53 protein-coding genes and 2 pseudogenes (1 of these 55 running past the window's edge) are annotated in these 57671 nt (G+C 52.2%); 29 read left to right on the forward strand and 26 right to left on the reverse strand.

Annotated features, from left to right (window positions below):
• The 13 genes from SIL79_RS00005 to SIL79_RS00065 all read left to right on the forward strand — a co-directional run.
• A partial coding sequence (locus tag SIL79_RS00005) for a response regulator (protein WP_319618877.1) occupies positions 1-1464 on the forward strand: 1464 nt, incomplete at its 5' end.
• Positions 1454-2062 carry a YjaG family protein gene (locus SIL79_RS00010; protein WP_101055012.1) on the forward strand — a complete coding sequence of 203 codons (609 nt, stop codon included), beginning with the start codon at positions 1454-1456 and terminating at the stop codon, positions 2060-2062. The genes SIL79_RS00005 and SIL79_RS00010, both read left to right, overlap by 11 nt.
• On the forward strand, positions 2055-2321 hold the full coding sequence (locus SIL79_RS00015) for a DUF3319 domain-containing protein (protein ID WP_039033721.1): 267 nt from the start codon (positions 2055-2057) through the stop codon (positions 2319-2321). Before SIL79_RS00010 ends, SIL79_RS00015 begins: the two co-directional genes overlap by 8 nt.
• 505 nt (positions 2322-2826) lie before the next feature.
• Positions 2827-3969: a DUF5694 domain-containing protein gene (locus tag SIL79_RS00020; protein ID WP_319618878.1), complete on the forward strand. Its 1143-nt coding sequence runs from the start codon at positions 2827-2829 to the stop codon at positions 3967-3969.
• Between the two features lie 39 nt (positions 3970-4008).
• The gene (locus SIL79_RS00025) at positions 4009-4398 is read left to right on the forward strand and encodes an NUDIX hydrolase (RefSeq protein WP_039033720.1); all 390 of its coding nucleotides are present in this window, start codon (positions 4009-4011) and stop codon (positions 4396-4398) included.
• Positions 4399-4498: 100 nt separating this feature from the next.
• Complete coding sequence (locus SIL79_RS00030; RefSeq protein WP_052248011.1) at positions 4499-4921, forward strand: DUF1801 domain-containing protein; 423 nt, start codon at positions 4499-4501, stop codon at positions 4919-4921.
• Positions 4922-4985: 64 nt separating this feature from the next.
• The gene (locus SIL79_RS00035; protein WP_319618879.1) at positions 4986-5423 is read left to right on the forward strand and encodes a hypothetical protein; all 438 of its coding nucleotides are present in this window, start codon (positions 4986-4988) and stop codon (positions 5421-5423) included.
• An 80-nt stretch (positions 5424-5503) separates the two neighbouring features.
• On the forward strand, positions 5504-6544 hold the full coding sequence (locus tag SIL79_RS00040) for a linear amide C-N hydrolase (protein WP_319618880.1): 1041 nt from the start codon (positions 5504-5506) through the stop codon (positions 6542-6544).
• A 154-nt stretch (positions 6545-6698) separates the two neighbouring features.
• On the forward strand, positions 6699-7280 hold the full coding sequence (locus SIL79_RS00045; protein ID WP_313954992.1) for a hypothetical protein: 582 nt from the start codon (positions 6699-6701) through the stop codon (positions 7278-7280).
• A gap of 313 nt (positions 7281-7593) precedes the next feature.
• The gene (locus tag SIL79_RS00050) at positions 7594-8706 is read left to right on the forward strand and encodes a glycerol dehydrogenase (protein ID WP_039033717.1); all 1113 of its coding nucleotides are present in this window, start codon (positions 7594-7596) and stop codon (positions 8704-8706) included.
• A 340-nt stretch (positions 8707-9046) separates the two neighbouring features.
• Positions 9047-10438, forward strand: a complete 1392-nt coding sequence (locus SIL79_RS00055) for an NAD-dependent succinate-semialdehyde dehydrogenase (RefSeq protein ID WP_039033716.1) — start codon at positions 9047-9049, stop codon at positions 10436-10438.
• A gap of 214 nt (positions 10439-10652) precedes the next feature.
• On the forward strand, positions 10653-11114 hold the full coding sequence (locus SIL79_RS00060) for a methyltransferase family protein (RefSeq protein WP_234500703.1): 462 nt from the start codon (positions 10653-10655) through the stop codon (positions 11112-11114).
• Between the two features lie 205 nt (positions 11115-11319).
• Positions 11320-12435, forward strand: a complete 1116-nt coding sequence (locus SIL79_RS00065) for an FUSC family protein (RefSeq protein WP_319618881.1) — start codon at positions 11320-11322, stop codon at positions 12433-12435.
• An 18-nt stretch (positions 12436-12453) separates the two neighbouring features.
• Here SIL79_RS00065 and SIL79_RS00070 read toward each other — a convergent pair whose 3' ends face one another.
• Both SIL79_RS00070 and SIL79_RS00075 read right to left on the reverse strand, forming a co-directional pair.
• Positions 12454-13464 (reverse strand): tetratricopeptide repeat protein, encoded by a 1011-nt coding sequence (locus SIL79_RS00070; protein ID WP_319618882.1) that lies wholly within the window; start codon positions 13462-13464, stop codon positions 12454-12456.
• Positions 13465-13542: 78 nt separating this feature from the next.
• The gene (locus tag SIL79_RS00075) at positions 13543-14121 is read right to left on the reverse strand and encodes a thymidine kinase (protein WP_039033712.1); all 579 of its coding nucleotides are present in this window, start codon (positions 14119-14121) and stop codon (positions 13543-13545) included.
• 273 nt (positions 14122-14394) lie between these two features.
• Between SIL79_RS00075 and SIL79_RS00080 the strand changes: the two genes are divergently transcribed.
• On the forward strand, positions 14395-16533 hold the full coding sequence (locus SIL79_RS00080; protein WP_233962747.1) for a M3 family metallopeptidase: 2139 nt from the start codon (positions 14395-14397) through the stop codon (positions 16531-16533).
• A gap of 180 nt (positions 16534-16713) precedes the next feature.
• Here the strand turns inward: SIL79_RS00080 and SIL79_RS00085 are convergent, their stop codons facing one another.
• The 5 genes from SIL79_RS00085 to SIL79_RS00105 form a co-directional block, all read right to left on the reverse strand.
• Positions 16714-17103 (reverse strand): DUF423 domain-containing protein, encoded by a 390-nt coding sequence (locus tag SIL79_RS00085; RefSeq protein ID WP_039033710.1) that lies wholly within the window; start codon positions 17101-17103, stop codon positions 16714-16716.
• A gap of 2 nt (positions 17104-17105) precedes the next feature.
• Positions 17106-17750 carry an alpha/beta fold hydrolase gene (locus SIL79_RS00090; RefSeq protein ID WP_233962746.1) on the reverse strand — a complete coding sequence of 215 codons (645 nt, stop codon included), beginning with the start codon at positions 17748-17750 and terminating at the stop codon, positions 17106-17108.
• 124 nt (positions 17751-17874) lie between these two features.
• Complete coding sequence (locus SIL79_RS00095; protein WP_233962745.1) at positions 17875-18366, reverse strand: hypothetical protein; 492 nt, start codon at positions 18364-18366, stop codon at positions 17875-17877.
• Positions 18367-18372: 6 nt separating this feature from the next.
• Positions 18373-19008: an imm11 family protein gene (locus SIL79_RS00100; RefSeq protein ID WP_025887270.1), complete on the reverse strand. Its 636-nt coding sequence runs from the start codon at positions 19006-19008 to the stop codon at positions 18373-18375.
• A 76-nt stretch (positions 19009-19084) separates the two neighbouring features.
• A complete protein-coding gene (locus tag SIL79_RS00105) occupies positions 19085-19996 on the reverse strand; it encodes a transcriptional regulator GcvA (protein WP_025012011.1) in 912 nt (303 codons plus the stop codon).
• Between the two features lie 185 nt (positions 19997-20181).
• Between SIL79_RS00105 and SIL79_RS00110 the strand changes: the two genes are divergently transcribed.
• Positions 20182-20460: a hypothetical protein gene (locus tag SIL79_RS00110; protein WP_233962744.1), complete on the forward strand. Its 279-nt coding sequence runs from the start codon at positions 20182-20184 to the stop codon at positions 20458-20460.
• Positions 20461-20527: 67 nt separating this feature from the next.
• Here the strand turns inward: SIL79_RS00110 and thiI are convergent, their stop codons facing one another.
• The 3 genes from thiI to pomA all read right to left on the reverse strand — a co-directional run bounded on the left by thiI (position 20528) and on the right by pomA (position 23851).
• Positions 20528-21982 (reverse strand): tRNA uracil 4-sulfurtransferase ThiI, encoded by a 1455-nt coding sequence (thiI, locus tag SIL79_RS00115; protein ID WP_025887267.1) that lies wholly within the window; start codon positions 21980-21982, stop codon positions 20528-20530.
• 161 nt (positions 21983-22143) lie between these two features.
• Positions 22144-23079 carry a flagellar motor protein MotB gene (locus tag SIL79_RS00120; RefSeq protein ID WP_025887266.1) on the reverse strand — a complete coding sequence of 312 codons (936 nt, stop codon included), beginning with the start codon at positions 23077-23079 and terminating at the stop codon, positions 22144-22146.
• 4 nt (positions 23080-23083) lie between these two features.
• A complete protein-coding gene (gene pomA / locus SIL79_RS00125) occupies positions 23084-23851 on the reverse strand; it encodes a flagellar motor protein PomA (RefSeq protein WP_025012015.1) in 768 nt (255 codons plus the stop codon).
• A gap of 394 nt (positions 23852-24245) precedes the next feature.
• Here pomA and xseB point away from each other — a divergent pair, with 394 nt between their 5' ends.
• The 4 genes from xseB to SIL79_RS00145 all read left to right on the forward strand — a co-directional run bounded on the left by xseB (position 24246) and on the right by SIL79_RS00145 (position 28541).
• A complete protein-coding gene (xseB, locus tag SIL79_RS00130) occupies positions 24246-24485 on the forward strand; it encodes an exodeoxyribonuclease VII small subunit (protein WP_025012016.1) in 240 nt (79 codons plus the stop codon).
• Positions 24486-25367 carry a (2E,6E)-farnesyl diphosphate synthase gene (gene ispA, locus SIL79_RS00135; protein ID WP_233962743.1) on the forward strand — a complete coding sequence of 294 codons (882 nt, stop codon included), beginning with the start codon at positions 24486-24488 and terminating at the stop codon, positions 25365-25367.
• Positions 25368-25388: 21 nt separating this feature from the next.
• Entirely contained in the window at positions 25389-27254 is a 1866-nt protein-coding gene (gene dxs, locus SIL79_RS00140; protein ID WP_233962742.1) for a 1-deoxy-D-xylulose-5-phosphate synthase, read from the forward strand.
• 162 nt (positions 27255-27416) lie between these two features.
• Entirely contained in the window at positions 27417-28541 is a 1125-nt protein-coding gene (locus tag SIL79_RS00145) for a patatin-like phospholipase family protein (RefSeq protein WP_233962741.1), read from the forward strand.
• A 7-nt stretch (positions 28542-28548) separates the two neighbouring features.
• Here SIL79_RS00145 and SIL79_RS00150 read toward each other — a convergent pair whose 3' ends face one another.
• Both SIL79_RS00150 and SIL79_RS00155 read right to left on the reverse strand, forming a co-directional pair.
• A complete protein-coding gene (locus tag SIL79_RS00150) occupies positions 28549-29487 on the reverse strand; it encodes a hypothetical protein (protein ID WP_233962740.1) in 939 nt (312 codons plus the stop codon).
• 156 nt (positions 29488-29643) lie between these two features.
• A complete protein-coding gene (locus SIL79_RS00155; RefSeq protein ID WP_039036093.1) occupies positions 29644-31590 on the reverse strand; it encodes a monovalent cation:proton antiporter-2 (CPA2) family protein in 1947 nt (648 codons plus the stop codon).
• A gap of 185 nt (positions 31591-31775) precedes the next feature.
• On the opposite strand from SIL79_RS00155, the gene dgcS reads away from it, so the two are divergent.
• Positions 31776-32663 (forward strand): diguanylate cyclase DgcS, encoded by an 888-nt coding sequence (gene dgcS, locus SIL79_RS00160; RefSeq protein WP_319618883.1) that lies wholly within the window; start codon positions 31776-31778, stop codon positions 32661-32663.
• A 474-nt stretch (positions 32664-33137) separates the two neighbouring features.
• On the opposite strand, the gene SIL79_RS00165 is transcribed toward dgcS, so the two are convergent.
• Positions 33138-33341: a hypothetical protein gene (locus tag SIL79_RS00165; protein WP_233962738.1), complete on the reverse strand. Its 204-nt coding sequence runs from the start codon at positions 33339-33341 to the stop codon at positions 33138-33140.
• 1955 nt (positions 33342-35296) lie between these two features.
• Between SIL79_RS00165 and SIL79_RS00170 the strand changes: the two genes are divergently transcribed.
• From SIL79_RS00170 to SIL79_RS00200, 7 genes are all read left to right on the forward strand, one after another.
• Complete coding sequence (locus tag SIL79_RS00170) at positions 35297-36415, forward strand: hypothetical protein (protein WP_319618884.1); 1119 nt, start codon at positions 35297-35299, stop codon at positions 36413-36415.
• Positions 36416-36527: 112 nt separating this feature from the next.
• Positions 36528-37127: a hypothetical protein gene (locus SIL79_RS00175; RefSeq protein ID WP_319618885.1), complete on the forward strand. Its 600-nt coding sequence runs from the start codon at positions 36528-36530 to the stop codon at positions 37125-37127.
• A gap of 98 nt (positions 37128-37225) precedes the next feature.
• Complete coding sequence (locus tag SIL79_RS00180) at positions 37226-38239, forward strand: hypothetical protein (RefSeq protein ID WP_267959637.1); 1014 nt, start codon at positions 37226-37228, stop codon at positions 38237-38239.
• A gap of 122 nt (positions 38240-38361) precedes the next feature.
• Positions 38362-38709, forward strand: a complete 348-nt coding sequence (locus SIL79_RS00185) for a hypothetical protein (RefSeq protein ID WP_146226014.1) — start codon at positions 38362-38364, stop codon at positions 38707-38709.
• Complete coding sequence (locus SIL79_RS00190) at positions 38699-39253, forward strand: hypothetical protein (protein WP_157823031.1); 555 nt, start codon at positions 38699-38701, stop codon at positions 39251-39253. Before SIL79_RS00185 ends, SIL79_RS00190 begins: the two co-directional genes overlap by 11 nt.
• Before the next feature lie 42 nt (positions 39254-39295).
• Positions 39296-39781, forward strand: coding sequence for a hypothetical protein (locus SIL79_RS00195; RefSeq protein WP_234501705.1), 486 nt, complete (start codon positions 39296-39298; stop codon positions 39779-39781).
• Positions 39782-40287: 506 nt separating this feature from the next.
• On the forward strand, positions 40288-40809 hold the full coding sequence (locus SIL79_RS00200; protein ID WP_319618886.1) for a hypothetical protein: 522 nt from the start codon (positions 40288-40290) through the stop codon (positions 40807-40809).
• Positions 40810-40915: 106 nt separating this feature from the next.
• Here SIL79_RS00200 and SIL79_RS20650 read toward each other — a convergent pair whose 3' ends face one another.
• Positions 40916-41038, reverse strand: a complete 123-nt coding sequence (locus SIL79_RS20650; protein WP_405130408.1) for a DUF2999 family protein — start codon at positions 41036-41038, stop codon at positions 40916-40918.
• A gap of 50 nt (positions 41039-41088) precedes the next feature.
• On the opposite strand from SIL79_RS20650, the pseudogene SIL79_RS00205 reads away from it, so the two are divergent.
• Positions 41089-41217: pseudogene (locus tag SIL79_RS00205) on the forward strand (alpha-amylase family glycosyl hydrolase); the annotation flags it as partial.
• Positions 41218-41314: 97 nt separating this feature from the next.
• Positions 41315-41539 (forward strand): annotated as a pseudogene (locus SIL79_RS00210) (alpha-amylase family glycosyl hydrolase); the annotation flags it as partial.
• Positions 41540-42094: 555 nt separating this feature from the next.
• On the opposite strand, the gene tilS reads toward SIL79_RS00210, so the two are convergent.
• The 12 genes from tilS to SIL79_RS00270 form a co-directional block, all read right to left on the reverse strand.
• Entirely contained in the window at positions 42095-43705 is a 1611-nt protein-coding gene (gene tilS / locus SIL79_RS00215) for a tRNA lysidine(34) synthetase TilS (protein ID WP_319618887.1), read from the reverse strand.
• Entirely contained in the window at positions 43705-47178 is a 3474-nt protein-coding gene (gene dnaE / locus SIL79_RS00220) for a DNA polymerase III subunit alpha (RefSeq protein WP_233962735.1), read from the reverse strand. Before dnaE ends, tilS begins: the two co-directional genes overlap by 1 nt.
• A 241-nt stretch (positions 47179-47419) precedes the next feature.
• Positions 47420-48040 carry a ribonuclease HII gene (gene rnhB, locus SIL79_RS00225; RefSeq protein WP_039034784.1) on the reverse strand — a complete coding sequence of 207 codons (621 nt, stop codon included), beginning with the start codon at positions 48038-48040 and terminating at the stop codon, positions 47420-47422.
• Positions 48037-49197, reverse strand: a complete 1161-nt coding sequence (gene lpxB / locus SIL79_RS00230; protein WP_039034783.1) for a lipid-A-disaccharide synthase — start codon at positions 49195-49197, stop codon at positions 48037-48039. Before lpxB ends, rnhB begins: the two co-directional genes overlap by 4 nt.
• 14 nt (positions 49198-49211) lie before the next feature.
• Complete coding sequence (gene lpxA / locus SIL79_RS00235; RefSeq protein ID WP_144361691.1) at positions 49212-49982, reverse strand: acyl-ACP--UDP-N-acetylglucosamine O-acyltransferase; 771 nt, start codon at positions 49980-49982, stop codon at positions 49212-49214.
• Entirely contained in the window at positions 49979-50440 is a 462-nt protein-coding gene (gene fabZ, locus SIL79_RS00240) for a 3-hydroxyacyl-ACP dehydratase FabZ (RefSeq protein WP_025010987.1), read from the reverse strand. The genes lpxA and fabZ overlap by 4 nt, the downstream gene beginning before the upstream one ends.
• A gap of 37 nt (positions 50441-50477) precedes the next feature.
• A complete protein-coding gene (gene lpxD / locus SIL79_RS00245) occupies positions 50478-51503 on the reverse strand; it encodes a UDP-3-O-(3-hydroxymyristoyl)glucosamine N-acyltransferase (RefSeq protein WP_233962734.1) in 1026 nt (341 codons plus the stop codon).
• 4 nt (positions 51504-51507) lie between these two features.
• Complete coding sequence (locus SIL79_RS00250) at positions 51508-52005, reverse strand: OmpH family outer membrane protein (RefSeq protein ID WP_039034800.1); 498 nt, start codon at positions 52003-52005, stop codon at positions 51508-51510.
• Between the two features lie 58 nt (positions 52006-52063).
• Positions 52064-54547, reverse strand: coding sequence for an outer membrane protein assembly factor BamA (gene bamA / locus SIL79_RS00255; protein WP_039034780.1), 2484 nt, complete (start codon positions 54545-54547; stop codon positions 52064-52066).
• A 31-nt stretch (positions 54548-54578) separates the two neighbouring features.
• Positions 54579-55961 carry a sigma E protease regulator RseP gene (gene rseP / locus SIL79_RS00260; protein WP_233962733.1) on the reverse strand — a complete coding sequence of 461 codons (1383 nt, stop codon included), beginning with the start codon at positions 55959-55961 and terminating at the stop codon, positions 54579-54581.
• A gap of 15 nt (positions 55962-55976) precedes the next feature.
• Positions 55977-57167, reverse strand: a complete 1191-nt coding sequence (gene ispC, locus SIL79_RS00265) for a 1-deoxy-D-xylulose-5-phosphate reductoisomerase (protein WP_039034778.1) — start codon at positions 57165-57167, stop codon at positions 55977-55979.
• Between the two features lie 4 nt (positions 57168-57171).
• A protein-coding gene (locus SIL79_RS00270) for a phosphatidate cytidylyltransferase (protein WP_039034777.1) crosses the window boundary here: on the reverse strand, positions 57172-57671 show its 3' portion. It continues 358 nt past the right edge of the window; only the last 500 of its 858 coding nucleotides appear in the window; the start codon falls outside the window, past its right edge; it ends in the stop codon at positions 57172-57174.

Consider the following 57671-nt stretch of genomic DNA (forward strand, 5'->3'; position numbering starts at 1 on the left):
CCCATCAAAGAAGACAAATTGCTGCTGCACTGTGAGGTATCGGATACGGGGATTGGCATTGAGGAGAGTCAGCAGGAGTTGCTGTTCCAGGCGTTTGGCCAGGCCGATTCATCCATCTCCCGCCGCTTTGGCGGTACTGGTCTTGGATTAGTGATAACCAAGCGCCTCATTAATCAGATGGGCGGCCAGATAGGCTTCAGTTCCAGGGTGGGCAAAGGCTCTACCTTCTGGTTTACCTTACCACTGATGACCAGCCAATTCTCCATAGGTGAACCACTGCCACTGGAACAGCTTAGCGCCAAGACGGTATTGCTGTTTGAACCCAGACCCTTGACCCGCTCTGTGCTCAACCGCCGCCTGCAACATTGGCAGATGCAGGTCAACAGTGTCCACACTGTGCCGCAACTGGAAGCCGAGCTTGCTCAGGACAAGGCACATTTCGACTATGTGCTGCTCGGCTGTCACGGCTTCGATGGTCCATCCCAATTGCAGTCAGTACTTAAGAGCGCCAGACAAGTCACCGAGGCCCTTATCGCCCTATTTGACTGCCATAACCAGGAAGCGCTGGAGCGTTATATCCGTCCCGCGGTGGATCTGGTGTTGAGTATCCCCGCCAGCGAATACCTGATGGCACGCAATATGATTTATCTGCCACAGGAGTCGGAGCTCAAACCCGCCCGCCCCCAATTGGTAGAGCCGCAGCAGCGCCACAAACTCAATGTGCTGGCGGTGGATGATAACCCGGCCAACCTCAAGCTGATTGACACCCTACTCGATGAACTGGTTACAGGGGTGACCACCGCCAGTAATGGCGAGCAGGCGGTCAACCTTGCCAAAAAACGCAGTTTTGATTTGATCTTTATGGATATTCAAATGCCGGGGACTGATGGTATTACCGCCACCCGGCTCATCCGTCAGGACTCGCTGAATCGTAATACACCGATAGTCGCGGTCACGGCCCATGCCATCAATGAGGAGCGCGAGCGGATCCTCAATAGTGGCATGGACGGCTATCTGCCCAAGCCTATCGATGAAGCCGCACTGAAAGGAGTGATCAGTCGCTGGATCACCCGGCCCAAGTTTACTCATTTTGATCAACATACCCTCAACTGGGAACTGTGTTTGACCCAGGCCAACCAGAAGCAGGATCTGGCACTGGATATGCTCAGAATGTTGATTGATTCCATGCCCAAAACCAGAGCCACCATACAAGAGTCACTGGAACAAAATGACGTAGACGAAATGAAGGCCTGTGTTCACAAACTGCACGGTGCCTGTTGCTACTGCGGCGTACCGACGCTGCAAAAACTCTGTCAAACTGTGGAAGGCGGTCTCAAGCAAGGCAATAACATTACCGAGCTGGAGCCGGAAATACTGGAGTTACTTGATGAGCTAACTAAGGTAGAATCCGCGGCAAAACAAGTGATATCCCAACTTTCGATGGATTTAACCGATGACAACTAAACCTGGCTTCTTTAAACGCCTGAAGGCACTGGAACTGCCGCAAAAAAAACTCTTTGCCGTGGCATTATGCCAACGTATGTACCCCAACTACCAACTGTTTTCCGAAGTGTGTGAGTTCGGAGATCCCCAAGTATTGGATACTGTGCTGAATCTGCTGTGGCAGTCTTTGTATGACCGTAAACTCAAGTTGAACCTTGAGCTGCAGATGGCTAAATTGGAAGAAAACACCCCGGAACCGGCCCAATTCGACGCCTATGGAGTCTACCCTGCCATGGATGCTGCTGTGGCGCTCAGTTCACTGCTTGGCGCGCTGGAAAGCAAGGTGGAAGACGACATCACCAATATCTCCAAGTTGTCATCCGGTACTGTCGCCAACTATATTGAAGCCATTGCCGATCCCGAATTGGATGGAGAGGCATTGGACGAGTTTGTCTTCAGCCACGAAGTAATGCAGGAAGAGCGCGAGTTGCAGGCATCCTTGCTGGAAATTATCGAGGAAAACCCGCAGATAACCGCAGATTTTGTCAAAGCACTGCGCAAGGAAATCGTCATGAACGGCGTATCCAACATAGGAATAAGCGTTCAACAAGATGCGTAAGCTGGTTTATCGCGGTTATATCCTCAGTAATACCGATGGCCTTACCGACAGCTGGACCCTGACCATAGGCCAGACCAGCCGCACCGGCTCTTTGTTCGAACTGAGAAGGCAAATCAACTTCTTTGAAGAGTTGGGGGTATTGCCACAGCCCAGAATGACTGATCAGCAGGTCACAGACAATTCATCGGCTCCCCAAGGGAAGACAAGAAATAAACAGCTCTCCCCAAAGCAACATTTCCGCAAAAGCAGTAAACCATAAGGCCGGACGGGCAAATAGTCCGGCTTAGGGTTTATCTATTTCAAGCATATCCAACATCCATAAACCCTGCCCTTTTGCGGTTTGGGTGCTTTGAAGGGTTGGCTCTCCAGGGCCTTGAGTTTAATCAAATCATTCTTGTCTCCCTCCTGGCTATCAATTACTCTGAAACCATATTGGCAATGGATAGCTTAACTTCAGCCCAAAGGTCCAAACCTAAGAAACAACATAAAGCTTGATGTAAAGCAACCGCTTTAGGCCGGGACGTGAAGGCTAGATGGGATGCCCTCAGGATCATCCACCAAGTAACAGGGAAGTTTGTCATCTCTCCCAGTTGCAATAAATCAACTCAACATACTGTCTGGCGGAATTCAAGATGCTTAGTTCATCAGCATCACCCAATAGACTCTGTGTGAAAAGTTAACCAAAAGTTTCTCTACGGCCAGTATTGTTATATCTCTACCATCTCAGGTATTAGCCAAAAACAATCACTTTTGGGAGACTCAACTTGACCATTAAAGCGCTGCTTTTTCTTATCTGCCTGTCGGCATCGGGTATTGCCCATATAAAAACGGCCAAAGCAGACACTGTCGCCGATCAAGCGCCAGGGTCTGAACATGCACTGCAAAGACTCAGTAGCAAAAGCCAGCCCAAGACCCAGGTGATGATACTCGGCACCCTGCACCTAAGCAGTATTCAACAGCAATTGGACAGCAGCTCGCTATCCTCCATCCTTGAGCCCCTCTCCCGTTACCAGCCTACGGCCATAGCGGTGGAGTCACTGCGGCCACAGGATATCGCGGCCATGATCAACGGCTCTGGCGAGTATCAAACTGTGTTGGATCATTTTGTGGGACAAAGATTTCTGGCGCTGGCGATAAAAGAGCAGCAGGCGTTGCGACTCTCGGCGCAAAAGGCGCTTGAGAGTCTGGAGCCCTTATTGGACGAAACAAGCCTTGAACCTGTGCAGCGAGCAAGGCTCATCAAGTTAGCCGTTGCCGCCTATCACAAAGAGTTAGCCCTGCTGCACTGGCATTATTTGGACAAAACCGCAGCGAGTTCAACTATTTCCACCGAGTTGCAGCACTATCTGGAGCAACTTGCCTCGAGCAATAACGAGAAAAACACCCTTGGCAACAACCTGGCCATGACACTGAAGCTCAAGCGGATTTATCCGATAGATGATCATCTGGATAAAGATCTCTACCGCCCCATCGAAGCGCGACTGCTGGAGTCTTACAATCAGTCGCCCCATGCCGCCGCTTTGGCCAAAAGCGACTATATCAACAAGCCACAAAGACTGAAGACAGAGGCGCTTGAAACAGGCAACTGGTTGCCGCTCTTTTCCTGGCTAAACAGCCAGGAGTACCAGAGGGCCGTCATTGACCAGGAGTGGAGCCTGTTTATCGATAAAGATTTACCCCCGGATGCGGCGCTCTCCCGGGTTGCTCTTTGGGAGATACGCAATCTCAACATGAGCTCCCACATAATGCGCGTGGTGGCGGCTAACCCTGGAGGTCGGGTGCTGGTGATAGTCGGAGCCAGCCACAAGGTGTTTCTGGAGCAGTATTTGGCCAATATGTTAGGGGTTAAACTGATCCAGCCGCAGCAGTATTTTACTCCCCCCAAAAGTCCACATGACAACCACTAAAGAGCCAATGGCTGGTTTTAGTTGTCAACAAGGAACCCCATGAAACAATTACAAAGTGTCGCCTGGCTACATGAGAAAAACGCTGAAGTCTTGTGTGTCAAATCCAAGGGCAAAGATAAATTCTTTATTCCCGGCGGCAAACCTGAACCGGGTGAAACCCTTGAACAAGCCCTGACTCGGGAGTTAAAGGAAGAACTCAGCATAGAACTGCAGCAAAGCACCATTTGCTACAGATTCAGCATCACGGATAAGGCCTTTGGCCTTGAGAACACTGAGCTGACGATGCACTGTTTCAGCGCGGGCTTTAGTGGCAACATCAATTCTGCCGCCGAGATAGAAAGTCAGGAGTGGATAGGTATAGCAGATATGGCAAAATGCGCACCGGCGGCGCAGCAGGCGATTGCAAGACTGCTTGACTGTGACCATTGAATCGACGTTTGCTAAAGCAGCCTTGTCCAACTTGGTCTATCCAGCCGCCAGATAACACAGAGTCAGGCTCGCACTCGCAAGCGAGCCAGGGAGAACACAAATGGACAAAAAACGGCAACAAACTGACGGTAGCGTTTCTATCGACCATAAAATTGCTGCCTTGGGCGGCTGGCGCGCCGAGATGCTTGGCCATATCCGTGAACTTATCAAGGCCGCTATTCCCGAGGTAGTTGAAGAGTGCAAATGGGTAAAGCCAACCAACCCGTCCGGTGTACCTGTATGGTCAAGCCAAGGCATACTCTGTACCGGCGAGTCATACAAAGCCAAATTAAAACTCACATTTGCCAATGGCGCTTCGCTGGCGGATCCCCACAAACTGTTTAATGCTGGCCTTGAGGGCAAACAGCGTAGAGCCATAGATATTACCCAGGGCCAATCTTTGGATGAAACGGCTTTCAAGGCACTGATAAGCGCCGCTGCCGACTTCAACCACAACAAGGCACTGAAACAATCAAAGCGGTAAGTGGGCTGCCAGAGCGGCAGCATAGATGCACCAAGCTAAAGATATACAAATCTAAGGAAGGTCAATGAATAACCCGTTTATTCGCCGTTTGGCACTATTGTTTTTCCCCTTATTTTCCCTCTGCCTGGCGCCCGCGGCATTTGCCGAAACGGATGAGCTTTTTAAGCAGTATCTACAGGGCCATTATCAGCTGGTTGGCAAAGCCATTGATTCAAATGCCAGCTACACCGGCAAGATGAGCATTTATGAGCAGGGCGGCGAACTTAAGGTACACCGGGAGATAGAAGGCTTAAGCATTCAAGGGACTGCGGCGATAGAGCCAGTGCTGAACGGCGATGCCAAGGTGCTTAGGATCCGCTTTCAGCAACAAGAGCGGGATATTGAAGCCAGCTGCCTGTGGCGCGGCGATCTGGATAACTATGCCCGCATCAGCTGCTACCTGTATCATCCGGGGCAAGACACAGAAAACCCAGGTTTGGAGGCGCTGTTTCACTTGAGATAATTGCCAGGATTAACAACCCGGCTTGCCAGTACGCGTTCAACACCTTTAACTCTCTTTAACAATCAAACAGGGAAGTCACTATGAATCGTAAGCTCATCGCTTTAATCAGCAGCGCCTTAATGCTGGTTATTGGCACTACTGCGCAGGCCTGCACCCGCGCCGTCTATCACGGTGAACAGCAGTTGGTGATCACCGCCCGCTCCATGGACTGGCGCGACGAGATCCCGGCGAGCCTGTGGCTGTTTCCCCGCGGCATGCTGCGTCATGGGGCAGTCGGCGACAACTCAGTCACCTGGACCTCACGCTACGGCAGCCTGATCACCAGCGCCTTTGATATCTCCAGCACCGACGGCATGAATGAAAAAGGTCTGGTGGCCAATCTGCTCTGGCTGGCAGAGTCGAGTTATCCCGAGTACCAGGGTAAACGAAAAGGCTTGTCGGTCGCCGCCTGGGTGCAATATGTACTGGATAACTTTGCCACTGTTGCAGAAACAGTCGAGGCGCTGAGAGCCGAACCTTTTGTGGTGGTTTCCGCCAATATTCCCGGTACTCAACGCTTTGCCACCCTGCATCTGTCGATTTCCGATGCCACAGGTGACAGCGCCATATTCGAGTATATAGACGGCAAGCTGGTGATCCATCACGATCCAAAGTACCGGGTCATGACCAACTCCCCCATCTTCGAGCAGCAACTGGCACTGAACCAGTATTGGCAGCAGATTAGCGGCTTTACCATGTTGCCTGGAACCAACCGCGCCGCCGACCGGTTTGTCAGGGCCTCTTTCTATATGGATGCCATTCCCAAGACAGCCAATACCCGGGTGGCGGTAGCCGGCGCCTTCAGCGTCATACGTAACGCCTCTGTGCCTTTCGGTATAGCTTCCGAGACCGAACCGAATATCTCTTCGACCCGTTGGCGCTCGGTCTCTGATCATAAAAATCGGGTGTATTACTTTGAAACCGCCTTGACCCCCAACACCTTCTGGGTCGATATGAAAGGCATCGACTTTGGTAAGCTGCAAGAAGTGAAAAAGCTGGCCATCAACAACAGCAGCATCTACTCAGGTAATGCGTTGCAAGACTTTGTCACGGCCAAGCCCTTTACGTTCGCGGGGCTTTAATCTCTAAACAGACTGGGAGCCTAAGACTCCCAGTCTGCCTTGCCCAACCTGCTATTGAATGCACCTACCGAATAAAGGACTCAAACTGTTCAGCCCGGCTTAAGGCTGATAGCTGATACTGTGAACTCTAAGAACCTTTGCAGGAGTCCTGTGGATGAAGCAGTCCAACACCTTAGGCAAAAAATATTTCCCCGCCAAAAAAACTGTACTCTGGATGTTTTCGGCCCTGGCCCTTGGCTCACTCTCCGGCTGCGGCTGGTTTGCCGCAGATGAAAAGACACAACTGGAGCAGCAGTGGCTCGCCAAAGATCAAGAGTTACAACAAGCCATTGAGCAGATCCGCTCTCAAGGTCTGGATGCCATCAATCGCAGCGCCGAGGTCAGCTCAATGACCGCCTGCGTCGCTGAAAAGCTCAGTCACGATCCGCTTGGTGAACTGATCCAGGTCGATGGCGTCCTGGCAGAGCCCGCCAGGGTCAGCGAGCTGCTCGGCCAAATTCAACAGCTACTGGAGCAAGGCTTCAGCTTTGAAAACGCGGCCGCACTACTGAATAAGGGTGCGGATCTCGCCGCCTATGTCAGCACACTTATCGAATCCCAGGGAATAGACAAGGCTTTGGCAGATGTCGAACAGCTACTGAAAAACGGCACTGATATTAAGGATCAGCAACTCGGTGGCCACCTGCAAACCCTGCTGAACCAATGCCGCCAATCCTCTCCTAAAGGAAATGGATAACGGCTGAACGTCATTCCGCTAGAAAAGGTGGCGGCTATCCATTACCTGCCACCAGCTTAAGCAAAGCTCAATCACTGTTGGGATCTTACCGCCGCTCTCCCCTCCCCTTGCTCGCCAAGGACTTGGCTACAGGCGCCACAGACTCACCAAATAAAAGAGAAATCCCAGTTACCCAATTAGACACTCAAACCAAAAACCAGTTTTTATCGCCACCAAAACAACAAAAACCAGACAATTGCGCCATAGCTTTAAATCTTGGCTGTGATAGAGTCTCTATGAACAAGGATCCGAGTCTGAACGTAATGGAGGCCATATGAGCACAGCAGTTCCACGTACCGTCACATCTCCCAAAAAGTTCATTATTGGCAAAGGCTTATTGTCAAAAATGCATGAATATGTACATGACTTCGGCGACAATGCTTTTATTATCGCCGATGAGTTTATTCTCAGCAGGCTTGAGGATGAAGCCCTGACGGGGCTTGAGCAAAACGGCATCAGCAACCAACTGGAAAAATTCAACTACGAGTGCAGTGAAGTCGAGATCCAGCGCCTTGTCGCCCTGGCTGAACAAGCCCACGCCAACGTCATTGTCGGTGTCGGCGGCGGTAAGACACTGGATGCCGCCAAGGCCGTTGCCTTCCATCTCAAGCACCCTGTTGTCCTGTACCCCACCATAGCGTCAACCGATGCACCCTGTACGGCTTTATCAGTGATTTATACCGAAGCGGGTGAATTTGAACGCTATCTGTTCCTGCCACAGAATCCGGATGCTGTGATTGCCGACACCAGCATCATCGCCGCCGCGCCGGCGCGTTTCTTTGCTGCAGGCATAGGCGACGCTCTGGCCACCTACTTTGAAGCCAGGGCCTGTTATCAAGCCGATGGTGTCAACCTGGTGCTAAAAAAGCCTTCGCGTACCGGTCTTGGTCTGGCACAACTGTGCTATCAATTGCTGAGTGAAAACGTGGCCGCCGCCATGGATGCGGTAAACAACAAAATAGTGACCCCGGCGCTGGAGCAAACCATAGAGGCAACCATCTATTTAAGCGGTGTTGGTGCCGAAGCCGGCGGCCTGGCGGCAGCGCACGCCGTCAATAACGGCATGTCGGCGGTTGCCGATCTGCATGGTGCCCAGCATGGCGAAAAGGTGGTCTTTGGCCTCTTGACCCAACTGGTGCTGGAAAACGCCCCACAGAGCGAAATCGACAATGTTGTCCGTATCATTAAAACCGCAGGTTTACCGCTGACTTTGGCGGATATGGGGCTGAAACACTTCCGTGAGGAGGAGTGGCGTAAAGTTGCCGAAATTGCCTGTGCCGAAGGCGATACCATGGGCAATATGCCTATGGCGGTCAGTGCCGATGATGTTTATCAGGCGATGATCGCAGCCAACGCCATGGCCGAGCGCTATAGCCACCGAAACTGACGATATACAAACAGCACAACCCCTCTCCCGAAAGGGAGGGGTTGCATCTTTCCTCACGCAAGAACAAGGCGATAGGTTGCACTTTTGTTAACAGCTGCTGTTTTTAAGTTTTTTAAAAACAAAGAACTAACAAGAAAGGATTAAAAATCACCAACCGGTAGACATCAGACTGCCGACGTGACCAAGATCACACAAACATCGCCATTTAAAGCGTAGAAAGGTTTGAGCTTTTTTTGCCACTCGCCCCTGAGGGGCAGAACCCACGATAACTTCAAACATTTTCACCCGATGCCAGGAGTTGGCGTCAATACCCTATTACTTGCAACGCTGGGAGGAACACATGGCATATGCAACAATTAATCCCTTCACGGGAGAGCTCATCAAAGAATTTCCCAATGCCACTGACGCCGAAGTCACACAGGCAATTGAGTCGGCCCACCAGGCCTTTTTAAGTTGGCGCAATACCTCTTTTACCGACAAAGCTGAAATACTCAATCGGGCTGCAACCCTGCTCAGAGACAGCAAGCGCCGTTACGCCGAACTGCTGACCCTGGAAATGGGTAAAGTCATTGGAGAGGCCGAAGCTGAAGTCGAACTGTCGGCGCAGATCCTCGAATACTATGCACAGCATGCCGAGAGACTGCTGGCACCACAGAAACTGCCGGTGGCCGATCCCGCCGAAGGGGAAGCGCTGCTGGTCAATGAACCTCTTGGGGTCTTGCTGGCCATTGAACCCTGGAACTTCCCCTATTACCAGATAGCCAGGATCTTGGCACCGCAACTTTCTGCCGGCAACACCCTGCTGCTGAAACACGCTTCCAATGTGCCTCAGTGCGCCGCCGCTTTCGAGAGCCTGATGCGGGATGCCGGCCTACCACAGGGAGCCTTCCAGAACCTGTATGCTACCCGGGATCAAGTCGAGCAGATCATCAACTCACCCAAGGTACATGGCGTGGCACTGACCGGCTCTGAAGGTGCAGGCGCCGTTATTGCCTCTCAGGCCGGTAAGGCACTGAAAAAATCCACCCTGGAACTGGGCGGCTCTGACGCCTTTATCGTGCTGGAAGATGCCGAGCTTGAGAAAACCATAGATTGGGCGGTATTCGGCCGTCACTGGAACGCCGGTCAGGTGTGTGTTTCATCCAAACGGATGATCCTGGTGGAAGCCATCTATGACAAGTTCATGGAAGGCTATACCAAAGGCGTAGCCGCGCTTAAAGCCGGTGACCCTATGGATCCGAATACGACTCTGGCACCTCTGTCTTCCCAGGGTGCTGCCGATGAAGTGAAGCAAAAAATTCGTGAAGCGGTTGAGCATGGTGCCACAGCCACCGAAGTTGGCCCCAAAGTGCCGGAGCAAGGCGCTTTTGTACAGCCAACCATACTTACCAATGTGACCCCGGACAACCCGGCTTACTATTGGGAGTTCTTCGGCCCTGTCTCAATGATCCTCAAGGCCAAGGATGAACAGGAAGCGATTGCCATTGCCAACGATTCGCCCTTCGGCCTCGGTGGCTCTGTGTTCACCGCCGATGAACAACGCGGTCTGGCGGTAGCCAAGCAAGTCTCTACCGGGATGATGTTTGTGAACCACCCCACCATGGTTAAGGCCGATCTGCCCTTTGGCGGCATCCGCCGCTCCGGCTATGGTCGTGAGTTGATAGACCTCGGATTGAAAGAGTTCGTTAACCACAAGCTGATCAACGTGGTGGATATTAACGCCCCCTTCTGATCGCGCTTGAAGCATACTTGATTAGATTAAGACCCGGCCACCGGGCCGGGTCTTTTATCGCCACAATCAAATCGACTTGCAAACTGACAGGTTTCGGCACAAAGCACAGGACTGCGCAACGCCCAAAGCGGAATAGCCAATGGTATGACCCTTGTATTCAGTACCTTGCCCATGTCATCTTAACCGATACCTAATACTCAAACCCGCGTAATTCATGTCCGGACTGGAAAAGAAACTGCCGCCCCTGGCGCTCTTGCTGCTGTTTGCGCTACTGTTGCAGCTAACATCCTATTACTTGCCCTCTTCAAACCTGCATCCGACCTTTAGTTTGGGGCTCGCTGTTTCTCTGTTGACTGCTGGGCTGGTTATTCCTTTGGCTGGAGTGCTGAGCTTCAAACGCCATGGAACCACGCCGGATCCCAGAGTGCCCGAACAGAGTTCGGCCTTGGTGACCTCAGGTATTTACCGCTGCTCACGCAACCCCATGTACCTGGGGTTTGTGCTCTTGCTGCTGGCACAAGCCGTCTTTCTCAACTGCCTCTGGTTACTGATTTTAATCGCCCTGTTCGCGGCCTACTTGCAACACTTTCAGATCCTTCCGGAAGAAAGGGCAATGCAGCAACTCTTTGGTGACAGCTACCGCTTGTATTGTCAAAAAGTCAGGCGCTGGATTTAGCCGCTTATTTGGCGAAGGAAAGCATAGCTGCCCCTAAGATGCTTGCTCCCACAGCACTATGGCTGTGACCCAGTTCACAACCATATTATCCGCCGCTAATTCAGCTTCCCAGTTTGCATCTTTAGCTCATACCCGAGACGCTATCGCTGCACATCTCTGGCATAATTGATGCTGACGGTCAACCACATATTTTTGAGACACTGCCATGCCCCTGTTTGCCAGAGCCTCCGCCTTCGCCGATTTTATCTACCGCCATTCCCGTGCCGTACATACGGTAAAACTAGCCTTGGCGCTGTTTATTGCCGCCGCCATCAATGCCATCTGGTCCCTGCCTCACTTTGTCTGGAGCATGGTCACCATAGTGATCATCATGATGGGCCTGCCACAAGTGGGCGGCGCTATCGAAAAATCACTGCAGCGGGCCATAGGCACCTGCCTGGGCTCGGCTTACGGGGTCTCATTGGTGATCTTGATGAATGGCTATTGGGATCTGATGGGGTTGCTGATCCTCGGGGTCAGCATAGTCTGTTATCTCAACGCCGGCCGTTACAGCTATGCCTATCTGGTGGCGGGATTCACCATGATTATAGTGATAGGTGACGCCAACCACGACACCTCGGAAGCTCTGTGGCGTACCGCCAATATTCTTATCGGATGCGTGATTGCCGTGCTGGTCTCCCTGTTTGTATTGCCAATCAAGGCCAAACAAGACTGGCGGGCACAGCTGGCAAGCTCACTGAAAATCATGACCCAAGTGCTGGAACAACATCTCAATGCCGGCCAGGAAGAGCCGGAAAATGCCCGTAAATCGCTGGAGACGGCAATGAAGGCGGTGCTGGCGCAGAAAAAGCTGCTGTTTTCGCTGGAATGGGAAAGCCAAACATTAAAGAAAGAGGCCGCTACTCTGACCGAGCTGGCCAACAAACAGATAAGGGTGATCACGCTTTTGGAGCTGCTACTGCTCACCCGCTGGAAGGCCGAAGAAGATGCGGCTTACGCCAGAGTCAAACAGGTGGCCAGTGGGCTACAGCGAGAGTTCGCCTATCTGGCAGACTATGTGGCCGGCAACACACCCGACTGCCCCAAACTCCCCCTGGGACTTGGTTATCAATTGCAGCAACAGCTACTTAAGCAACTGCCATCTGAGCCGAGCGACAACACACCGGAAGCGGCCCATCAAGACTTTGCGCTCAGCGGTTACAGCTGGCTTATCTATCAACTGGCCCAGGCACTGCTGGCCATTCATGGCGAGCTGGCCAGCCTGGATCTGGCCTATAAGCGCAAAGCATCTTCCCAGCGCCAGTTGGATATTCCCGATTAACCCGTCAATTGCCGGGCGTTACAGTCGCAACAGATCCTGCTGATGAAAGTGGATCACCACCTCGGGGTCGAGCTTGAGTGCCAGATCCAGTATATGGCTGATGCTGAAGGGTCCCTCGCCCATCTGGCTTAAGCTGTTGTAATAGCCGAGTAAGGGTAAGGCCCAGTCCCGGCGCCTTTCAATCAGCTGTTGGTACAACAGGGCCGCCTCTTGGTATTGTTTCTGCTCATAGCTCAGCATGGCTTTGAGATAGACAAGCTGCAAGTAAGCACGGCCCTGACGCTTCAATCCCTTGTCGAGCTGCGCCAGAGCCTCATCGTACCGCCCCAACGCCCGCAAGCTGACAGCCTGATAGAACTGCAGCTTATCCAGATAGTCATACTGCCTCGCAGCGCGTTGATAACTCTTGAGCGCCACCTCATGCTGGCCCATTTGTGCCAGGATATTGCCTTTGAGCATCTGGCCATCGGCCCAAAGCTGAGGCTGGTTATTGAGATAGCGGTTTATCTGCTCCAGCGCCGCCGGATAGTCCCGGGTTTCATAGAGTGTCCTGGCAATATCCAACCTGAGATCCCGCTCCGATCCCAAAGCCTCGGCTTTGCGGTAATCGGCCAGTGCGCCGATATAGTCCGGGCTCAGGCGCTGGGAATAAGCGGACAGCACCTGAGCCTTGGCCGCGGCGCGGAAAAAATACAGCTCAGAGTCCTTGGACAACATGGACTCGGCCTTGTCATAGGCCGCCACCGCCTTGGAATAATTGGGGAGATTGCTGAAGTAATAAAGCTGCCCAAGCAAAAATGCCAGCCGAGCGGAGTCCGGGTAATTTTCTATGGCCGCATCCAGTCTGGGCGCCGCCTCTGCCATCTTCCTTTCAAAAATAAGCTTTTGAATCACTTTAATTTCTGAGTTTGGCACTTTCTGCCCGGCGACAGCATGTTGCAACAGGCTTGAGCCCAGTGACAGACTCAACAATAAACCCGGCAACACCCGCCAGCATAGACGATTTACGATGAGAGAACTGGACGACATAAGCTTCCTTTCTTTATATCTTTGGCTTTTCTCGATTAAATTTGTATCTTTCGAGTTTTCAAATACTGCGTCTTGGCATCAGTCCCAAATCAGTTCGCGATAGTGCTTGCGACATACAGACTCATAACTCTCGTTGCCACCTATGGCTACCTGCTCTCCTTCTCGTACCGGGTTGCCTGAACCGTCACGACGGATCACCATATTGGCCTTGCGACCACAGTGACAGATGGTTTTCAGCTCTACCAGCTTATCGGCCCAGGCCAACAGGTACTGGCTGCCGACAAACAGTTCGCCTTGGAAATCGGTACGCAAACCGTAACAGAGTACGGGAATATCCAGGATGTCGACCACATAAGCCAGTTGCTTGACCTGCTCTTTACTGAGGAACTGGGATTCATCAAACAGCACGCAGTGCAGAGGCTGGCGCTCATGTTCGGCGCGGATCATCTCAAGTAGATTATCGTCATGGGCAAAAATGCGTGCATCACATTCAATACCGATCCTGGAGGCGACCTTTCCCACGCCAAAACGGTCATCTATCGCCGGGGTCATCACCAGGGTGTGCATGCCGCGTTCACGATAGTTATAGGATGACTGCAGTAAAGAGGTGGATTTTCCGGCATTCATCGCCGAATAGTAGAAATATAGTTGCGCCAAAACGGCTCTCCCCTGAGAAAAATTCCGGCCGCAATTTTACACTTTTTACCACATAAATACAGGACGCGTGCCCCTTGCGGCCAAACTTGGGAATTGATTCAGCATTCACTAAATCTACTCATTAAAATCAATTTGTTACACTTCTATCTCAATCAGCCTCTGGCATATAAACATCCGGATTAGGTAGGCTATAATCATCAAATTCAGCCACTTTTAAGCAACAAGTGCTAAATTGCGCTAAAAAACTCATAACTAAAGATGGAAGTCATATCAATGCGAAAATCTCTTCTGGCGCTGGCCGTTGGCGCCACTCTGGCTATTTCTGGCTGCAGTACCCACACGCCTCAGGATACCAATCTGGCAAGTGCTGAAGCCGCCCAAAACAACCCACTTTTTGCCAAGAGCACCTTGCAATATCAGGCTCCGGATTTTCGGCTAATCAAAGATGAACACTTCAAGCCTGCACTGGAAGCCGGTATCGCCGAGCACTACCAGGAAGTGCTGGCCATTGCCAACAATCCAGAAAAACCCACTTTTGCCAACACTATCGTGGCGTTGGAAAAGTCCGGTGAACTGCTAAACCGCGCCTCAAGCGTTTTCTATAACCTGACCAGCTCCAACTCCAACCCTGAACTGCGTAAAATTCAGGGTGAAATGGCGCCCAAGATGGCGGCCCATTCAGACAACGTCAACCTCAACCCAGAGCTGTTTGCCCGTATCGACAGCCTCTACTCCCAGCGTCAGCAACTGAACCTGAGCAGCGAAGAAGTGCGCCTTATTGAGGTGTACCACCAACGCTTTGTGCTCGCCGGCGCCAAGCTGACCGAGAGCGAGAAAGCCCAGATCCGTGCTCTGAACGAAGAACAGTCCAAGCTGGTGAACGAATTCCAGCAACGATTGATGCGGATGAACAAAGAGATTGCCGTAACTGTGACTGACGTCGTCCAATTGGAGGGTCTGTCCGACTCGGCCATTCGCAATGCCGCGGCCGATGCCAAGGCCGCCGGTCTCGATGGTCAATACCTTATCAGCATCACCAACACCACTCGCCAGCCTGTGCTGACGCAGCTGAAAAATCGAGAGCTGAGAAAGCAGATCTGGGAAGCCTCGGCCTACCGCGGTCTTGAAGGTGAGAATGAAACCGCCTCTCTGGTGGCTCGTCTGGCGCAGCTGCGCGCCGAGCGTGCCGCCCTGCTGGGCTTTGATAACTGGGCCAGCTACCGCCTGAGCCCACAAATGGCCAAGACACCCGAGGCCGTCTATGAAATGTTCGGCTCCATGGTGCCGGCCGTTGTCGCCAACACCCAGAAAGAAGCCGCCGATATCCAGGCGATGATCGACAAGACAGGTGGCAATTTCCAGCTCAAACCTTGGGACTGGGCCTTCTACGCCGAGCTGGTGCGCCAGGAGAAGTATGATCTGGATGAGGCCAGCCTCAAGCCTTACTTTGAATTCAATCGGGTGTTGGAAGATGGCGTCTTCTTTACCCTCAACCAACTCTATGGGGTGACCTTCAAGCCTCGGCCGGATCTGCCGGTTTATCACCCTGACGTCAAAGCCTGGGAAATGTTTGATGCCGATGGCAGCAGCATGGCCATCTTCTACGGCGACTATTTCGCCCGCGAAGGCAAGCGTGGCGGTGCCTGGATGAGCTCTTTCGTCAGTCAGAACCTGCTCAAGGGTGAAAAGCCTGTGGTGGTCAATGTAATGAACATCAAGAAGGCGCCTGAAGGCGAAGCCACCTTCGTCAGCTATGATGAAGTAACCACCATGTTCCACGAGCTGGGCCATGGCACTCATGGTATGTTCTCCAAGGTGACTTACCCTAGCCTGTCCGGTACTGCAGTATCCCGTGACTTTGTCGAATTCCCATCCACCTTCGAAGAGGACTGGGCCGGTCATCCACAAGTGTTGGCCAACTACGCCAAGCATTACCAAACCGGTGAACCTTTACCCAAGGCGATGCTGGACAAGTTGCTGAAGTCCCGCAGTTTCAACCAGGGCTTCGACACCCTGGAGTATATGGCCGCCGCCCTGGTAGACATGGAATGGCATTCGCTGGACAAGGATGCACCGCTGCAAAATGTGGCCGAATTTGAAGCCAAGGCGCTTGAAAAACACGGCCTGAATATTGAAGCCGTGCCACCACGTTACAAGTCGACCTACTTTGCCCACGCCTTCCCGGGTGGCTACAGCGCCAGCTACTACGCCTATATGTGGAGCGAAATCCTCGCGGCCGATGCCTTTGCCTATGTGCAGAGCCAAGGCGGCCTCAAGCGGGATATCGGTATGAAGTATCGCAAGACTATCCGCGAAGTGGGTAACAGCGTGCCACCTATGGAAGCCTACAAAAACTTCCGTGGTCAGGAGCCTACAACCGATGCCCTACTCAAGCGTCGCGGTCTGCTCTAATAAGCCTTCACCTAAGCCATAGAGACACCTCTGTGGCTTAAATAACAAAAAGCACCTTGGTTGTTACCTAAGGTGCTTTTTTATTCGTTTCCTAAAAGCGTCACGATTATCTGGCTAACAATCCAGTTGCCGCAACATCAGGAGACCAGTTAAATAGTATTGCTTGCGGAAGTCATCAACTCAGAGACCGGTTTCATCCATCCGATGGCGCCATACCGCTGCCGCCAACAATAGCCAGCCCACCAGGAAGCAGCTGCCACCGAGGGGGGTTACCATGCCCAGCCACTTGGTGCCAGTCAGGGCATACAGATACAGCGAACCGGAGAACATAAAGATCCCGACGATAAATAGCCCGGCAGCCCAGTCAATCAGACGCGACTTGAACCAGTGACCGGCAAAGGCCAGGGCTATCAAACCAAAGGTGTGATAGAACTGATACTCTACCCCCAGGTTGAATATGGCAATCAACTCGGCAGGTGCAATGGTCTTGAGTCCATGGGCGCCGAAAGCGCCCAAAGCAACGGCAAAGAAACCACTGATGGCCGCTAATAACAATAACCCCTTACGCATAACTAACTCCCGATAAATAAAAGTGATTCTTTCACGGCATCCTGCAGGTTAGCCTTAAGATCCGTTCCCGACGACTTGCGCGGCACAAAACTATGATCTCCGTCGGTAATAAAGCGTACTTTGGCCTGCTCGGGCAGCGCCCAGGAGGCCAACTGCTCGCGCTTGCCAAAGCTGTCACGCTCGCCCTGCAGAATAAGCAGAGGCGAGGCACACTCCCACAGGGGCTCAAGTCTGGGCTCGGTCTTCTTCGGCGGCAAAAACGGATAGCCAAGGCAGATAACGCCGCTGGGGGTCATCGCCAGTTTATCATTGGCCGCCAGCATGGCCGCCATCCGCCCGCCCATGGATTTGCCCATCAAAAATAGTCGCTTGGGCGCAAACTCGGCAACCGCTGCTGCCAAAGTCTGCTCGAAGGCCTGCAACAACACCGGAGCCCGGTCCGGCGGACGCCGCTTGCCATCTTCGCCGCGCTTGACCATGTAAGGAAAGTTAAACCTCAGCACGCTCGGGCCGCTGGCGGCCAACAGCGCGGCATAATCCGCCATAAAGTCGCTGTGCATATCGGCACCGGCGCCATGGGCGAACAACACCAGAGTGTCATTGTCCTTACCTTGATCCAGCAGCCAGTTAGTATTCAAGTTCATCATCAGCCCTGTCCGAAGAAACAATAATTATCATGCTTGGATTCGAATAAACCACAATATTAAATACCGTACTTCCCTGACAAATTAATTTATTAACAAATAGCGCTAAAAAACGCCCATGCGGTAATTACACGTCCCTTACCCATACCGTCCTTACATGTTCTTCCAATAAGTCAATCACACTTTGGTGAATAAATACCAAACCAAAGTCTTCTTCCAGTTTAAATATTAATCTTTGTTCCACAGGAATATTTTCCAGTTTAGAAAAATCGAACTCTGTCGAATCAGTATCTAACCAATTCAACTTACCAAATTGCTTTTCTTTATCCGTCAATCTGTACGTCTGCTGGATATAAGGCATTCGATAGTTGTCATATACCTCGAGTTGTTCATCCGAAGGTTGACTTGGCGAGTTGTCAACACGAGCATCCAGCCATTCAACACCATGCTGCACCAATGGCTCCAGTTTGGATGCTATATCACCAATAATGAACAGCTTTGGAGAAAAGGTCATTTCCAATAACAGATCCGGTGCTGCAGCACCTACTGGTGCAGGTGTTTGTTGGAATGGGAAAGTATCCATATTTTGTTTAGTGAGTATCGAGTATTCATCTTTCACTTACTATTATCTCCTTGGTGCTTCATCATCGACATCAAACTTAAAAGCGGTCAGTCCACAAGCTAACCCCTGTAGAGCGATATTATAGAGTTCATCATATACTTCTGAAGAAAAGAAAAAGCTATTGGTACCTTTAACCCTGAAAATGTGTCTGCGGTTCATGGGATAAGACTCGAGTTTTTCTCGATCAAGATACAATTTACTAACTATGATTGAATGAAAAGGCTTCTGCTCTTCCAATGGCACATCGTAGCCGTGCTTTTTGGGATCATAATGCCTGATAACGTTTTTTATAACTGACTTGTCTTCATCCAATACATCCAACTCGTTATTTATCGCGATAATATATCGCTGCTGAGTCGACAGGCCATCCATGCACTGTAATCTATTGGGCAAAAAAGCGACGCCATATGGGTCAAAGCTCATAAAAACGTCTGCTATAGGTTTGGTAACGCTTAAATCCCCTGAGTTTGTGATATCGAAAACAGCTTCTGAATAACTATCTTCATCCTCCCAAATAACCGCACTCAATGCGCTCACTGGAATGTAGTCCATGTCTTCGTACAGGTGCTCTCTGTTATCAGAGCAACTAAACATGGCATCACTCTCTTCCGTGTTTTCGTTTATGTAAGCCAGTTCCATCAAAGTTCCCTATAAACTGCAAGCTTTCACTTCTTTGTAGTGCCTTCCTGTATATGCAGAGAAGCGTGTTACCGACTTATCCCGGCAACAATTCACTACGCGACTCCTCGGCAAACATATCCAGCATCCATTCGCGGAACGCGACGATTTTACCTAACTCGGCATGCTTTTGCTGGCACACCAGATAATAGGCATCTTTGCTGACCAGAACCTCCTGGAACGGACAGACCAAACGCCCGGCCTTGATGTCGGGGCGGGCGAGCACGCTGTAGCCCAGAGCTACCCCCTGGCCATGGGCCGCCGCCTGTAGTACCAGAGATGAGTGGCTGAATATCGGCCCCTGGTTCACATTGACATCCGTTACGCCGCATTGGCGGAACCAGGCCTGCCAGTCATGACGGCTCATATCGTGCAGCAGGGTATGATATTTAAGATCGGCGGGCTTTTCCAATGGCTTGGGGCCGTTGAGCAGCATTGGCGAGCACACGGGGATCAACACTTCGTTGCGCAGTTTGTCGGCCCTGAGCCCGGGCCAGTTACCCTGACCATAGTAAATTGCCACATCCACATCGTCGGACAAGGCGCTGAACTCGGCATCCACCGCCTTGATCCGCACATCGATATCGGGATTCTTCTCACTGAATTTTGCCAGACGCGGCACCAGCCACTGAATGGCAAAGCTGGGCGACATGCTGACAGTCAAGGAACCCACGGCGCTGCGGGCCAGCAGCCTGTCGGTGGCATCCGACAGTTGGGTAAAAATGTCCTTGATATCGAGGAAGTAGCTTTGCCCTTCTTCGGTCAGTAACAGCGAGCGGTTCTTTCGGCGAAATAATTTTAATCCCAGAAAGTCTTCCAGCGCCTTGATCTGATGACTCACTGCGGCCTGGGTAACGAACAGTTCTTCGGCGGCGCGGGTAAAGCTCAAATGCCTTGCTGCTGCCTCGAACGCCTTGACCGCATTCAGCGGAGGGAGTCGTTTTGACATAGTGATCCACTTCTCATTTTTTAATTAGTTTTTCTAATCCAGATTGTTACATTTTATCGTTTGTTAAAGCCAGCGATTTTGGTTAAATTTTGCGCCGAAAAGTTGAATATTCAGACAATCTCTGAGCAGTCGAAGGGAAGGTCTGACACTGGCACTCAGTGCCCGTTCTCACCCGGAGGCATCCCATGTTGAACTTTAAATCCGTTTTTGTGCTCCTGCTGTTTGGCATGAGCACCAGCGCCGTGGCTGCGGAAAGTCTTTCTGCACCGGCGCAAGCTCGTCCTCTGCCCAGAGTTGCTGTCGAAGCCCCTGCGGTGCAGATAGACTTCAAACTGCTTGAGCAGGAGCTGAGCCGTAACATTGCCGCCAACAGCGAAGAGCTCAAAACCCATGCGCTGGACGAGCCGACACTGCTGTTGGCCGAAGACGCGGCAGCCAGTCCATCAAAGGTTCAGCTTAACTGAGCCCCATTGGATTTCGCTGAGCGTCAGCAGCAAAAAAGCCGCTTCGAGAGAGGCGGCTTTTTGTTTATCAGGGGCGGTAAACCTTGACGTTACCGTGCCCTTGCTCCTGAAGGTAGAGCGCCTGCAGTTTACTCATCACGCCGCGGTCGCAATAGAGCAGATAGGTCTTGCTGCTATCGAGCTCGGCAAAGGCGCTGGCCAGCTTGAAGAAAGGAATATGAACTATCTCGACACCTTCCAGTTGCAGCGGCTTGCTCTCTTCCTCTTCCGGCGCCCTGATATCCAGCACCACTTCACCCTGACCGACACTGGCGACGGTTTCGGTTTCCGTTACTTTGGTATCCATGTCGGTTGCTATCTCCCGAATATCCATGACCACGGCATCGGCGATAATCCGGTCCAGCAGATCTTCGGAAAACTTGGTTTCCTCGGCTTCAACCTTGGACAACACCGCCTTGACCGTGGGTTTTTGTGAAATCACGCCGCAGTATTCAGGCATGGACTTGGCAAAGTCTTCCGTGCCTATCTTGCGGCTCTCGTTGATGATGTCCTGCTTGTCCATGGTGATCAAAGGTCTGAGGATCAGGGTATCGACACAACGGTCAATCACATTGAGGTTGGTCAAGGTTTGGCTGGATACCTGTCCCAGGCTCTCACCTGTGACCAGCGCCTGAACCCCCATACGTTCCGCCACTCTGGCGGCGGCGCGCATCATCATCCGCTTGAGTATGACGCCCATCAGGCCATTGTCTATACGCTCGAGGATTTCGGCCACTACGGGCTCAAAGGGAACTGTCACAAACTTGACTTTATGCGACTCGCCATAGGTCTTCCACAAATGGTGCGCCACCTGCTTGACCCCGATTTCGTGCTGGGCACCGCCCAGGTTGAAGAAGCAGTAGTGGGTACGGGAGCCCTTTTTGATAAATTGGAAACTGGACACCCCTGAGTCAAAACCGCCGGAGATCAGGGACAGCACATCTTCCTGGGTCGCGATCGGGAATCCGCCAAGCCCGGGGATCTTCTTCTCCACCAGGTAGAGTTTGTCGTTGTTGATCTCCAGATGAATGGTCATATCCGGGTCTTTGAGGCGCACACCGGCCGCTTCGGTAAACTGGTTCAGGCCACCACCTACGTAACGCTCCACATCCTGCGAACTGAAGTCGTGCTTGCCGCTGCGCTTGGCGCGGACACAGAAGGTCTTACCCGCCAGCTCGTCGGCATACACCTTGAGCGCATGCTGGTAGATATCATCAACGGTTTCAAAGCTGTATTCATTGACCTGGCTGATGGTAGAAATCCCGGGAATACAAGCCAGACGCTCGGCAAAAACTTGTTTTAGCTGGGGTTTGTCTTTGGGAACCTGCACCATAATCCGATCCCACTGGCGGGTAACGGCAGCGTCTTCATCCACTTTTTTGAGTACATTGCGGATATTGGACTCGAGCATCTTGGTAAAACGCATTCTTACCGGTTTGCTCTTCATCATGATTTCTGGATACAGCTTTACGATAAACTTCATGGGGATCCCGAGGAAAAAAATTTCAAACAGCAATCGTGGGATTATAACAAAGACCCGCTAGCTGGCACAGAGATTTGCCACTCCAAAGCCGTGCCCGGATTGCAGAAGCATAAAAAAAGCAGCCGTTTTCAGGCTGCTCTGATTCTGATGCTGCTGCGCCATCAAAGATTGGGATCGACTTCAATCTCATCAGACTCTTTGGCCTTGCCCTGCTCAATGGAGATTTCCACCCTGCGGTTACGGGCGCGATTCTCCGGCGAGTCGTTGGGCACCAAAGGCGCAGTGGAAGCCATGCCCACCACTTTCATTCTGCTGGCATCAAAGCCGGGCACCTTGACCAATTCGTGAGCCACGGCCACCGCCCGCTGGCTGGATAGGTCCCAGTTGGAGCTGTACAGCTCATTGCTTATCTGCATGTCATCCGTGTGGCCGGAGACAGTGATGATCCCGGGTACATCTTTGAGTAGCTCACCAACCGCCTGCACCACAGGTTTGAACCTGGGTTGCAGGAACCCTGAACCTGAGGCAAAGGCGCCCTTCTCCCGAATACGGATGATAATCTGCTGCCCAAGAGACTCGATTTCAATAGCGCCGTCCACTATCTCTTTGTTGAGCGCCTCGGCCATCTTCTTGACCTGCTCGTTAATCTGATCCTGAGCCGCCTGCTGTTCCTGGGTCTTCTTGTCTTCGGCCTGCTCCTGCGCCGTGGCCGAAGCCTCGCCGCCACGCTGCTCGCCCCTTTGCTGCTGCACGCCACCGGCACTGTCGTCATCCCCTTCCTGATACTCGAGGATCTGCTGGGTCATCTCGTTGGTTTGCTGGTTGATTATTTCAATCGGAGTGGGATCCGGGCGTCCGGGGCGGAACTCCAGCGCAATCACTGAGGTGCCTTTGGGAATGTCTTTCACTTCAACCTTGTTCTGCACCCCGAAGGCGTATTTCATAGAGCCGGCTATCTGTTTGAACTTCATGACATCCATTTCGGAGAAGGCCAGCAGCAGCACGAAGAAACACATCAGCAGCGACATCAGGTCGGCAAAGGTTGCCAGCCACATGGGTGCGCCGGGTGGCGGACAATCACACTTGGGCTTGGCCATAGTGTTACTCTCCGTCCGTTGTATCTATTTTGCGCTGCTTCTCAGACAGGTAATTTTTGAGGAAGCCCTCAATCACTCTGGGGTTCTGGCCATCCTGAATAGCCAGTACAGCGTCCATAATCAGGTTGCGGTTGAGCATCTCTTCGTTCATCCGCAGCGCCAGCTTATCGGCAATCGGAATCGCCACCATGTTGGCAATAACCGCACCGTACAAGGTCGTCAGCAAGGCCACCGCCATTGCCGGGCCGATGGATTTAGGGTCATCCATGTTGGACAACATGGCCACCAGACCAATCAGGGTACCTATCATCCCCATAGCCGGCGCCACATCACCCAGCGCCTTGAAGATACTGATCCCCGCCTTGTGGCGCTCTTCGGTCAGCTGAATGTCTTTCTCCAGTGCTTCACGCACCACATCGCCGTCGTGGCCGTCCACCAGCATGTCGACCGCTTTTTGCATAAAACTGTTGGAAATTTGCGCCTCTTCCAGCGCCAGGAAGCCCCCTTTGCGGGCGGCGTCGGCCATGGTGACCGACTGTTCAATCAACTCTTCGGGTTTGTCCAGTTTGAACATAAACGCCTTGGCGGCAATCTTGACCGCCCCCAAAAACTGCTTGAGGTTGAATTTCATCATCACCACAAACAGCGAACCTACCATCACAATCAATACCGAAGGTACATCAATAAAGATTGCAATGCCGCCACTGCTGACCATTGCCATGATAATAAAAGCAAAAGCACCTACCAGTCCTATCAGGGTTGCTAAATCCACAGTGGCTCCTCACCTCTAAAGCAGACCCGACACAGTGTGGCCGGGATCTCTATCCCATACAAGCCGATCCGCCTCAAAGGGTGATATAGGATCTTGGCTATTCGCAGGAGATGAATATGATAATTTTCAACAGTTTCTATTTTGAGTTATCGGACAGGGCTTAGGCAAGTTTAGGAAGATTTTAATTTTCTCCAAAAAAAATCAGCGACAAAGCGTGCTGTTGAGCAAATAACGGGCGCTTCAATTTGACCCTTATCGCGCCCTGATATACCTTGTGTCACGCTGAACATAACGCCAAGACACCTGCTGCCAATCCCCTCCCCTTATACCTTTGCACCGTGACAATCAGGTCGCAGGAATGGGCCGGCAACCAAGGTGCACCAAGGAAACCGATGTGGCCAAAAAACCCGAAAATCTGAGCTTTGAAGAATCTCTCAACGAACTGGAACGCATAGTCGCCGAGCTGGAACGCGGTGAAGTATCGCTGGACGATGCTCTCAAACAGTTCGAGCGTGGCATAGGTCTGGTGCGCAGCAGCCAGGCCAAACTGGAACAGGCGCAACAGAAAGTTGCCATACTGCTGGCCCAGGATCCCCAGGCGCCATTGAGCCCATTTGATGTCGAGGGTGAGTGAGTGTTAACCCAAGCTATTAACCAATACCAGCAGAGAGTCAATCAAAGGATTGGCACCATTCTGGACACCCTGGATGATACCGAGCCCAAACTCAAGGCTGCCATGCGACATGGTGCCCTGCTGGGCGGTAAACGTATTCGGCCGTTTCTGGTTTACTCTGTGGGCGAGATGCTCGGCGTTCCCCTTGAGCGCCTCGATGATTGCGCCGCCGCCATAGAATGTATTCACGCTTACTCGCTGATCCATGACGATCTGCCGGCCATGGACGACGATGCCCTGCGCCGCGGTCAGCCAACCGTGCATATCGCCTTTGACGAAGCCACCGCCATTCTGGCCGGTGATGCCTTGCAGACCTTGGCCTTTGAACTTATCAGCAGCGATATTGAGGGTCTCAGCGACCGCCAACACCTGCGCCTGGTGCAGGCGCTGGCCAAAGCCTCCGGCTACCGCGGCATGTGCGGTGGCCAGGCCCAGGATCTCAATGCCACAGACAAAGAGATCTCCCTTGCGCAGCTCACCGCCCTGCACAGATTGAAGACAGGTGCCCTTATCCGCTGCGCCGTCGAGTTTGCGGTAATTGCCGCCGATGTCGATGATAATGAAAGGCAGGCACTGCTGGAATACGCCGATGCCATAGGTCTGGCATTCCAGGTACAGGATGACATTCTCGATATCACCGGCAGTACTGAAGAGCTGGGTAAGCCCCAGGGTTCGGATCTCGATGCCAACAAGAGTACCTACCCGAAACTGTTGGGGCTGGAAGGCGCCAAGACTACAGCTCAAAAACTGCTGGAAGATGCACTATCAGCGCTGGCAAAATTGCCATACAATAGCCAGTTAATTGCCGAATTCGCCCGCTATATCGTTGAGCGAAGAGTATAAAAAGAGACAAAGTATCTCGTTATGAGTCTGGATATCACTCAGTTTCCTGTGCTGGCACAGGCCAATACCCCGGAAGAGTTACGTCAACTTCCACAAAGCCTGCTCCCTCAGCTGGCCGACGAGCTCAGGGAGTTTTTATTAAAATCTGTGGGCATGTCGAGCGGTCACTTTGCCTCTGGCTTAGGTACGGTCGAACTGACCGTGGCGCTGCATTATGTCTACAACACCCCGTTTGACCGCCTGGTCTGGGATGTGGGCCATCAAGCCTATCCGCACAAGATCCTTACCGGTCGTCGCGATCGCATGCCTACCATACGCCAAAAAGGTGGTCTGCATCCTTTCCCCTGGCGGGAAGAGAGTGAGTACGACACCTTCAGTGTCGGCCACTCCGGCACCTCAATTTCCGCCGCACTGGCAATGGCGGTCGCCGCGGATAAAGAACAGGCCGGCCGCAAGGTAGTAGCCGTGATAGGCGATGGTGCCATGACAGGCGGCATGGTGTTTGAAGCCATGAACCACGCCGGCGATCTGCACAAAGACATGCTGATGGTGCTCAACGACAACGAGATGTCTATCTCGGAAAACGTCGGCGCCCTCAATAACCACCTGGCACAGCTGATGTCAGGCCGCTTCTACACCACGATACGAGAAGGCGGCAAGAAAGTACTCAAGGGCATGCCCGTCATCAAAGAGATGGCGCGCCGCACCGAGGAACACCTTAAAGGCATGGTGGTACCGGGAACCCTGTTTGAAGAGCTGGGATTTAACTACATAGGTCCTATCGATGGCCATGATGTGGATGCTCTGGTAGAAACCCTGCGTAACATGCGCAGCCTCAAGGGGCCGCAGGTGCTGCATATCATGACCAAGAAAGGCAAAGGTTATGAGCCTGCGGAGAAAGATCCCATCGGCTGGCATGCTGTGCCCAAGTTTGACCCTTCACAATTTTGCAAACCGGTCACCAAACCCGGGAAACCCAGTTTTTCCCAGGTGTTCGGCAAATGGTTGTGCGACATTGCCGCCAAGGATGACAAGGTACTGGGGATCACCCCGGCCATGCGCGAAGGCTCCGGCATGGTGGAGTTCTCCCAGAAATTCCCCGAGCAATACTTCGATGCCGCCATCGCCGAGCAACATGCAGTGACCTTAGGTGCCGGCTTTGCCTGTGAAGGCTATAAACCGGTAGTGGCCATTTACTCCACCTTCCTGCAGCGCGGCTATGATCAGTTGATCCACGATGTGGCATTGCAGCGCCTGCCAGTACTGTTTGCCATTGACCGCGGCGGCATTGTGGGCGCCGATGGCCCTACCCATCAGGGCGCCTTCGATCTCAGCTACCTGCGCTGCGTACCCAACATGGTGATAATGGCGCCATCCGATGAAAACGAATGTCGGCAGATGCTTTACACCGGCTACTGCTACGATAAGGGCCCAAGCGCAGTGCGCTACCCTCGCGGCAGTGCGACCGGCGCCGAGCAGGTTGAAGAGATGACGGCGATGGCGATAGGTAAAGGCCTTGTCAGACGTCAGGGCAAACAGATTGCCATTCTCAACTTCGGCACGACCCTGGCTGCCTGCCTGGATGCCGCCGAAAGCCTCAATGCCACAGTCGCCGATATGCGCTTTGTTAAACCCTTGGATGAAGATTTGATCAAGGAACTGGCCGCCAATCACGACTTGCTGGTAACAGTGGAAGAAAACGCCATCATGGGCGGCGCAGGCAGTGGCGTGCTCGAGTATCTGGCCAGCCAGGGGATCAGCAAGCCTTTGCTGCAAATTGGTCTGCCGGATGAATTTATCAAACACGGCTCACCGGAAGAGATACTGACTGAACTCAAGCTGGATGCCAGTGGTATTCTCGAGCAGATCCAAAACCGGCTCGCATAAGGTAAGCATACGCTACCATTAAAAAAAACCGCCTCAGGGCGGTTTTTTGCTTCTCCGACCACAGGAAATCCAACTAGAGTTAAACTGAGATAGCCAAGCCGTGTCTGCAAAATAATACCTTGGCATTCTCTTATGGTTTTGGGCTTTAGCAAAGGAGGCGCCGTGCCGGAAAGTAGGGCTTTGGTGTTGGGGGGCGGTGGTGCCAGGGCGGCCTATCAGGTTGGGGTGCTCAAGGCGCTGGTACAGTTTTATCCCCGCAATCACGCCATTCCATTCAAAATTGTTTGCGGCACATCGGCCGGAGCTATCAATGGCACCGCCATCGCTACCCACGCCTCCTGCTTTCACCTGGGACTGAGAAAGCTGGAATGGATCTGGCGTAATATCCACACAGAGAGAGTCTACCGCGCCTCCAATACCGGCGTGCTGGCACACCTGGCGAAGATGGCCCTTCGTGGCATGCAGGGAGATCTGGTCAATACCGACGCCGGCAGTTTGCTGGACAATGAACCCTTGCGGCAACTACTCAATGAGCTGATTAACTTCGAGCGAATCGATCGCAACATCCGCGGCGGCTCCCTGATGGCGCTGAGCATTGACACCTCCTGCTACAACAGCTCCCGCTCCGTGACCTTCTTTCAGGCCCACAAAGAGTTGGAAAACTGGCAAAGGGCCAGACGCAGCGGCGAGCGCACCCGGCTGCACACAGAGCACCTGATGGCCAGCTCCGCCATTCCTTTGGTGTTCCCCTCAATTAAGCTGTCCCAGTCTTACTATGGCGATGGCTCAGTGCATCAATTGGCGCCGCTTTCCAGCCCGATACATCTGGGCGCCAAGCGGATCATGGTGATCAACCTGGACAGCCCACACAAGAACACGCCCGTTGAATTGGATTATCATCCCAAGACGGCCACCATTGCCGGTCATCTGCTGGATACCATATTTTCCGATACCCTGAACTCAGATCTGGAGCGGCTCAGGCGCATCAACAGCACTCTGGCGCTGGTGCCGGAACCGAGTCGCCAACAGTTGGATTTGAGGCCGATTGATACTTTGGTGATTAAACCCAGTGAAGATCTCAGTGAGCTGGCCAAGCGTTACTATCAGGAGATGCCCTTCGCCATTCGCCGGCTACTGGCTTTGATTGGCATAGATAGCCAGTCGGACACCAGTATTGTGTCTTATCTGCTGTTTGAAAACGCCTACACAGGCGCCCTGATAGATTTGGGCTATCAGGACGCCATGTGCCAGATTGATGAATTGAAAGCCTTTTTCGATATCAGTTGAACATGGATCAGGCGAAAAAGATAAGTAGAGCCAGCACCAGCAACACTGAGACCAAAGTTACGGCAAATGTTGGGGTGGTGCCTTGCTGTCGCTCATTGGCGGTCACGGTTATGTTCTCAGCGCCCTGCTGTAAACCACCGGCATCCGTCTCCAGGTTATCGACCCTGGTTTGCACTATCTGGTGGCGCTGAAACCGAATAAAGGGCTGGCTTGGGTCACCGACATAGAGACGCACTTCCCCCGTTTGACTTCGGCTCACCAGCGGCGGCAGTATGGTCAGCGCATCCAACTGATAATCCAAAGTCAAATCTTTCAGTTGGACAAGCGTATACCCCAGCGCCTTGGCCTGATCCTGCAAGGCGGCCGACATCTCGTAGCTGGCCAGCTCGGCATCGAGAATAATCAGCTTACCGGGTTTGCCATCGGCCTGTTGCCACAGACAGTCGGCCAGCCAGATCCCCTTGAGTGAGCCGTAACGGGCAAACAGTGCTTCCACCAGCTCCCAGGCGTCGGCTTCTCCGGTGAGCCAAGGGCTAATTTCCACATTGTTGACCCGCAGCACACAATCTTCCCCATTGAGGCGCGCCGCCATATAGCTCAGGTAGGTTTGCTGCTCTTCCCGCGGCAGCACGAGTTTGCCCGCCAGCTCCAGCAACAACACCTCATTGACATGAGCGGTCAGAATAAGCCGTTGCCAATGCATGGGTTTGAGATAGTAATCAGCCGGTTGTTTAAGATTCTCTGCAAGCACCCGGCTCGCGTCCTGCTCAGCCATCATGGGAAGGTAAGCATAACAATGACTGGCCTGTTCATTGCCATCAATATTCGCCGGCAGGATCAGCGGCACATCACCATCACGGCAAAACAGCAGCTGCTGGGTAGAAGTCAAAATCTCAAACAGTTCCTCGAACGAGATATCGGGGCCATCATTACTGTCATGGGTCACGGTTGCCAACTCCTTGTAGGTCACTCGGGTTTGCGCTTATTCAGAAAAAGTCGCTGCAACATGCAGCCAAGCGGTCCTTCCCGGCATTCAGCTCCACAAAGGTCGCAGAGTACCCCATTTAAAGTACAAATAAAACCAACGCCAACGGCCGGGCAATCAGCCTTGAAGCAAAATAACTTCGGCTTTCTCCACCCTTCTGGGCTTACCGCGAATAAGCAAGGTATCACCGGCGCGGAACTGCCAATCTTCATCCGGCGGCTCGTACTCCCTGCCGCCGCGGCGCACGGCTCTCAGTTCCACCCTGAGCTGTTGCCAGGGGATCTCGGCACTGAATTTTCCCACGGCGCTGGCGCCTCTTGGCAGAGCCACTGCATGTAGTAATTCGAGAGAGAAGTCGGCTTCCTCACCGGAAAAGAAACCGTGCAGATACTGATAATGGTTGCGCCGCTCCGACTCCAGCCGTTTGAGGATCCGCGACAAGGGTACCCCTGACTGATACAACACCTGGGACACCAGCATCAAGCTACCTTCCAGAGTTTCCGGAATAACCTGACTGGCACCGGCCTGCTCCAGTTGTTCAAGTTCGCTGTCATCCCGGGTGCGTACCATGATCTTCGCCTCGGGTGCCAGTTGCCGACACAATACCAAAGCCTCTTCCAACTGCGGTTGCTCGCAAAAGGTCAGCACTATGCTCTTGGCGTGGCGCACATTGGCTTGTTTGAGCAAACTGCGCTTACAAGCATCACCGAAATACACAGGCTCTCCGGCCCGGCGCGCCTCGGAAACCCGGGAGGGATCCCGGTCGAGGGCAATAAAAGGGATAGCTTCGGCCTTGAGAAACCGCCCTATGGTCTGCCCAACCCGGCCATAACCCAGCAGCAGAACCAGATCTTGTTGAGGATCCAAAGGCGGCAGGTTTTCTGCCGGTTCCGGCCTGGGTTTAAGGCCCTGCAGCAGCCGGGCTATGTCTATGCTATGACGCACCAATGCCGGCGCCAGCGCCATGGACAGCACAGCCACCATCACCAAAGTATTACTGACACTGGGGGCCAACAATTGATAACTCACTGCCAGTGCCAGCACCACGAATGAAAACTCCCCCACCTGTGCCAGACTGAGGCCGGTAGACATGGCTACCCGAAAAGGCTCTTTAACCAACCTCAGCAAAGTAAAGACAATAACTGTCTTACCGACTATCACCGCCAACAGCAACAGCAAGATTTGCCACCAATAGGCCAATACCAATCCGAAGTCGAGCAACATACCAATGGAGATAAAAAATAGCCCCATCAAGAGATCCCGAAACGGGCGAATATCTGCCTCCAACTGGCGCCGGTACTGGCTCTCGCCCAGAAGCATCCCCGCCATAAAGGCCCCCAATGCCATGGACAACCCCAACCATTGGGTAAAGGCACCGGTCAAGAGCGCGACCACCAGAGTCGACAACACAAACAACTCGTTGGAGCGGGAACGGGCGACTTCATCAAACAGTTTGGGCAGAGCCCACTTACCAAAGGCCATCAGCACAATAAAGGCCAGGATCCCTTTCCCCAGCGCGCTCCCAAGCTGCAAGGCCGTCAAAGGTTCGCTGCCATCGGCAAGCAAAGGCAGCAGAATAAGCAAGGGCACCACGGCCAGGTCCTGGAACAGCAACACACTGACCGACAGTTCGCCATGACGACGCTTGAGCCAGCCCTTGTCGTTAAGCAATTTCAACACTATGGCGGTGGAAGACAAAGCCGTCACTGAACCTATCACCAGCGCCTGAGTCACGTCGCTGATAAAAAGTAATCCGCCCCCCATGGCCAGCAAGGTGGTCAATACCACCTGAGCACTGCCGAGGCCAAATACAGTGCGGCGCATGGCCCAGAGCCTGGGTACGGAAAATTCCAGTCCCAGGGTAAACATCAGCAGTACCACTCCAAGTTCAGCTACCGACTGCATCTGGTGCTGCGAAAACCAATTGAATCCCGAGGGGCCGCTGATAACCCCGGTCAACAGATAAGCAAGAATAGCGGGCAAGCCTATGCGCCTGAGCAAGGCTATCGCTGTTATGGCGATAACCAGCATCAGAAGGATCTGGATAAAGAATCCATGTTCCATGCACACTCCCCCGCTATCAATGGTTCAGTTCATTATTCTGTCAGTGTCAAATACTTGTCACCGCAATATACTTAGCACTAAAAAGCTTAACTCAATGAGATCTCAATACAAATTAGCCCAAGGTCGACCAGGCACGAATCTTGCAGATTAACTATAGAAAAAGGTTCTGCCTTATTGGAGTATTTATGATGGACTTTGGTCTGGCAACAGAGTTTTACCCTGAAGACTATCAGTATCTGTCTGATCAACCTCAGGCTATCCACCCCAGAATGGATCTGCTGCAGGCGGTTCAACGGTTACACGCAAGTCTCGATCCGCGGACAGTATTTGCCTGCTATGGCAAGCTACTGCAACAATATTTGCCGGTACAGGGAGTGCAGTTACAAGTTCAAGGACATCAATTTCATTGGGGACGCACCTCTCAGAGCACAGTGAGCAGAGAACTGATCAGTAAACTGGGTACCGCCAAACTACTCTACCGGCTGCAAAGAGTATTGAGCCCGGTAGAGCAGGCAGAGCTTGAGCAGATAGAAGCCCTACTGTCACAACCGCTGTTCAACGCCATCGCCTATTCGCAGATGTCGGAGCAGGCGATGTTTGACTCCCTGACCGAGCTTGGCAACCGCCACTATTTCGGTCAGTGTATCCGCACCTCGCTCGCCAGAGCCGGACGGGCTCACAGCCCGATATCTCTGGTGGTGCTTGATCTGGATAATTTTAAGCAGCTCAACGACAGTCTCGGCCACAAGTTTGGTGACAGAGTGCTGACTCAGTTCGGCAAGCTGCTTAAGTGTGGCATCCGCAATGCCGACCAGGCTTTTCGCATAGGTGGCGACGAGTTTGTGGTATTGGTGGAAGGCAATCTGGAGTCGGCAGTACGCATGAGCGAGCGCTTGCTTGAAATGCTCACCAAGGAGCCCCTGTTTCAGCGCCACGGCATTGCCAGCAGCATAGGTATCGCCGTCTGGAGCGCCGGAATCAATCAGGATCAACTGTTTGAACAGGCTGACCGCGCGCTTTATCGCGCCAAGGCCACCGGCCGTAATAGATATTGTGTCGCGACCCGTGACTGAGACTAGCCGGCGATTGAGACTAGCCCGCGATCGAGACTATAAGTCGCGGTGCTGTGCCCCTCGATTTGCCCCTCGACCAAGAGGACTCTCTTGGTTTTCATATCAACCGCGCGGATTTGGTACTCAAATCCATCTTCGCTAGTGATGAGTATTCGCCCTCAGCCACGTTATTTGCGCCAACGGCTGTCGGCGACATCGAGGGGGATTGGTGCAATTCTGTTAGCACTGAGTAGCTTGAAACATCTGAAGTGTCTTCAGACATACACCTCATTTCCAGGCACAGGCGGAACTGTGACCTTCCGAGCTAGGGATGGCGAGGCAGAGCTTACAGGGACGTACTCGCAACAACTTCCCTGTTTAACGGCCAGCTCGTCATCCATGACTCGCGCTCGAAAGCATGTTGCTATGCAACTCTCGCCGAGTCACAGGATCGCCTGTGCGAGAGCGCACCGCAGGTGATTGGCTACAACTTAGCTAGCCGCTAGGATCAAGTTCATTGGTGAGTTTTGGCTTAAAGCCATGATAGCCGCTGTGCCAGCGGCCTAAAGTCGTGGTGTAAATGCCTCCATGCACAACGGCCAGTTCGCCATCCCTGGCTCTCGCTCGCAGCCAGTCGCTGCGCGACACTCGCCAAACCACACCGGGCAAGGGGCTTTGCTTGTCCAAAGCCCCTTGCATCCCCAAGGACACCCCGACGTAGCCGAAATCCCCACTGGCTTATGAAGCAAATTGGCTACACTCAGGACTCGCCAAATGCATCCATGCATAACGGCCAGCTCGCCTTCCTTGGCTCGCGCTCATAAGCTTGTTGCTTCGCAACATTCACCTTGCTCGACCTTCGAGCCTCGACATCCCTGTCTCGGCTACGCCGATTTGCAACAACGCCAGCGGCGGCTCCGAAGGGGAGCTGGTGCAATTCTGTTAGCGCTGAGTAGCTGGAAACATCTGAAGTGTCTTCAGACATACACCTCATTTCCAGGCACAGGCGGAACTGTGACCTTCCGAGCCAGGGATGGCGAGGCAGAGCTTACAGGGACGTACTCGCAGCGAGTCACAGGATCGCCTGTGCGAGAGCGCACCGCAGGTAATTGGCTACAACTTAGCTAGCCGCTAGGATCAAGTTCATTGGTGAGTTTTGGCTTAAAGCCATGATAGCCGCTGTACCAGCGGCTTTCGGCGACACCGAGGGGGACTGGTGCAATTCTGTGAGAACTAACTTGTTTGAAGCTACCTATATGCCCACAGAAATACGCCCATATTCCAGGCACAGGCGAAACTGTGACCTTCCGAGCCAGGGATGGCGAGGCAGAGCTTACAAGGACGTACTTGCAGCGAGTCACAGGATCGCCTGTGCGAGAGCGCACCGCAGGTGATTGACTACACCGTGGCCGGAAGCTCGGCCAATACTAACTTAGGAACTTTTAGCTGGAAGCTATATTAGCCGCTGTGCCAGCGGCCTAAAGTCGTGGAGCAAGTGCATCCATGCACAAGGGCCAGTTCGCCATCCCTGGCTCTCGCTCGTAAGCATGTCGCTATGCGACACTCGCCGCCCCACACTCGAGGAAAGGGGGCTGTATCGACTCGCCCCCTTTCCAAACCCCCAGCGACCCGCGACGCAGCGGAAAACCCCTTGTGCTTATGATGCCAATTCGCTATCGCGCCAGACGCTCAGAGTCACATCCATGTGACTCTGGCCCAGCTCAACATCCTGTTTCGCGCTCGTTAGCTCGTCGCTAAGCGACACTCGCCCCTGATTAACTGGCGCAGAATGGGCATCTGCCGGACAGGAGTCCCAATGCCGTGAAGGGCAGGACGCCCGTGAACGGCCATGCCTCGCTACGCGATTGTCATCAACGCCCTGCGGCCGCTTCGAGCGGGAGTTGCTGCAATTCTGTGAGAATGGAGTAGCTTGAAATATCTGAAGTGCTTGCAGAAATGCAGCTCATTTTCAGGCTCTGGCTCTAGTTCTGGTGGGACTATGACCGTCGAAAACAGGGAAGAATGCAAACCCCCAGTCAATTCCGCTTCAAAAACCCCCCAAATCTGGGTTATGTTGCCTTTGTCAAAACTTGACCTTTGGCTAATTGTTTTCACATTCAGTACTGGCTATTGTAAAGCTAATTCAAGCGCTTAGCTTTAGCGCTTCCTTAAGCTTAATTAAGGTCAGAAACAGCAACACTTTTCCGTTTTCAGCGAAATGCAGGGACGAACAGAGTTTGGACCCGTGCGGTAGCCATGGCTTTACTTAGCGTTTTTTGTAAGACCTGGGTTTTAGGACGCTTGGTTTTAAGGCCCCTATTTGCAGGGCTTGAAGCGCTCATGGTAAGTGCCTAAGAACTGATTTTCTATACAGTATTATTGCCGTTCCAGGAAAAATACCGGAAATTTGCAGCTAAGTTTGCGCGTTATTTCTGTAACATTTTAGAAAATAACATTAAATTCATAAAGTTAAAAAAATACAGCTGGTAGATAATAGGTTTGGAAACCGCGCATGCGCGTTTAGCTGCAAGGGATATTTGGACTAAACTTTATTATATCCAGCCAATACAAACAGATAGCGATGCGCGTTTACACTCATCCGAGGACTAAAACGCGCATGCGCACTATACAGCTGTTAGCTCTCTGGAGGAAGTATGAAGGAAGAATGGCCGTTCTGTGGAAGAGCTGTATATTTATCTGGCGGCCCGGTCGCTGTTATTGAGCCACAAAGTGATGTGATTACGCTCTGGCCTAAGACTAAAGATGGTAAAATTGCCGAAATTAAAATAGATACATTCGGTAAGTTATATTACGCGCTTAGGAAATATAATTTGACGATTATTGGCGTTGAATTTACTACTCATCATAGTGAGTATATTGGTGAAGCCCCAAAACAGTTCCGAGGCTACACTGAGCAGGAAGCTATTTGGCCTAATTGGGATGCCGCACAAAAGTGGAGTGAATTAGCCTTATCATCATTTCATAATAAAAATGGTTTAAGTTATGATTTATCAAATAGAATCAGCTTCCAACTAAATACTATTAATAACCGATTGAGAAGCTTATCCTTATCATATCAAAACCAGCTAAACGCTTTAGTTCTGAAAAATAAATTCAAAGCTGGTCAACGCTTTCAAGATGGATACACTGACTTGGTTTATCAGGAGTTTCACTCTTTTTTATTTGACGCTGGAATCCTTCGAGATAACCTATGTGAATACGTTTATAACTTTTCAGATAATGGTTCTCGCAAAGAAGATGGAAAAGAAGTCACGACTGCAAGTGGTCTGTTTAAACTCCTGAAAAAAGAAGTTAACCACACAAAGCTAGAATCTTACTTAAAAAGTGAAATGAGTAAAGGTGGCTGGTTATTCGAGTTGGGGCAATATCGAGATCTAGTTATGCATTCAGCACCAATAAATATAGCTAATCATCGTTTATACGCAATTCATGAACCAATTGCGCTTCCCGATGGTAAAGAGATCCTTTCAGTGCGTTTCCCTTTACCTTCTAATCCTTCAAAACTATATAGTGAACGTTGTAAGAGAAATGATTTTGATAAATACATCGAGCAATTTGATGAGCTTTCTCGGGTCTCCTTAGAAGATCGTGGAGAGTATGATTGTTTAGAATACGCGCATAAGGTATTTGGGTTGCTTTCCAATCTGTCTCTAGAAGTATCGAAAGAATCACCATTTAAACCAATGCGACAAACATTCATTCGTACAGACGATGGAACTATATCTAGACCTTCGTACGTAAAAGAGAGCTAACAAAAACATCAAGGTGACGCGTTACACTTTGCGGTTTTGGTATGGGGTTTAGTGCGCTTGGTAAGTTTATCGTGGCGCACCTTATGTTAGGCATTATGTTTTCGGAGGAAGTGTGAGAGTATTTATTGACCATAATATCTGGGATGAGTTAGCAAATCGCCAACTAGATTTAAACATTTGCTTTCCTGAAAATGAGTTTACTTTGTGCGTAACCAAGCATGGAAAATTCGAAGTACTACAAACTCCAGAAAATTGTGTCGAACTCAAGTCTTATATTAACAAGTACTTAGGTTCATTTGTGCAAGTGGATGCCAAATTTGGTTTTCATAATCCATCGTTACCAGACAACGAGCAAAGAGCCGGTGGCTTTGGTCGTTTAAGTTGCATAGAAGATGAAGCTTTCAGAAAAGAGCTCCAGAACAAATACGGCTCTACAGCTAAACGTAAAGAAAGTCAGATTCTTTATAAACAAGAGGCAGATATTGAATTGGGTGTCAGAGCACTCACGCATCCCGTTTTAACACTCGATATTAAAGCTGGACCTCTCAAGGATGCCTATGAACGCGGCGGTAAAGTAATTTTACTCAACAGGAAGTTGATCCGTACACTTTCAGATGATGAGTTTGTTGAGCATATTAAAAGTGCCTTAAATCAAGAACAAACATACAAAGCGTTTAAGGCAGATTCGCAACGCCGGATGTTTTGGGTTTAAATCGGGTTAAGTGTTTACGGTGCTAAGGATTAGGTTAGGTGTTAGCGTTGCTCACTACTTAACGCGGCGTTAAGAGGCTCGAATAGCAGGTGCCACAGTTGAAGAATATTGACGAAAAAGTAGCATCAGCAGTAAGAGACTTCGCTAACTCGATAAATTCGGGGAGTAAGGTCGTAGCTGATATGTCTGCTTTAATCGAAGTGACGAATAAGCTGCCTCTTTGTAGTTTTGATTATTGGGAGCGTTTTATACGATCTGAGTTCGCTTCAGCACTGAGAGAGTCCGCGCCTCCAAGTTGGAAAGTATGGTCAAAACCCAAGGACATGATGACTTGGCTCGACCTTATTAGCTGGGATGGTTACAGGAGGGAGAAATCTCTTCGAGCTCTATCAGGGGCTGCGCCGAATACATTCTTCTTTTCGCTTGCAGTTAGAAGACTTAATGATTGGGTTCCGCAGGTCCGGGAAGCAGCAAGAGAAAAGCTTCTTGAAGTGGCAAAAACGACAGATCCTAAATTCGTAGTTGAAGCGCTATGTATTGCGCTTTCCAGTTGGAACTCGTGGGGGCGAATTGAGCAAAAGGATAAAGAAGTTCTATTTCAAATAATATGTGAAAAGAAAATAGCAGATTCGCTTCTTCATAAGCTAGTTTCTTCGGCTTCTGGGCCTATGCCATCACTTTTTTCACAGCTTGGTCGTACACCGATTCTTGACGGAAACATTGAAAAGATCGCGAGTCTTGCGGTACAGCCATCGGTTCGAGCGAAAGCATATCGTAGCTTGTTTGAAGGCCGTATTGTTTGGATGGAAGGTCGAAAGTGGGAGTGGACCGATAAGCGATATTGTGAAGGCAGGCTGAAGCCTATCGTTGCTGAGAGAAAATTGGTCACCAATATCGACCTGCTAAACTTGCTTAGAAAATCCTCTGATGATCGCTCATCTATCGTTAGACGAGTTTCGGCAGAGATCGTGATACGAGAACTCGACAATCTCGGCCCTCTAGCGATGGAATTTGCTGTCAAGTTCGCTTCGGATAAGTGTCAACCTGTGTCTGAAAGGGGCAATTTTGCATTAAAAAAATTGGCGGAAGCGGAGCGTACAAATGCCTCTTAACAATCGGCAGCACGCGGACGCAGCTACGGCGCACCAATATGTGGTCGCTGCGCTTTTACCACATATGGGCTCGCCGCATCTGGGCCGGTGTGCCGGGCGTTATAAGCCGTGGGAGGTGCAAGTTGAATAAAGTGCTCATAGGGAAAATTAATGCGGGCAGCGTGTTTATTTCTTGGTTCGGCTTGCTATGTTTTTTCATCTGGTTGACTTATGCATTAATCACAGATGACAGCACCTACGACTATACCGTTTTACTTACAATAGGACTCACCGTTGTATTCGGTCTGGTTCATTTCGTTACAGCTTTTTGGGTACGCTGCCCACACTGTAATAAGTGTTTAACCATTCAGGGATTTAAAGAGCCACATCCAGATTCTAGTGGTGATTGGGGTGCAGTCGTGTTCAAGTGGTTTAGTGGTCGCGTGGTTTGTATTCACTGTGGTAAAACGGTGGATACAAATGGCTTATAACAAGTTAAAGCATCGGAAAACCACTCGCTACGCTCGCGTTTTCCGCTGTTCAATGCGTTATGAGAAAACCATGAATAGATTACTTGCCATATTTCTACTTCCGATAGCTCTGTCTTCACTCGCATCGCCAGGTATTACTGAGCAAGAAATCACGTATAAGAACTCAAGGGATCTAGGTTTCGCTGTAACAGTTGAAGTTACCTCAGAGGCAACATCTATCAAGTTGATTGGTCCCAAAAGCATTAACGGCAACTGTACTCCCGCGCGTAGTGGTAATGCACTGATGTCCGCAGCTGGCGAAGAGTTAATGGTCTATCAAACCAACTTACAACCTGGAGATTCGGTGCCAGTGGCATTTGGGTACTTTACTCAAAAAAATACAAATATGAGTGTTTGGCTAGATTACTTCTGTCCGCCTGGTCAAGAGCTTGAAAGCCGTAGGTTTGTCATTCCTTCGGTAGCAAAGTATCTCATAACAAGTCAATCAACTTCGCGCCTGACGGCGCCGGACAGCCTGCGCTACGCTTCGGCTGCCGGTTATTGAGGCGTTATGTGATTTATAAACTTAAATTAAGGAGCAATAGAAGTGAAAAAATGGATAGTGATTTTATTATCGAGTGCAGCGTTGACTGGTTGTGGTGAGAGTAAGGATGAGTACATAGGGACTTACAGTTATGTGAAAGCTAGCACGGGCAAGGAGATCTTGGCTGAAATAAAGAAAGATGGTGAGTCTTATTTTTTTGTTGAAAATATAGACAGACCTTCACAAATTTTGGCTCTGGGTATTGAAGATGACGGTCTGGTCTATAATGGAAAATTATTGAAACTTTCATCAGACCAATCCAAGCTCTATTTCGCAGGAATTACAGCTGATAAAATAAGTGAACCAGAGCTAAATGAATGGAAGAAAAAACGAGATGAATTAGCCAAGATATGTGACAAAATTCAAGTTCAAATTGATCAGGAAATTAAGCAAAAGTTAAGCAATAGCGATTGGAACGAGTACGTTAGAGAGGTCCGTGCTACAGCACCTGACGATTGTAATCTCAAGGGTCTTAACCTTAGGTGGTAGGTCCGCATAAGAGAATACAGGACAGCCATATCTTTTTGATGTTTCACACAGCCTTGACGAGCCTTTGAAATACCCATCAAAGCTCAGTCGAGGTTGGAGTTTTTGCATGAACCTCGCAGATTATTCGTTTCAGAGAACCTACTTCCAAAAATCCGTCGTTATTTATCAGAGACTGGCCCCTGCAACGTGCTTCCTTGCAGCTCAGAAAGTGTTTAGGATGTCCTATATATCTTTTCAACACCTGTAGTGGACATGACTTACCGCTCGTCTGGAAATGCCTGAAAATTTTGGGCACAAATTATAGCAGAGCCTGTCATTCATGATAGGGGAACTGTGACTTATGCCCTGTTTTTGCTATTTCAGCCGATAATAGTTGCTGAGGCAACACTGCGTTCGACAGTATTCAATACTTAGTGTTTAATAATTAACCCACAACTCTCAAAGCTTCACTGGCCCGAGGTTGGTTTGGTGGCATGAGAAGATACTCATATTCAGCAAGGAGTGCTATGGACACGTTTGCTCGATCTGAACTCCCTTTTTGGCAACGTCACTGGTTTTTTATCGCTGTGGCTCTGGTGTTGATCGGCGATGGTTTGACATTTGTTGATCATGACTTGTCAACTGCAGGTTGGTTGGAAATTATCTGGATTATTGATCTGGTCTTGGTTATCCCCCTGCTTTATTGGTGTTGTTACAGGCAACGGCGGAAGGCTGCCTTATTGAAGGCTATTGCGCTGAGCTGCGCTGGGATTTGGCTTGCCGGATACCTTGTCCCGAAAGAGCAGCATAATCTATTGAATGAGTTGGTGGTGGTGCGTTATTTTGGGGGGATTGTTCTGGTTTTATTTGAAATCAAATTAGTTGCCCAGATATATCGTGCGGCCTTTTCCGGACTCGCCGCGACTAATGAGTCGGCTCGGCAAGCTGAAGACTTGGGTATGCCGGCTTGGGTAGTACGTTTGCTGCTTTGGGAGGCCTCTTTGTGGCGCAGAGTGTGGAGCTGCCTTAAACGCTTCGGGCGGAGGTAATAACAAAGGTTCGGGGCTGTAAGTATTAAACCTTTCTTTTAGATAGCGGCGCAGATCATGCGTTAGAGATAGCCTGAATATTCACTCAGGCTGTCTCTAAGTTGAATCAAGCTGAGGGAGACAGTTGCTTTTTAGCGGCTTCTACTTTAGAAAAATCCAGTCCCAGTTGTTCCACGGTTTCTTTGATCAGCAAAAAGACAGGACAGCCATATCTTTTTATGTTTCGCACAGTCTTGACTAGGCTTTGAAATACCCATCAAAGCTCAGTCGAGGTTGGTTATGACAACCGCCCGTCGTCAGTTGATAGACGCTGAAAGTACGCCCTTTTACCACGTGATTAACCGTTGCGTCAGAAGGGCATTTTTGTGTGGTGAAGATGCACTGTCGGGGCGCAGTTACGAGCAGAAAGACAGCAGCAGAAAGACAGGACAGCCATATCTTTTTGATGTTTCGCCCAGCCTTGACTAGCCTTTGAATACCCATCAAAGCTCAGTCGAGGTTGGTTATGACCACAGCTCGTCGTCAGTTGATAGATGCTGAAAGTACGCCCTTTTACCACGTGATTAACCGTTGCGTGAGAAGGGCATTTTTGTGTGGTGAAGATGAACTGTCGGGGCGCAGTTACGAGCATAGGCGTGGCTGGATAGTGTATAAAATCAGGCAGTTGTCGTCAATATTCTGCATCGACGTTTGCGCTTATGCGGTTATAAGTAATCACTACCATTTGGTGCAATTCTGTAATAATAGCGTTGCTTGAAATTGCTTATATACCCAAAGACATACACCTATTTCCAGGCACAGGCGGAACTGTGACCTTCCGAGCCAGGGATGGCGAGGCAGAGCTTACAGGGACGTACTCGCAGCGAGTCACAGGATCGCCTGTGCGAAAGGCGCACCGCAGGTGATGGGCTGCAACTTAGCTGGCAGCTAAAACCAGGTTTATTAGTGAGATTTGGTTCAAAGCCATGATAGCCGCGGTACCAGCGGCTCTCGGCGACACCGAGGGGGGAATTAGTGCAATTCTGTGAGAATGGAGTAACTTGAAACATCTGAAGAGTCTGCAGACATACACCTAATTCCCAGGCACAGGCGGAACTGTGACCGTCGAAAACAGGGACGTTTTCGTCGAGCGCCCAGGGATGGGTTCACAGCGAATCACAGGATCGCCTGTGCGAAAGGTGCACCGCAGGTAATGGACTACATCGTGGCCGGAAGCTCGGCTAATACTCACTTAGGAACTTTTAGCCAAAAGCCATGTTAGCCACTGTGCCCACAACTATTTGCGCTAAGGGGTTGCTTCAGCAACCAGCTTCAATAAGATTCCGGGTTCTGCGCCAGATGCCAGTGCGCTACGTTCGACAAAACCACCGGCCAGCGCCAGCAGTCGGCCATTTTGCATCAGCAGCGGCACTCTGTCTCTGAGCCAGGGCGGCACTCCGAGTTCATGCCAGAGTTTCTTGAGCTCCCGCCCCTTGTCTCTATTGTGGGGCTGACAGCGGTAACTACCCTTGAGTCCCATGACCAATTCAGGCGCAGCAGCAACATCTGATGGCTGAACTTTTGCCCCTAGTGACGCCGATAGTGACGCCGGTAGTGGTGCCGGTATTGACGCCATTAGCGGAGCCAGTTGTGGGGCCATGACTTGAGCCAGCGCCACCCTGGGCCCTGAGTCTGCCAATGTCAGCTCCAGGCGCTGCCAGGGGAAGGTGAGCCCAACACTCAGACTCTGCCCTTGGCTCAATGCTTGCAGCTGCTTTTGGCTCAGGGTCAGTTTCGAGAGTCTTGCAGCCACATCTTCAGCCGAACCTGCGCTATCAAGTAATTGGAATGCTGTCCCTGGCAGAGGCGCCATGGCATAGATCTGTTGCCCATAACGCCTGAGGAGCAATCCTTTAAAGCTAAGCTCAAGCTGAGCATCCTCCCTGGCATCAAGTAGCTGCGCCAAGGCTTGCTGCAACTGCACCTGCGCCGGTAAGGGCAAGCGCTGCATCTGAATAAACTGCCGCAGCAACTGCGCCTGCCACTGGGGTGACAACACTTTGAGCCCGGCGCTATCCAGCACCCGAACGCCGCTGAAGCGGCAACGGCCGAGCAAGGGCTGCAACTTTTCGGCGCTGACTTCATCGAGCAGCAACTGCTGCTCGGCGCACAGGGCGGCGCTGCGTGAGGCCGTAGTGGTAATCGAAGGCCAGCGCTGCTTGAGTACAGGGATCACCTCAGCGCGCAGGAAGTTGCGGTCATACTGGGTGTCCTGATTACTCTCATCATTGATATAGGGCAGCTCGAGGCTTGCCACCGCCTGCTCTATCTGAGCCCGGCTGCTGTCCAGCATGGGCCGTAATTGCCAGCATGGTGCACTTTCTGCCCTGGATGTCTGAGCCAAGGAACTTTCTGCCTTAGATATCAGAGCCAAGTGCTGAGCTTGCCCCATGGCCGCAAGTCCCTTGGGGCCCTGACCACGCTTGAGCGCCAGCAGCAGCGTCTCCAACTGATCGTCCTGATGATGGGCCGTCAGCAGAATATCGCCGGGATTGAGCAACTCGGCAATCGCCTGATAGCGAGCGCGGCGCGCCTCGGCCTCGATACTGACACGCGGACCGAGCTCAAGTTGCACCTTCCGAAGAACAAAATTCAGGCCATAATGCTCGGCTCTTTGGCGACAATGAGCCGCCCAGGCATCGGCATTGCGGCTGAGGCCATGGTGTACGTGCACTAGGGAGATTTGATAAGGCGTCTTGGGATGAGTCTCGCCAAAGCGCGCCAAGGTGTAGGCCAGCAGCTCTGAGTCCATACCGCCGCTATAACCCAGCCAGAGGTGGTTGTCAGCCGTGGCGCCGATTTTATCCAGCAGCGCCGTTAACTTGAGTACCAGGGTATCAACCAGAGTATGGGGCATTAGAAGAGGATCCTGACCTTATCTGTGCCGAGCATGGCTTCCAGTGCCATCATGAGTTCATCACTGGGGTTTACCCGCCAGTCGTCACTCAAACGGAACTGTCCCTTGGCCTGGGCCTGACGATAGTTAATCGCCACAGGCACAGAGCCGCCGCGCCAGGGTGAGAGAGTCTCATAAAACTGTGTCAGCCATTCCGGGCTCAATATTGCCGCATCGAGATCCAGCTCCACCGCCGCCGCAAAGTGGCTGCGGGCTTCGCCCATATCTATGATGTTGCGCGCCGTCATCCGGTTGCCGCCGGAGAAGTCATCGAAGCTCACTTCACCTTCACAGATGAGGATCCTGTCTTTCTCCAGCAGGTGATTGAATTTCTCGAAGGCCTCGGTAAACAGCATCACTTCCAGACGGGCACTCTTGTCGTCCAGCGTCAGCAGCCCCATCTTTGAGCCTCGCTTGGTCAGCATCACCCGGGTGGCGACCACCAATCCGGCGGCCTTGACCGTCTTGCCCCTGTCTGTGGGGTGAATATCCTTGAGCCGCCCGGAGGTGTAGTGCCTGAGCTCTTTGAGATATTGGTTGATGGGATGACCTGTGAGGTAAAGCCCCAGGGTCTCACGCTCCCCTTCCAACCAGACCTTGTCCGGCCAACGTGGGCAGTCGACAAACTGTTGTTTGCTGTCCTCTGGGTCGTCGTTGAGCAGACCGAACATGTCGCACTGGCCTATGGCTTCGGCCTTGGCGTGCTGATCGGCGGCGCGTATCGCCTCCGGCAAGGTAGCCATCATGGAAGCCCGGTGCGGCCCCAGATTGTCCATGGCGCCGGCATTGATCAGCTTCTCAATCACCCGGCGGTTGAGTTTTTTCAAATCCACCCGGGCGCAGAAATCGAACAAGTCTTTGAACGGCCCACCCTTGCGAGCTTCCAGAATCGATTCGACCGGCCCTTCGCCCACGCCCTTGATGGCGCCTATACCGTAGACGATATTGAGCTCTTCATCGACGGTAAACTTGAACAGGCCCTTGTTGACATCCGGCGGAATAAGCTTGAGCCCCATGCGCTCACACTCATCCACCAGGGTCACTATCTTGTCTGTGTTGTCCATATCGGCGGACATTACCGCCGCCATAAATTCAGACGGATAGTGGGTCTTGAGCCAGAGTGTCTGATAAGACACCAGTGCGTAGGCGGCCGAGTGCGATTTGTTGAAGCCGTAACCGGCGAATTTCTCCACCAGATCGAAGATCTTCATCGCCAGTTCGCCATCAACGCCGTTTTTTATCGCCCCGGCTTCAAAACCAGCACGCTGCTTGGCCATCTCTTCCGGTTTTTTCTTACCCATGGCCCGGCGCAGCATGTCTGCGCCGCCCAGGGTATAACCCGCCAGCGTCTGGGCAATCTGCATCACCTGTTCCTGATAGAGGATGATGCCGTAGGTAGGATCCAAAATCGGTTTAAGGCTCTCGTGTTGCCACTTCTCATCCGGGTAGGAGATAGCCTCGTGGCCATGCTTACGCTCGATAAAGTTATCTACCATCCCCGACTGCAACGGGCCTGGGCGGAACAGGGCCACCAGAGCGATCATATCTTCGAAGCAGTCGGGCTGCAGACGCTTGATAAGATCTTTCATGCCGCGGGATTCCAGCTGGAATACCGCCGTGGTTTCGTAGCGTTTCAGTACCCCGAAGGACTTGGCATCGTCCAGCGGAATGGCGGCAATATCGACCGGCGGCTTGCCGAGCTTGGCGAGCCTTGGATTAATCATCCCCAGTGCCCAGTCGATAATGGTCAAGGTTCTGAGACCCAGGAAGTCAAACTTCACCAGACCGGCGGTTTCCACGTCGTTCTTGTCGAACTGGGTCACTGGGTTTTTGCCTTCGGCGTCGCAATAAAGCGGCGAGAAGTCGGTGATCTTGGTCGGCGCAATCACCACGCCCCCGGCGTGCTTACCCGCGTTACGGGTCACCCCCTCAAGCTTGCGGCACATGTCGATAAGGTCTTTGACATCCTCATCGGCCTCATAGGCTTCAGGCAGCGCAGGCTCGGCTTCAAACGCCTTGGCCAGCGTCATCCCGGGCTCGGCCGGGATCATCTTGGAAATTCTGTCGACAAAACCATAAGGGTGCCCCAGCACCCGGCCCACGTCACGCACTACCGCCTTGGCGGCCATGGTACCGAAGGTGATGATCTGCGATACCGCGTCCCGGCCATAGAGTTCGGCCACGTGATCGATAACCTCATCGCGCCTGTCCATACAGAAGTCGACGTCAAAGTCGGGCATCGACACCCGCTCAGGGTTAAGAAAACGTTCGAACAGCAGGTCAAATTCCAGCGGGTCCAGGTCAGTGATCTTAAGCGCATAGGCCACCAGGGAGCCGGCACCCGAACCCCGCCCCGGGCCCACGGGAATGCCGTTGTCCTTACCCCACTGGATAAACTCCATCACGATAAGGAAGTAGCCGGGGAAGCCCATCTGGTTGATAACCTTGAGCTCAATATCCAGACGCTCGTCATACTCGCCGCGCTTTTCCGCCCGCTCCTGTAGGTCCGGGAACAGGAACTCGAGACGCTCTTCCAGCCCCTCTTTGGAGCGCATCACCAGATAGTCAGCGGTGGACAGCTCACCCGTGGGGAAGTTGGGCAGGAAGTACTCACCAAGCCGCACGGTAACGTTACAGCGCTTGGCTATCTCCACCGTGTTTTGCAGCGCTTCCGGAATGTCAGCAAACAGCTCGCACATCTCAGCTTCAGTCTTGAGATACTGCTGCTCGCTGTATTTCTTGGGTCTACGGGGGTCAGCCAATGTGTAGCCATCGTGGATAGCCACCCGGATTTCATGGGCCTCGAACTCTTCCGGGGTCATGAACACCACCTGGTTGGTGGCAACCACAGGCAGGCCTGTGTTGGCAGCATGTTCCACCGCCATGTGCAGGTAGCGCTCCTCATCCGGGCGCCCGGTGCGGATCAGTTCAATAAAGTAACGGTCGTTGAAGTACTGCTTATAGAAATCGGTCAGTTCCTGGGCCTGGTTCTGGTTGCCCTTGAGCAGCGCCTTGCCCAAGTCCCCTTCCCTTGCGCCGGAGAGCAGCAAAATACCGGCGCCGTGCTCCAGCAGCCACTGCTGATCGATAGCGACTCTGTCACGCACCTGACCGCGCAGATAGGCCTTGGAGATCAGTTGAGTCAGGTTCTGGTAGCCATCGTTATCCATAGCCAGCACGGTAAGCGCGCAAAACTCATCTTCAAAGCCGGGCACCAACATCCAGAAGTCGGCCCCTATGATGGGTTTTATCCCGGCGCCATGGCAGCCACCGTAGAATTTCACCAGACCACAGAGGTTGTTCTGATCCGTCAGCGCCACTGCCGCCATGCCCTCATCGGCCACCTTGGCCAGAATGGGCTTGACCTTGGCCAGACCATCGGTCATGGAAAAGTCTGAGTGAACACGTAGATGGACGAAACGGGGCTGTGACATGAAAATCCGATTACTCTGACAAGCTGAAAATCAATAGGCAAAGATAACACGCCGGGAGAGGTTCACCAAAGTTAAAACCGGCCATTTAACCTTGCTGTTGATAGAAGCGCCAATTAACCGAGAAATGACGCTCGGCTCAGATTCGCTTTTCACCGACATACCAACAAAAAGATGTAACAGCAAAAAATGACAGGGCAGCAGCGGCTGCCCTTTGGGTTGCATCTTTAGGTTTCAGAACGGCTTATGAATGCTGCTCCAGCCATTCGCGTACCGGCCTGAAGCTGCGTCTGTGTTCAGGCAAGACACCGTGTTGACTCAAGGCTTCGAAATGCGCCTTGGTGGGATAGCCCTTATGGGCGGCAAAACCATACTCAGGGTGGCGGAGGTCAAGCTCGGCCATCTCCCGGTCGCGGGTGACCTTGGCTATGATAGAGGCGGCGCTGATGGCCGGGATCAAGCCATCGCCCTTAACCACTGCGGCCGAAGACAGGCCAAAATCCGGGGTCCGATTGCCGTCTACCAAGACTTTTTCGGGACGCACCTTCAAGCCCGCAACGGCGCGCTGCATCGCCAACATGGTGGCATGCAATATGTTGAGCTCATCGATTTCCGCCGGGCTGGCTCGACCGACTGAGACCGCCAGCGCCTTGGCCAGAATCTCTTCATAGAGGGCATCGCGTTTCCTTTCGCTGAGCTTCTTGGAATCATTGAGGCCGGTGACGGGATTGGCGGGATCCAGGATCACCGCTGCCGTGACCACATCGCCGACCAAGGGGCCACGCCCCACTTCATCTACCCCGGCGACCAGCCCCTGGCACAACAGCTGCGCTTCGGCCTCCGAGAGTTGCTTATAGACTGTCATCTTTCCTCGGCTTTTTTATCCAGCAATGCCACAACCGCCTGGGCCGCCTTCTCACTGGCGTTGCAGGCCAGCAGGCTGTGCAACTTAGTAAACTCGGCCAGCAGCGGCCGGTTATCTTTATCCAGCAATTTACCCACCTCTTCGGCTATCCGCTCGGCAGTGCAATCATCTTGGATAAGCTCTGCCACCAACTCTCTTCCGGCCAACAAATTGGGCAAAGAGAAGTGGTTTATCTGCATCATCCGCTTGGCAATACGGTAAGTGATAGGGCTAACCCGATAGCCAACCACCATAGGGCGCTTGACCAACATGGCTTCCAGCGTGGCGGTGCCCGATGCCAGCAAGATGGCATCGCTGGCGGCCATCACTTCCCGCGAGCGCCCTTCCGTCATATGAATTTCCAGATCCGGCGCATAGGTTTCCAGCGCGGCAAGAAACTGCTGGCGGCGTTTTTCATTCACCAAGGGGGTAATAAACTTGAGATCCGGATAGCGCTGTTTCAGCAGCCTGGCCGCCTCCACAAAGGGCTGGGCCAACATCTTCAACTCGCCACCACGAGAACCCGGCAGGATGGCCAAATATTCAGCCTCGACTTTCAAGCCGAGTGCTTCTCTGGCAAGACGCTTGTCATTCTCCATCGGGATCTCATCGGCCAAAGTGTGGCCGACAAAGGTACAAGGCACCTGATGCTTGTCGTAGAAGGCTTTTTCAAACGGCAGCAGTGACAGCACCATATTGGTGGCGCGGGCGATTTTGAAGATCCGCTTAGGACGCCAGGCCCAAACCGACGGGCTGACATAATGCACCGTCTTGATCCCACGCGCCTTGAGCTTGAGCTCCAGGCCGATATTGAAGTCCGGGGCATCTATGCCGATAAAGCAATCCGGCTGCAGCGCGGTTATCTGTTTGACCAGACTCGAGCGTATCTTCAACAATCTCGGTAGACGGGAAAGCACCTCGGCAATTCCCATCACGGCCAACTCTTCCATGGCAAACAGCGACTCGAATCCGAGCGCCTCCATGCGAGGGCCTCCTATACCGATAAAACGGGCGTCCGGATAGCGCTGTTGCAATGCTCTCATCAGGCCGGCACCTAAAATATCGCCGGAGATTTCTCCGGCGACCATTGCAAAGACTAACTTTCTATTTTGTGTCATTCGTTCTCACTGTGTCAGCGAATAATTCCTCGATTTGAGGAGGTCACAAAATCAACAAATGCTTGTACCTGCGGCTCTTTTGCGGCGTCTTCAGCCATAGCTGCGATGGCCTCTTCCAGAGTCAGGCTGCTGCGGTACAGGGTCTTGTAGGCCCGGCGCAGCGCTTGTTGGGTCTCTTTGGCAAAGCCGCGGCGCTTCATGCCTTCCATATTCAGACCCCGGGGAATGGCCGCCTGGCCAGAGGCCATCACGAAAGGAGGCACATCCTGCAGCACCAAAGAACAACCTGCAGTAAAGGCATGGGCACCTATGTGCACAAACTGGTGCACCCCTGTCATACCGCCGAGAATAGCCCAGTCACCCACATGGCAATGACCGGCAATAGAGGCGTTGTTGGCCATGATCACATTGTCGCCCACCACGCAGTCGTGAGCGATATGTACATAGGCCATAAACAGGTTGTTGGAGCCGATACGGGTCTCGCTGTTGTCCTGCACTGTGCCACGGTGAATGGTGACAGATTCACGGATGATATTGTTATCACCCATGATAAGCCGGGTAGGTTCACCGGCATATTTCTTGTCCTGGCAATCTTCACCAACTGAGGCAAACTGAAAAATCCGGTTGCCCTTGCCAATGATGCTGGGTCCCTTGATAACCACATGGGAACTAATCCAGCAATCATCGCCGATCTCCACATCCGGTCCTATATAACTCCAGGGACCGATAGTAACATTCTTACCTATCTTGGCGTCGGGGTGAACGAAAGCTAATTTATCTATCACTTGCTAATCTCTCTGCGGGCACACATGATTTCTGCTGAACACACCAGCTCACCATCCACTTTGGCCTCGCCGTAGAAAACGCCAATCCCGCGGCGTTCCTTGATCATCTTCACTTCAAAGTGCAGCTGATCACCTGGCTCAACAACCCGTTTGAAACGAGCATTGTCGATACCGGCAAAATAATACAACACGTCCGGAGACGGCTTGTCGCTCATGGTCTTGAACGCCAACAAGCCGGTGGCCTGCGCCATGGCTTCCAGAATGAGCACGCCAGGCATAACCGGCTGCACAGGGAAGTGTCCCTGAAAGAAAGGCTCATTGATGGTGACGTTCTTGATCGCATGCAGAGTTTCACCCGGAGTAAAATCCAGTACTCTATCGATCAACAAAAATGGATACCTGTGTGGCAGGTAAGCCAAAATCTCTTTGATATCCATTGTATTTAATTGATTAGACACGAACTCGTTTCCTCATGCCGCTTAACACACAGCGGTATTAATCTTGGGGTTTAACGGTTTTTTCCAGGGTCTTGACCCGCTGGAACAGCTCGTCCAATTGACGGAAGCGAACCGTATTTTTACGCCACAGCCTGTTGGGCATGGCCACAGTGGCGGAGGAGTATACCCCAGGTTCACGAACATCGTTAGTAATGTTGGTGCTGCCAGTGACATGCACCCCATCGGTAATACTCAGATGACCGGAAATCGCGCAATTGCCACCAATGATACAATGTTTACCTATAGTCACGCTGCCTGCCAACACAGTGCAGCCGGCAATCGCAGTGTTGGCTCCAATAATATCGTTATGGGCCACTTGCACCTGGTTGTCGATGATCACACCATCATGAATTTCAGTATGGTCGATTGCGCCGCGATCTATGGTAGTACCGGCACCAATCTCCACTCTGTCACCTATGCGCACGCCGCCGGTTTGAGGGATTTTGATCCACTGACCGCGTTCGTTGGCATAACCGAAACCATCGGAGCCGATAATCGCCCCCGAGTGAACGATACAGTTTTGCCCCATATGCACATTGTGATAGACGGTGACATTGGCCCACAGGCGACTGCCTGAGCCTATGATGACATCCTGACCAACCACAGTACCGGCACCTATCTGAACATTTTCGCCCAAAATACTGTTGGCACCTATTACCGCATTAGCGCCAACCGCAACGCCCTCACCCAGTTTGGCACTGGGATGAATTTGCGCCGAGGGATGGATATCCTCTGCGGCGGCCGGCGTACTGTCCAGCAATTGCGCGACTCTGGCGAAACCGACATAAGGGTCATTGAGCACCAAGGCGTTACCGGCAAAACCGTCCAACTCTTTAGGCGAGATCAATACCGCACCAGCCTGAGTCTGCTCCAGCTGGCTACGGTATTTGGTGTTGGCCAGAAAGGTGATCTGATCCGGCCGCGCCTTTTCGAGTGTCGCCACCGAGGAGACAGTCACACTGTCATCCCCGCGAACTTCAGCCCCTAGTAGCTGGCCAAGCTCTTTCAACGAAAAAGACTTCATCGATTTACTGGCCTTTGCTCAAGGCTTCAACCACTTTGGAACTGATGTCGGCAGCAGGCTTAACATAAACCACGGCACCGCGTTGCAGTACCATGTCGTACTTCTCTTTTTCAGCTATGGTGTTAATAGCCTTCTGCACCTTTACCAGCAGCTTGTTTTGCTCTTCGCCCTGACGACGACGCAGATCTTCATCCAACGCCTTACCTTTGAGCTGATAGTCAGCCTTCAGAGATTCCATTTTACGAACCAGTTCGGTCTTTTGCGCTTCGCTCATCAGCGCGGCATCACGCTGCTGCTTTTCCAGCAAACCACGAAGGTCTTCCTGCAATTTCTGAACTTCGGCCATACGATCACCGAACTCAGTCTTGAGTGCGTTGCTGATCTGCTCACGTTGTGGCAGTTGTTCAAACACAGCGCCCATATCGACAACCGCCAGTTTCTCAGCTTGGGCAGCCAGAGGAGCCCCCATCAACATCAGCGTCATCAGTGCGCCGTTTACCATTTTTTTCAAAGTCAGACTCCTTGTTTTTCTTCAGCAATGCTTGCCGAGTTTATGTAATTTAGAAAGTTTTGCCAATATTGAACGAGAAGATCTCGGTCTCGTCATCGTCGTATTCCTTAACGGGCCAGGCCAGGCTGAACACCATGGGCCCCATGGGCGACAGCCATTGCAGGCTAAGGCCCCAGGAAGCACGGATACGGCTCGGATCACTGTAATCGGCCAACTTGGAAAACTCATCCGCCGGCAAGAAACGATAGGAGTCATAATCAAACTCCGTATCCCAGACGTTACCCGCATCGATAAAGAAGCTGGTACGTACTGAGTTGCTATAGGCCTCATCCAGGAAAGGAGTCGGCACAATCAACTCCATGCTGGCCGTAGCGATGGCGTTACCACCGATAGAACGACCTGAGCTGATGTAAACTTGGTTGGGATCGCCCGGTAAGCTACAGCCTTCACCATCCGGATTGGGTCCACAAGGCTCGCTGCCACGATACAGATAGAAGGCTCTTGGCCCCACTGAGTTGGACTTGAAGCCACGCAGCGAGCTGGAGCCACCTGAGTAGTAGTTTTCCCAGAACGGCAGGATCTGGTCGTTGTCATTGAAACCACCATAACCGTTGCCATAACCCAGACGGGCACGGGTCAAGAGCACAAACTTATGGCTACGGGTCAGCGGCCAATAGAAGTTGGTATCAAAGTCAGTCTTGAAGTACTGCAGATCCGAACCTGGAACCGTGATCTTACCACTCAAACGCTGGGATGAACCGTCGGTTGGGAAGGTTCCGCGGTTGAGAGTGCTGCGATACCAACCCAGGCTAAGTTCGAAGTTATCGAAGCTCAAGTCAGAGTTGGGATCCTCGTTGTCACGATAGATGTTATAGAAGCGGATCGCCTGCTCATAACTGGAAATCTCAGAAATGGTGTTATGACGATAGCCTATGCCGCCGTTGAGTCTGTTGTACTCGTTAATGGGGAAACCACTGTTAAGCGCAACACCATAGGAGCTGTTCTTATAGCGTTCAAGGTTAGCCTCATTAGCATCGAACTCGTTCCAGTAGATGCTGCCACCCAGGCTGACCCCATCTTTGGTGAAATAAGGATCGGTATACGACAGGTTGACGTTCTTGGAGTACTTGTTGGTGTTCAGGTTAATCCCGGCCTGGTTGCCCGTACCGAGGAAGTTGGACTGCTGAACCCCGAACTGCAGGCTCATGCCTGACTCGGTACCATAACCTATACCAGCGTTAAAGGAGCCTGATGGCTGCTCTTTCACCTTGAAGGCCACATCCACCAAGTCGTCTGTGCCCGGCACCTGCACGGTTTCAGTATCGACAGTTTCAAAGTAACCCAGACGGTTGAGTCGTGCCTTGGATTGCTCGACCAAGGCCGAGTTCAACCAGGCTCCTTCCATCTGTCTCAGCTCACGGCGCATTACTTCATCTTTGGTTACTGTGTTACCGGTGAAGTTAATCGCGCGGACATAAACACGCTTGCCGGGCTTAACGTTAACATTCAGGGTCACTTCCTTGGTTTCATCATCTATCTCAGGGAAAGTCTTCACCTCTGGATAGGCGTAACCGAAGCGGCCCAGATACTTACTGTACATCTCTTCGGTAAAGGTGACATCTGCGCCGTTGTATTGCTCACCGGCCTTGATAGGCAAGATACCCTTGAGCAACTCTTCACGACCCATGAGTTCACCGGTCAGGTTGACTTCCTTGACCTTGTACTGCTCGCCTTCATCGACGTTAATGGTGATGTAAAGGCCCTTACGATCCGGCGTCATCGCCACCTGAGTCGAGGTCACCTTGAAACGGATATAACCATTATTGTGGTAGTGGGTCTTGATGGTCTCAAGGTCGGCCTGCAGTTTTTGTTTCTGATAACGGCGCTCGCCGAACAGATCCCACCAGGCTACATAGTCTTTGAGCTCCAGCATGCCGATAAGGTCGGCATCGCTGAAGCGCTCGTTACCCACTATGTTAATCTGACGGATTTCGGCCGCCAGACCTTCGGTAAACTTAAACTTAAGTTCTACCCGGTTACGAGGCAGGTTGATCACCTGGGCCTCTACCTTGGCGCCGTATTTACCCACGCCGTAGTAGAAGTCCTGCAGGCCCTTCTCGATACCCGAGAGCATGGTGCGGTCGAGGGCTTCGCCCACCTTCACACCACTGCCGTCCAGGCTTTCCTGCAGCTGCTCATCTTTGATGTCCTTGTTACCGTCGAAGGTCACGGCACTGATGGTCGGTCTTTCACGTACCGACACTATCAGCACCCCACCATCGCGGGACACCTGAACATTTTCAAAGTTACTGGAGGCATACAGGCTCTTTATCGCCTGTTGCAGCTTGAGTTGGTCGACTGTGTCACCCACTTTGACAGGCAAACTCAGCAAGGCCGCACCGAGTGCCACTCGTTGCAAACCTTCAACTTGGATGTCGGTCACTTCAAAAGGCTGGAAAGACTCTGCCCAACCATTCCCTGAAAACGACGCGCCGACTAATAACATCGAGGCAAAAAGTTTATTCAATCGCATAGCGCACTTCTAATTATTTGTCTGTCCTTGCTCAGAGTCGGGCAAAATCATTGAAAAGGGCAATACTCATCAACATCAGCAGCAACGCCGCCCCAAATCTGAATCCAATTTCCTGTACCCGTTCGGATACAGGCTTACCTGTTATTACTTCCACCAAGTAATACATCAAGTGTCCCCCGTCCAGCACTGGCAACGGCAAGAGATTAATAATGCCGAGGTTTACGCTTATCAGGGCGAGGAACCCGAGAAAATATACCAACCCTATGTTGGCGCTGTTACCGGCCCCCTGCGCGATGGAGATGGGGCCGCTCAAATTTTTAACCGAAACATCACCGGTAAACAACTTGGCGATCATCTTAAAGCTGACGACTACAAGTTGCCATGTTTTATCTGCCGCCACCGAAATGGATTCAAGCGGGCCATACTGCAGATCCAGCAGCATATTGTCTGGCCACTTGGGGGCTTTGGGCGCCAGGCCGATGACACCTTCCATTTCGCCATTGGCACCCTTGCGGCTGTCCGGGATCAGAGTGAAAGTCTGTTGTTCACCACTGCGCTTAACCGTCAGTTGCAACGGCTTACCGGCTGATACTTTAATTTGTCCGACAAAGGTTTGCCAGTCGCTGTATACCTCACCATTGACGGCCACCAGAATATCACCGGCCTTGACCCCGGCCTTGGCGGCCGCACCGCCCTCGGTAACCGTCTCCACTTCAGGGATCACATCCGGGCGGAAAATATCCAGCCCCAGCGTACTGAAGGGGGATTCTTTTTCCGGATCGAAACGCCAGTTGCGGATATCCAACTGATAAGTACGCCCGGAAGGCTCAAGACCATCGTCAGGCTGAGATATCTGGTCGAGCGGCCTCAGGGTCAAGCTCATACTGTCATCGCCGATATGACCGACCAGTGCCAGGTTCACTTCTTCCCAGGTGCGTACCTTTTGCCCGGAAACCGCCACTATCTGCTGAGGGCCATCTATCTGCATCACGGCCGCAGGCGAGCCAGGTCTGACATCGCTGATCACCGGCTTGAGTGAAGGCACGCCGATGAGATACATAATATAGAGCGCGAAAATGGCAAAGATAAAGTTGGCTATCGGCCCGGCAGCGACTATCGCGATACGCGCCCAGACACTCTTGCGATTAAAGGCCTGCTGTTTAAGCTCCTCGGGTACATCCTCGACCCGCTCGTCGAGCATTTTGACATAGCCCCCAAGCGGGATCATGGCTATCACATATTCGGTGCCATCTTTGCCGAGGCGACGCCAAATCGCCTTACCAAAGCCGATAGAGAAACGCTCCACCTTGACACCACAGCGCCTGGCTACCCAAAAGTGGCCATATTCATGGGCGGTGATCAGTATCCCCAAGGCGACGATAAAAGCGCCCAGGTTCCATAAAAAATCAAACATCAGACCTTATTTTCCTCACTTGCATCCGGCGATAGCTTCCTTGGCATACTGACGACTTTGGCCGTCCAATGCCAGAATATCCGCTATGGAATTTAAAGGCGATTGCGGCACACGGGCCAAACAGGCTTCATTGACCCGGGCGATATCGGTAAAGCCAATTTCCCCTTTAAGGAAGCTGGCAACGGCCATTTCATTGGCCGCGTTGATCACTGTGGTCGCCTCCTGCCCCGAAGCACTGGCAGTCATTGCCAACTCAAGGCATGGATAACGGGCAAAATCCGGCTCACAGAAGCTCAATTGTCCGACTTTGAAAAAGTCCAAAGGTTCAACCCCTGAAACAATTCTCTCCGGATAGGCCATACAATGAGCAATCGGAGTACGCATATCCGGATTACCGAGCTGCGCCAGCACGCTACCATCCTGATACTGCACCATGGAGTGAATCACACTCTGGGGGTGGATAACCACCTTAAGCTGCTCGGCACTGGCGTTGAAGAGCCAGCGCGCCTCTACATACTCAAGCCCTTTATTCATCATAGTCGCCGAATCGACAGAAATTTTAGGCCCCATAGACCAGTTGGGATGCTTGATAGCCTGGGCCGGTGTCACACTCGCCAAACTGGCAAGATCGGCGCTCAAAAATGGCCCACCAGAGCCGGTGAGCAGAATCGATGAAATGCCTGCGCCTTGAAGGTTGCAATAACCCAGCTGTTGCTGCACAGCTTCCGGCAGGCATTGGAAAATAGCGTTGTGCTCGCTGTCTACCGGCAGCAGAGTCGCGCCCGACTGGCGGGTGGCTTCCATAAACAAGCGCCCGGACATCACCAGCGCCTCTTTATTGGCCAGCAGCACCCGCTTACCGGCCTTGACTGCCGCCAGCGTTGGCAACATGCCGGCGGCGCCGACTATGGCCGCCATCACGGTATCGACCCGGCTGTGAGCCACCAGCTCAAGTAGTTCTGACTCGCCGCTGCTCACGCGGGTAGCAGATGTGGCCCCCAAACGCTCGGCCAATAGCTTGGCAGCATTGGGGTCAACCATATGGGCAACTTCAGGTCGGTGGATCGTACACAACTCGGCCATCTTGTCGACATTGGTATTGGCCACCAACGCATAAACCTGATATGCCGCCGGGTTATGTTGGATCACACTGAGGGTACTGGCACCAATAGAACCAGTCGCTCCTAAAATCACCATGTTTTGCATAGCACTACATCCAGAATGCAATATAGATAAGGGTAAATACAGGCAAGGCTGCGGTCAGGCTATCGATGCGATCCAGCACACCGCCGTGACCGGGCAATATAGTGCCCGAGTCTTTGATTTTGGCGGCGCGCTTGAACATACTCTCGGACAGATCGCCGAGCGCCGAGGCCAAAGCGGTAAATAGGGTCACGGCTATCAGCAGTCCAAGCTCCTGCTCTGGAGAGAAATAGCAAACACCGGCCACCACCACCATGGTGGTCAACAGGCCACCAAGTAAACCTTCCAGAGTCTTGGCCGGGCTGACGTTGGGCATAAGTTTAATCCGCCCCAGCGCCTTACCGGCAAAGTAGGCGCCCGAATCAGCGGCCCATACGGTCAGCATCACCAAGAACACCAGGATACCGCCAAAATAAGGGTCAGCAGGACTGCTGAGCGCCTTGAGCGCGATCAGGGAAGCGAAACAAGGAAGCAAAGTCAACTGACCAAACATAGACTTGAGCATGG

Origin of the sequence: Shewanella indica, assembly GCF_033842865.1 — a bacterium.
GTDB lineage: Bacteria > Pseudomonadota > Gammaproteobacteria > Enterobacterales > Shewanellaceae > Shewanella > Shewanella indica.

Bases quoted from the DNA above. Each gene is read 5' to 3' on its own strand.
- SIL79_RS00030 (WP_052248011.1), top strand. From the start codon at position 4,499: ATGGACAAAAAACGGCAACAAACTGACGGTAGCGTTTCTATCGACCAT.
- bamA (WP_039034780.1), bottom strand. From the start codon at position 54,547: ATGCGATTGAATAAACTTTTTGCCTCGATGTTATTAGTCGGCGCGTCG.
- SIL79_RS00060 (WP_234500703.1), top strand. From the start codon at position 10,653: ATGTCCGGACTGGAAAAGAAACTGCCGCCCCTGGCGCTCTTGCTGCTG.
- SIL79_RS00055 (WP_039033716.1), top strand. From the start codon at position 9,047: ATGGCATATGCAACAATTAATCCCTTCACGGGAGAGCTCATCAAAGAA.
- dxs (WP_233962742.1), top strand. From the start codon at position 25,389: ATGAGTCTGGATATCACTCAGTTTCCTGTGCTGGCACAGGCCAATACC.
- thiI (WP_025887267.1), bottom strand. From the start codon at position 21,982: ATGAAGTTTATCGTAAAGCTGTATCCAGAAATCATGATGAAGAGCAAA.
- SIL79_RS00090 (WP_233962746.1), bottom strand. From the start codon at position 17,750: ATGATGAACTTGAATACTAACTGGCTGCTGGATCAAGGTAAGGACAAT.
- SIL79_RS00100 (WP_025887270.1), bottom strand. From the start codon at position 19,008: ATGGAACTGGCTTACATAAACGAAAACACGGAAGAGAGTGATGCCATG.
- dnaE (WP_233962735.1), bottom strand. From the start codon at position 47,178: ATGTCACAGCCCCGTTTCGTCCATCTACGTGTTCACTCAGACTTTTCC.
- SIL79_RS00050 (WP_039033717.1), top strand. From the start codon at position 7,594: ATGAGCACAGCAGTTCCACGTACCGTCACATCTCCCAAAAAGTTCATT.
- SIL79_RS00035 (WP_319618879.1), top strand. From the start codon at position 4,986: ATGAATAACCCGTTTATTCGCCGTTTGGCACTATTGTTTTTCCCCTTA.
- SIL79_RS00250 (WP_039034800.1), bottom strand. From the start codon at position 52,005: ATGGTAAACGGCGCACTGATGACGCTGATGTTGATGGGGGCTCCTCTG.
- lpxB (WP_039034783.1), bottom strand. From the start codon at position 49,197: ATGACACAAAATAGAAAGTTAGTCTTTGCAATGGTCGCCGGAGAAATC.
- SIL79_RS00040 (WP_319618880.1), top strand. From the start codon at position 5,504: ATGAATCGTAAGCTCATCGCTTTAATCAGCAGCGCCTTAATGCTGGTT.
- SIL79_RS00170 (WP_319618884.1), top strand. From the start codon at position 35,297: ATGAAGGAAGAATGGCCGTTCTGTGGAAGAGCTGTATATTTATCTGGC.
- ispC (WP_039034778.1), bottom strand. From the start codon at position 57,167: ATGCAAAACATGGTGATTTTAGGAGCGACTGGTTCTATTGGTGCCAGT.
- rseP (WP_233962733.1), bottom strand. From the start codon at position 55,961: ATGTTTGATTTTTTATGGAACCTGGGCGCTTTTATCGTCGCCTTGGGG.
- SIL79_RS00200 (WP_319618886.1), top strand. From the start codon at position 40,288: ATGGACACGTTTGCTCGATCTGAACTCCCTTTTTGGCAACGTCACTGG.
- SIL79_RS00085 (WP_039033710.1), bottom strand. From the start codon at position 17,103: ATGCGTAAGGGGTTATTGTTATTAGCGGCCATCAGTGGTTTCTTTGCC.
- rnhB (WP_039034784.1), bottom strand. From the start codon at position 48,040: ATGACAGTCTATAAGCAACTCTCGGAGGCCGAAGCGCAGCTGTTGTGC.
- SIL79_RS00080 (WP_233962747.1), top strand. From the start codon at position 14,395: ATGCGAAAATCTCTTCTGGCGCTGGCCGTTGGCGCCACTCTGGCTATT.
- SIL79_RS00190 (WP_157823031.1), top strand. From the start codon at position 38,699: ATGGCTTATAACAAGTTAAAGCATCGGAAAACCACTCGCTACGCTCGC.
- SIL79_RS00045 (WP_313954992.1), top strand. From the start codon at position 6,699: ATGAAGCAGTCCAACACCTTAGGCAAAAAATATTTCCCCGCCAAAAAA.
- SIL79_RS00105 (WP_025012011.1), bottom strand. From the start codon at position 19,996: ATGTCAAAACGACTCCCTCCGCTGAATGCGGTCAAGGCGTTCGAGGCA.
- SIL79_RS00065 (WP_319618881.1), top strand. From the start codon at position 11,320: ATGCCCCTGTTTGCCAGAGCCTCCGCCTTCGCCGATTTTATCTACCGC.
- SIL79_RS00155 (WP_039036093.1), bottom strand. From the start codon at position 31,590: ATGGAACATGGATTCTTTATCCAGATCCTTCTGATGCTGGTTATCGCC.
- dgcS (WP_319618883.1), top strand. From the start codon at position 31,776: ATGATGGACTTTGGTCTGGCAACAGAGTTTTACCCTGAAGACTATCAG.
- lpxD (WP_233962734.1), bottom strand. From the start codon at position 51,503: ATGAAGTCTTTTTCGTTGAAAGAGCTTGGCCAGCTACTAGGGGCTGAA.
- SIL79_RS00110 (WP_233962744.1), top strand. From the start codon at position 20,182: ATGTTGAACTTTAAATCCGTTTTTGTGCTCCTGCTGTTTGGCATGAGC.
- SIL79_RS00070 (WP_319618882.1), bottom strand. From the start codon at position 13,464: ATGTCGTCCAGTTCTCTCATCGTAAATCGTCTATGCTGGCGGGTGTTG.
- SIL79_RS00025 (WP_039033720.1), top strand. From the start codon at position 4,009: ATGAAACAATTACAAAGTGTCGCCTGGCTACATGAGAAAAACGCTGAA.
- SIL79_RS00010 (WP_101055012.1), top strand. From the start codon at position 1,454: ATGACAACTAAACCTGGCTTCTTTAAACGCCTGAAGGCACTGGAACTG.
- tilS (WP_319618887.1), bottom strand. From the start codon at position 43,705: ATGCCCCATACTCTGGTTGATACCCTGGTACTCAAGTTAACGGCGCTG.
- SIL79_RS00120 (WP_025887266.1), bottom strand. From the start codon at position 23,079: ATGGCCAAGCCCAAGTGTGATTGTCCGCCACCCGGCGCACCCATGTGG.
- SIL79_RS00165 (WP_233962738.1), bottom strand. From the start codon at position 33,341: ATGCAAGGGGCTTTGGACAAGCAAAGCCCCTTGCCCGGTGTGGTTTGG.
- SIL79_RS00015 (WP_039033721.1), top strand. From the start codon at position 2,055: ATGCGTAAGCTGGTTTATCGCGGTTATATCCTCAGTAATACCGATGGC.